This is a genomic window from Paracoccus isoporae, assembly GCF_900101865.1.
In the GTDB taxonomy this organism is placed as follows: Bacteria; Pseudomonadota; Alphaproteobacteria; order Rhodobacterales; family Rhodobacteraceae; genus Paracoccus; species Paracoccus isoporae.
Map to the genome: position 1 here is coordinate 1 of NZ_FNAH01000003.1, position 56,834 is coordinate 56,834.

At 67.0% G+C, this 56,834-nt stretch carries 52 protein-coding genes (1 of these 52 running past the window's edge); 12 read left to right on the plus strand and 40 right to left on the minus strand.

Annotation, left to right across the window (positions count from 1 at the left end; genetic code table 11):
• Positions 1-402: 402 nt before the first annotated feature.
• Positions 403-921, plus strand: a complete 519-nt coding sequence (locus BLT73_RS06310; protein ID WP_143025636.1) for a DUF2335 domain-containing protein — start codon at positions 403-405, stop codon at positions 919-921.
• Between the two features lie 343 nt (positions 922-1,264).
• On the opposite strand, the gene carB is transcribed toward BLT73_RS06310, so the two are convergent.
• The 7 genes from carB to BLT73_RS16985 form a co-directional block, all read right to left on the minus strand.
• The gene (gene carB, locus BLT73_RS06315) at positions 1,265-4,600 is read right to left on the minus strand and encodes a carbamoyl-phosphate synthase large subunit (RefSeq protein WP_090521960.1); all 3,336 of its coding nucleotides are present in this window, start codon (positions 4,598-4,600) and stop codon (positions 1,265-1,267) included.
• Between the two features lie 396 nt (positions 4,601-4,996).
• Positions 4,997-5,794 carry a DUF1217 domain-containing protein gene (locus BLT73_RS06325; RefSeq protein WP_176804969.1) on the minus strand — a complete coding sequence of 266 codons (798 nt, stop codon included), beginning with the start codon at positions 5,792-5,794 and terminating at the stop codon, positions 4,997-4,999.
• 214 nt (positions 5,795-6,008) lie between these two features.
• Positions 6,009-6,410: a flagellar biosynthesis repressor FlbT gene (gene flbT / locus BLT73_RS06330; RefSeq protein ID WP_090521966.1), complete on the minus strand. Its 402-nt coding sequence runs from the start codon at positions 6,408-6,410 to the stop codon at positions 6,009-6,011.
• On the minus strand, positions 6,407-6,778 hold the full coding sequence (gene flaF / locus BLT73_RS06335; RefSeq protein ID WP_090521969.1) for a flagellar biosynthesis regulator FlaF: 372 nt from the start codon (positions 6,776-6,778) through the stop codon (positions 6,407-6,409). The genes flbT and flaF overlap by 4 nt, the downstream gene beginning before the upstream one ends.
• Before the next feature lie 94 nt (positions 6,779-6,872).
• Entirely contained in the window at positions 6,873-8,111 is a 1,239-nt protein-coding gene (locus tag BLT73_RS06340) for a flagellin N-terminal helical domain-containing protein (protein WP_090521971.1), read from the minus strand.
• A 160-nt stretch (positions 8,112-8,271) separates the two neighbouring features.
• Positions 8,272-8,577: a hypothetical protein gene (locus BLT73_RS06345; protein ID WP_143025637.1), complete on the minus strand. Its 306-nt coding sequence runs from the start codon at positions 8,575-8,577 to the stop codon at positions 8,272-8,274.
• Positions 8,570-8,797 (minus strand): hypothetical protein, encoded by a 228-nt coding sequence (locus BLT73_RS16985; protein WP_143025638.1) that lies wholly within the window; start codon positions 8,795-8,797, stop codon positions 8,570-8,572. Before BLT73_RS16985 ends, BLT73_RS06345 begins: the two co-directional genes overlap by 8 nt.
• Positions 8,798-9,893: 1,096 nt before the next feature.
• Here BLT73_RS16985 and BLT73_RS17250 point away from each other — a divergent pair.
• Together BLT73_RS17250 and BLT73_RS06355 are read left to right on the plus strand one after the other, a co-directional pair.
• The gene (locus tag BLT73_RS17250) at positions 9,894-10,877 is read left to right on the plus strand and encodes a flagellar hook-length control protein FliK (protein ID WP_176804971.1); all 984 of its coding nucleotides are present in this window, start codon (positions 9,894-9,896) and stop codon (positions 10,875-10,877) included.
• 29 nt (positions 10,878-10,906) lie between these two features.
• Positions 10,907-11,584, plus strand: a complete 678-nt coding sequence (locus tag BLT73_RS06355; protein WP_090521977.1) for a flagellar hook capping FlgD N-terminal domain-containing protein — start codon at positions 10,907-10,909, stop codon at positions 11,582-11,584.
• 530 nt (positions 11,585-12,114) lie between these two features.
• On the opposite strand, the gene BLT73_RS06360 is transcribed toward BLT73_RS06355, so the two are convergent.
• Together BLT73_RS06360 and BLT73_RS06365 are read right to left on the minus strand one after the other, a co-directional pair.
• Entirely contained in the window at positions 12,115-13,116 is a 1,002-nt protein-coding gene (locus BLT73_RS06360) for an SDR family oxidoreductase (protein WP_090521979.1), read from the minus strand.
• Positions 13,117-13,192: 76 nt separating this feature from the next.
• Entirely contained in the window at positions 13,193-14,209 is a 1,017-nt protein-coding gene (locus BLT73_RS06365; RefSeq protein ID WP_090521980.1) for an LLM class flavin-dependent oxidoreductase, read from the minus strand.
• A 110-nt stretch (positions 14,210-14,319) separates the two neighbouring features.
• On the opposite strand from BLT73_RS06365, the gene BLT73_RS06370 reads away from it, so the two are divergent.
• The 3 genes from BLT73_RS06370 to BLT73_RS06380 all read left to right on the plus strand — a co-directional run bounded on the left by BLT73_RS06370 (position 14,320) and on the right by BLT73_RS06380 (position 17,325).
• Positions 14,320-15,798, plus strand: coding sequence for an AMP nucleosidase (locus BLT73_RS06370; protein ID WP_090521982.1), 1,479 nt, complete (start codon positions 14,320-14,322; stop codon positions 15,796-15,798).
• 189 nt (positions 15,799-15,987) lie between these two features.
• Positions 15,988-16,284, plus strand: coding sequence for an HU family DNA-binding protein (locus tag BLT73_RS06375; protein ID WP_090521984.1), 297 nt, complete (start codon positions 15,988-15,990; stop codon positions 16,282-16,284).
• Between the two features lie 126 nt (positions 16,285-16,410).
• Positions 16,411-17,325: a DMT family transporter gene (locus BLT73_RS06380; protein ID WP_090521986.1), complete on the plus strand. Its 915-nt coding sequence runs from the start codon at positions 16,411-16,413 to the stop codon at positions 17,323-17,325.
• On the opposite strand, the gene BLT73_RS06385 is transcribed toward BLT73_RS06380, so the two are convergent.
• Positions 17,286-17,873 (minus strand): glutathione S-transferase family protein, encoded by a 588-nt coding sequence (locus BLT73_RS06385; RefSeq protein ID WP_090521987.1) that lies wholly within the window; start codon positions 17,871-17,873, stop codon positions 17,286-17,288. The genes BLT73_RS06380 and BLT73_RS06385 overlap by 40 nt on opposite strands.
• Before the next feature lie 62 nt (positions 17,874-17,935).
• Between BLT73_RS06385 and BLT73_RS06390 the strand changes: the two genes are divergently transcribed.
• Positions 17,936-18,640 (plus strand): helix-turn-helix transcriptional regulator, encoded by a 705-nt coding sequence (locus BLT73_RS06390; RefSeq protein ID WP_090521989.1) that lies wholly within the window; start codon positions 17,936-17,938, stop codon positions 18,638-18,640.
• A 52-nt stretch (positions 18,641-18,692) separates the two neighbouring features.
• Here the strand turns inward: BLT73_RS06390 and BLT73_RS06395 are convergent, their stop codons facing one another.
• Both BLT73_RS06395 and gyrB read right to left on the minus strand, forming a co-directional pair.
• Positions 18,693-19,439 carry an outer membrane protein gene (locus tag BLT73_RS06395; RefSeq protein WP_176804973.1) on the minus strand — a complete coding sequence of 249 codons (747 nt, stop codon included), beginning with the start codon at positions 19,437-19,439 and terminating at the stop codon, positions 18,693-18,695.
• Positions 19,440-19,758: 319 nt separating this feature from the next.
• Positions 19,759-22,194 carry a DNA topoisomerase (ATP-hydrolyzing) subunit B gene (gene gyrB, locus BLT73_RS06400; RefSeq protein WP_090521993.1) on the minus strand — a complete coding sequence of 812 codons (2,436 nt, stop codon included), beginning with the start codon at positions 22,192-22,194 and terminating at the stop codon, positions 19,759-19,761.
• A 161-nt stretch (positions 22,195-22,355) separates the two neighbouring features.
• Here gyrB and BLT73_RS06405 point away from each other — a divergent pair, with 161 nt between their 5' ends.
• Positions 22,356-23,903 carry a phospholipase D family protein gene (locus BLT73_RS06405; RefSeq protein WP_090521995.1) on the plus strand — a complete coding sequence of 516 codons (1,548 nt, stop codon included), beginning with the start codon at positions 22,356-22,358 and terminating at the stop codon, positions 23,901-23,903.
• Here the strand turns inward: BLT73_RS06405 and recF are convergent, their stop codons facing one another.
• From recF to mutM, 6 genes are all read right to left on the minus strand, one after another.
• On the minus strand, positions 23,904-24,980 hold the full coding sequence (gene recF, locus BLT73_RS06410; RefSeq protein ID WP_090521997.1) for a DNA replication/repair protein RecF: 1,077 nt from the start codon (positions 24,978-24,980) through the stop codon (positions 23,904-23,906).
• A complete protein-coding gene (gene dnaN / locus BLT73_RS06415) occupies positions 24,977-26,095 on the minus strand; it encodes a DNA polymerase III subunit beta (RefSeq protein WP_090521999.1) in 1,119 nt (372 codons plus the stop codon). Before dnaN ends, recF begins: the two co-directional genes overlap by 4 nt.
• Before the next feature lie 88 nt (positions 26,096-26,183).
• Entirely contained in the window at positions 26,184-27,548 is a 1,365-nt protein-coding gene (gene dnaA, locus BLT73_RS06420; RefSeq protein WP_090522001.1) for a chromosomal replication initiator protein DnaA, read from the minus strand.
• A 508-nt stretch (positions 27,549-28,056) separates the two neighbouring features.
• Positions 28,057-28,326, minus strand: a complete 270-nt coding sequence (gene rpsT, locus BLT73_RS06425; RefSeq protein WP_090522003.1) for a 30S ribosomal protein S20 — start codon at positions 28,324-28,326, stop codon at positions 28,057-28,059.
• A 152-nt stretch (positions 28,327-28,478) separates the two neighbouring features.
• The gene (locus tag BLT73_RS06430) at positions 28,479-29,255 is read right to left on the minus strand and encodes an enoyl-CoA hydratase (RefSeq protein WP_090522005.1); all 777 of its coding nucleotides are present in this window, start codon (positions 29,253-29,255) and stop codon (positions 28,479-28,481) included.
• 67 nt (positions 29,256-29,322) lie between these two features.
• The gene (gene mutM, locus BLT73_RS06435) at positions 29,323-30,165 is read right to left on the minus strand and encodes a bifunctional DNA-formamidopyrimidine glycosylase/DNA-(apurinic or apyrimidinic site) lyase (RefSeq protein WP_090522007.1); all 843 of its coding nucleotides are present in this window, start codon (positions 30,163-30,165) and stop codon (positions 29,323-29,325) included.
• A 75-nt stretch (positions 30,166-30,240) separates the two neighbouring features.
• Between mutM and ubiE the strand changes: the two genes are divergently transcribed.
• On the plus strand, positions 30,241-30,987 hold the full coding sequence (gene ubiE / locus BLT73_RS06440; protein WP_090522009.1) for a bifunctional demethylmenaquinone methyltransferase/2-methoxy-6-polyprenyl-1,4-benzoquinol methylase UbiE: 747 nt from the start codon (positions 30,241-30,243) through the stop codon (positions 30,985-30,987).
• Between the two features lies 1 nt (position 30,988).
• Entirely contained in the window at positions 30,989-32,524 is a 1,536-nt protein-coding gene (ubiB, locus tag BLT73_RS06445; RefSeq protein WP_090522010.1) for a 2-polyprenylphenol 6-hydroxylase, read from the plus strand.
• Between the two features lie 13 nt (positions 32,525-32,537).
• On the opposite strand, the gene BLT73_RS06450 is transcribed toward ubiB, so the two are convergent.
• Genes BLT73_RS06450 through mutL form a run of 8 tightly spaced genes read right to left on the minus strand, consistent with a single transcriptional unit; the run spans position 32,538 to position 40,127 of the window.
• Positions 32,538-33,161 carry a COG3650 family protein gene (locus BLT73_RS06450; RefSeq protein ID WP_090522013.1) on the minus strand — a complete coding sequence of 208 codons (624 nt, stop codon included), beginning with the start codon at positions 33,159-33,161 and terminating at the stop codon, positions 32,538-32,540.
• Positions 33,162-33,166: 5 nt separating this feature from the next.
• Positions 33,167-33,883 (minus strand): VIT1/CCC1 transporter family protein, encoded by a 717-nt coding sequence (locus tag BLT73_RS06455; RefSeq protein ID WP_090522015.1) that lies wholly within the window; start codon positions 33,881-33,883, stop codon positions 33,167-33,169.
• Between the two features lie 27 nt (positions 33,884-33,910).
• Positions 33,911-35,827, minus strand: a complete 1,917-nt coding sequence (gene dxs / locus BLT73_RS06460) for a 1-deoxy-D-xylulose-5-phosphate synthase (RefSeq protein WP_090522017.1) — start codon at positions 35,825-35,827, stop codon at positions 33,911-33,913.
• A gap of 23 nt (positions 35,828-35,850) precedes the next feature.
• A complete protein-coding gene (locus BLT73_RS06465; RefSeq protein WP_090522019.1) occupies positions 35,851-36,714 on the minus strand; it encodes a polyprenyl synthetase family protein in 864 nt (287 codons plus the stop codon).
• Positions 36,714-36,947 carry an exodeoxyribonuclease VII small subunit gene (locus BLT73_RS06470; RefSeq protein ID WP_090522021.1) on the minus strand — a complete coding sequence of 78 codons (234 nt, stop codon included), beginning with the start codon at positions 36,945-36,947 and terminating at the stop codon, positions 36,714-36,716. The genes BLT73_RS06465 and BLT73_RS06470 overlap by 1 nt, the downstream gene beginning before the upstream one ends.
• The gene (locus BLT73_RS06475; protein WP_090522023.1) at positions 36,944-37,861 is read right to left on the minus strand and encodes a histone deacetylase family protein; all 918 of its coding nucleotides are present in this window, start codon (positions 37,859-37,861) and stop codon (positions 36,944-36,946) included. Before BLT73_RS06475 ends, BLT73_RS06470 begins: the two co-directional genes overlap by 4 nt.
• 18 nt (positions 37,862-37,879) lie before the next feature.
• On the minus strand, positions 37,880-38,251 hold the full coding sequence (locus BLT73_RS06480; protein ID WP_090522025.1) for a DUF3775 domain-containing protein: 372 nt from the start codon (positions 38,249-38,251) through the stop codon (positions 37,880-37,882).
• 46 nt (positions 38,252-38,297) lie between these two features.
• Positions 38,298-40,127, minus strand: coding sequence for a DNA mismatch repair endonuclease MutL (gene mutL / locus BLT73_RS06485; protein WP_090522027.1), 1,830 nt, complete (start codon positions 40,125-40,127; stop codon positions 38,298-38,300).
• 136 nt (positions 40,128-40,263) lie between these two features.
• Between mutL and BLT73_RS17255 the strand changes: the two genes are divergently transcribed.
• Positions 40,264-40,440, plus strand: coding sequence for a hypothetical protein (locus BLT73_RS17255; protein ID WP_176804975.1), 177 nt, complete (start codon positions 40,264-40,266; stop codon positions 40,438-40,440).
• A gap of 64 nt (positions 40,441-40,504) precedes the next feature.
• On the opposite strand, the gene BLT73_RS06490 is transcribed toward BLT73_RS17255, so the two are convergent.
• The 7 genes from BLT73_RS06490 to BLT73_RS06520 form a co-directional block, all read right to left on the minus strand.
• The gene (locus BLT73_RS06490; protein WP_090522029.1) at positions 40,505-41,836 is read right to left on the minus strand and encodes a M16 family metallopeptidase; all 1,332 of its coding nucleotides are present in this window, start codon (positions 41,834-41,836) and stop codon (positions 40,505-40,507) included.
• Positions 41,837-41,841: 5 nt separating this feature from the next.
• Positions 41,842-43,317 carry a M16 family metallopeptidase gene (locus BLT73_RS06495; RefSeq protein WP_090522031.1) on the minus strand — a complete coding sequence of 492 codons (1,476 nt, stop codon included), beginning with the start codon at positions 43,315-43,317 and terminating at the stop codon, positions 41,842-41,844.
• A 116-nt stretch (positions 43,318-43,433) separates the two neighbouring features.
• Positions 43,434-43,946, minus strand: coding sequence for a DUF3035 domain-containing protein (locus tag BLT73_RS06500; RefSeq protein ID WP_090522033.1), 513 nt, complete (start codon positions 43,944-43,946; stop codon positions 43,434-43,436).
• A 36-nt stretch (positions 43,947-43,982) separates the two neighbouring features.
• The gene (gene lspA / locus BLT73_RS06505; protein ID WP_090522035.1) at positions 43,983-44,612 is read right to left on the minus strand and encodes a signal peptidase II; all 630 of its coding nucleotides are present in this window, start codon (positions 44,610-44,612) and stop codon (positions 43,983-43,985) included.
• A complete protein-coding gene (purH, locus tag BLT73_RS06510) occupies positions 44,612-46,201 on the minus strand; it encodes a bifunctional phosphoribosylaminoimidazolecarboxamide formyltransferase/IMP cyclohydrolase (protein ID WP_090522037.1) in 1,590 nt (529 codons plus the stop codon). Before purH ends, lspA begins: the two co-directional genes overlap by 1 nt.
• Positions 46,202-46,236: 35 nt before the next feature.
• A complete protein-coding gene (locus BLT73_RS06515; RefSeq protein ID WP_090522039.1) occupies positions 46,237-47,877 on the minus strand; it encodes a heparinase II/III family protein in 1,641 nt (546 codons plus the stop codon).
• A 9-nt stretch (positions 47,878-47,886) separates the two neighbouring features.
• Positions 47,887-49,164 carry an RsmB/NOP family class I SAM-dependent RNA methyltransferase gene (locus BLT73_RS06520; protein ID WP_090522041.1) on the minus strand — a complete coding sequence of 426 codons (1,278 nt, stop codon included), beginning with the start codon at positions 49,162-49,164 and terminating at the stop codon, positions 47,887-47,889.
• A 54-nt stretch (positions 49,165-49,218) separates the two neighbouring features.
• Between BLT73_RS06520 and BLT73_RS06525 the strand changes: the two genes are divergently transcribed.
• Positions 49,219-49,395, plus strand: coding sequence for a DUF1674 domain-containing protein (locus tag BLT73_RS06525; protein WP_090522043.1), 177 nt, complete (start codon positions 49,219-49,221; stop codon positions 49,393-49,395).
• Positions 49,396-49,427: 32 nt separating this feature from the next.
• On the opposite strand, the gene folD is transcribed toward BLT73_RS06525, so the two are convergent.
• From folD to tolB, 7 genes are all read right to left on the minus strand, one after another.
• On the minus strand, positions 49,428-50,306 hold the full coding sequence (gene folD / locus BLT73_RS06530; RefSeq protein ID WP_090522045.1) for a bifunctional methylenetetrahydrofolate dehydrogenase/methenyltetrahydrofolate cyclohydrolase FolD: 879 nt from the start codon (positions 50,304-50,306) through the stop codon (positions 49,428-49,430).
• Between the two features lie 86 nt (positions 50,307-50,392).
• Positions 50,393-50,686, minus strand: coding sequence for a chorismate mutase (locus BLT73_RS06535; protein WP_090522047.1), 294 nt, complete (start codon positions 50,684-50,686; stop codon positions 50,393-50,395).
• A 324-nt stretch (positions 50,687-51,010) separates the two neighbouring features.
• Positions 51,011-52,909: an ATP-dependent zinc metalloprotease FtsH gene (ftsH, locus tag BLT73_RS06540; protein ID WP_090522049.1), complete on the minus strand. Its 1,899-nt coding sequence runs from the start codon at positions 52,907-52,909 to the stop codon at positions 51,011-51,013.
• A 66-nt stretch (positions 52,910-52,975) separates the two neighbouring features.
• Positions 52,976-54,208, minus strand: a complete 1,233-nt coding sequence (tilS, locus tag BLT73_RS06545) for a tRNA lysidine(34) synthetase TilS (protein ID WP_090522050.1) — start codon at positions 54,206-54,208, stop codon at positions 52,976-52,978.
• Entirely contained in the window at positions 54,198-55,232 is a 1,035-nt protein-coding gene (locus BLT73_RS06550) for a tetratricopeptide repeat protein (RefSeq protein ID WP_090522052.1), read from the minus strand. The genes tilS and BLT73_RS06550 overlap by 11 nt, the downstream gene beginning before the upstream one ends.
• Complete coding sequence (locus BLT73_RS06555; protein ID WP_090522054.1) at positions 55,232-55,795, minus strand: OmpA family protein; 564 nt, start codon at positions 55,793-55,795, stop codon at positions 55,232-55,234. Before BLT73_RS06555 ends, BLT73_RS06550 begins: the two co-directional genes overlap by 1 nt.
• A gap of 21 nt (positions 55,796-55,816) precedes the next feature.
• Positions 55,817-56,834 carry the 3' portion of a Tol-Pal system beta propeller repeat protein TolB gene (gene tolB, locus BLT73_RS06560; RefSeq protein ID WP_090522056.1) on the minus strand. 311 nt of this gene lie beyond the right edge of the window, so the window shows 1,018 of its 1,329 coding nt (coding positions 312-1,329); its start codon lies off the right edge, out of view; the stop codon is at positions 55,817-55,819.

Genomic DNA, 56,834 nt, shown 5'->3' on the forward strand with positions numbered 1-56,834 from the left:
CCGCAACAGAGGCCGGATACATGTCAGCACCCGGTGACGCGCCAGCAGCAGCTCCGAAATTACCTCTTGCGCAAGGGGCGGTTATACATGTTGCAACAGTGATCATCGTGTAACTTTTTAGTCATGCATCTGTGCAATGGTGCTCTTTGATACTACTTTTTCTTGGCGCTTCGTCCTACGTGAGACAGAGGCGACATCTTTGCTTGGGGGTAAAAATGTCTAAACATATCCGATCGAAAGCTTTTTGGCAGGGCTTCCGACAGGGTCTGGCAAGCCCTTACGAAGTATTTTATGGCTCGCGCTGGCATCCCACTGTGAAGCCGCGAGGTACTTTGTTGCACTCGTGGATGAAGACCGGATACGCTCTACGCTGTGCTATTGATGACGCAAGAGAAGAGTTGAATGAAGCCCAACCAGTCGCGCCCGTCAAGAGAACTGAAGAAAGACGAGAACTCTGCGCCTCCTGAAGGTGAAGCTTCTCTCAAGCCTCCCTTCGATATGGAGCATCTTGAGGCAGAAATTGCTAAGCAAGTTGGCGATTTAATTCCGCGCAAGTCGCGAGAGGAAGTCGTCAGTCGCGTGACGGCCCTGATGATCAGAGAATCCTTTTCTGGGCCCCTGCCTCACCCTCGGCATCTTGCTCAGTACGAAAGTGTTTCCCCTGGCTCCGGTGATCGCATCATCGCGATGGCAGAGAAGCAGCAGGAGCACCTCATGGCCTTGGATAACATAGGGCTGAGCGCCGAAATTGCGGATAGGAAACTCGGAATGAAGGCCGCCGTTGGCTCGCTCTCCTTGCTCGTCGTAAGCGGCCTAATTGCCGGTGTGTGGACTGGCTCGCCCGGTATGGCTGCCGTTTTCCTGGGTACCGCGGCGCTCGGGGCCGTTGGAGCGTTTATTCGGGGCCGAAACGGCCGTTGATGGGTTCTGCATCGGTTGCTTCGACTTCTTTGTTTCCGGCAGACTTCGTAGCAGGCGCCATCATCTTGCCCACGAGGGCAGCACCGATGCCAAATCTCGGTTAGCTCTCAGGTATCGACATTCGTCTCTTCAGAGTGCTGACGATTTTACCAATTCGATTTTGAGCTTACCCAAATATCTGCGCAGCGACGCTCGCTAAGACACTCTACGAAGCTGGAATCACTCGTAGAACTCGTTAGACACCGACGAGAATACCGTCCGCCAGATCAGCATAAGCAATCTGCTTAGAGCTTCGTTAGATTCAGCAGCACCTCAGCACCGCACCGTTTTCGCTCAAATGCATCTAAGCCTGCAAACTCCGCACCCCAACTTCCCCATCCCCCCGCGACCTGATCGCCGCGACCGCGGCAATACTCCCCGCCGCCGTCGTGTAATACGGGATCTTGTCGTAGAGCGCGACGGCGCGGATCTCTCGGCTGTCGGCGATGGCCTGGGCGCCCTCGGTGGTGTTCAGCACCATGGCGATCTCGCCGTTTTTCAGGCGGTCGACGATGTTGGGGCGGCCCTCATAGACCTTGTTGACGCGGCTCGCCGCGATGCCGTTTTCGGCCAGGAATTCGGCCGTGCCGCTGGTGGCGATGATGGAGAACCCCATCTCGGTCAGGTCGCGCGCGGCCTGGGCCATCGCCTCGGTCTTGTCCGCGTCGCGGATGGAGATGAAGACCGCGCCCTCATGCGGCAATTGCGTGCCCGCCCCCATCTGGGATTTCAGGAAGGCGCGGGGGAAGTTGCGGTCCCAGCCCATCACCTCGCCGGTCGAGCGCATCTCGGGGCCGAGCAGCGTGTCGACGCCGGGGAAGCGGGCGAAGGGCAGCACCGCCTCCTTGACCGAGAACCAGGGCGTGAGCGGGTCGGCCAGCGTCAGCGGGTCGGCGAAGGGCAGGTCATCCTCCGGCGCCACCCCGTCGGGATAGGGGTCGCGGGCGGGGAAGGCGGACATCTTTTCGCCGGCCATGAGGCGCGCGGCGATGGAGGCGATGGCGCTGTCAGTGGCCTTGGCGACGAAGGGCACGGTGCGCGAGGCGCGGGGATTGACCTCCAGCACGTAGATCGCGCCGTCCTTGATGGCGAATTGCACATTCATCAGCCCGATCACGCCGAGTTTCCTGGCCATCGCCTCGGTCTGGCGCTTGAGTTCGTCGATCGTGGCGGCGCCCAGCGTATGGGGCGGAAGCGAGCAGGCGCTGTCGCCGGAATGGACGCCGGCCTCCTCGATATGTTCCATGATGCCGGCGACATGGACCGTGTCACCGTCGCTGAGCGCATCGACATCGACCTCGATCGCGCCGGAGAGATAGCTGTCGAGCAGGACCGGGTTCTTGCCCGAGACATCCACGGCATGGGTGATGTAGCGGTTGAGATGGTCCATATCCCGCACGATCTCCATCGCGCGGCCGCCGAGCACGTAGCTGGGGCGGATGACCAGCGGGAAGCCCACGCGGGCGGCGATCTCGCGCGCCTCGGCGTCGCTATGGGCGATGCCGTTGACGGGTTGTTTCAGGCCGAGTTCGTTGAGCATCTGCTGGAAGCGCTCGCGGTCCTCGGCCAGGTCGATGGCGTCGGGTGAGGTGCCGAGGATGGGGATGCCGGCAGCCTCCAGATCATTGGCGAGCTTCAGGGGCGTCTGGCCGCCGAACTGGACGATGACGCCGTGCAGCGTGCCGTTTTCCTGCTCGATGGAGAGGATTTCGAGGACATGTTCCAGCGTCAGCGGCTCGAAATAGAGCCGGTCGGAGGTGTCGTAATCGGTGCTGACCGTCTCGGGGTTGCAGTTGACCATGATGGTTTCATAGCCGGCATCGGTCAGCGCGAAACAGGCGTGGCAGCAGCAGTAATCGAACTCGATCCCCTGCCCGATCCGGTTCGGGCCGCCGCCGAGAATGACGACCTTCTTGCGGTCTGACGGGCGCGCCTCGTTCTCGACCTCGCCCATGGCGGGGGATTCATAGGTCGAATACATATAGGGGGTCTGCGCCTCGAACTCGGCGGCGCAGGTGTCGATGCGCTTGAAGACCGGGGTGATGCCGTGGTCGTGGCGGGTGCGGCGGATCTCGGCCTCGTCCCGGCCGGTGAGCCTGGCCAGGCGGGCGTCGGAGAAGCCCAGCATCTTGAGCGCCCGCAGCCCCTCCGCATCGGGCAGGCCGGTGTCCCGGATGCGGGTTTCGGCCTCGATGATTTCGCGGATGCGGGCGAGGAACCAGGGCTCAAACGCGGTGACGGCGTGGATTTCATCATCCGACAGCCCGTGGCGCATGGCCTGGGCGATGACGCGGATGCGGTCCGGCGTCTGGTTGGAGAGCGCGCGGATGATGGCGGGCTTGCCCTCGTCTTCCGCGCCGGGAATGGCGATCTCGTCGAGGCCGGTCAGCCCGTTCTCCATCGAGGCGAGCGCCTTTTGCAGCGATTCGTGGAAGCTGCGGCCGATGGCCATCACCTCGCCCACGGATTTCATCGCCGTGGTCAGTTCGGGCTTCGATCCGGGGAATTTCTCGAAGGCGAAGCGCGGGATCTTGGTGACGACATAGTCGATGCTGGGCTCGAAGCTGGCGGGCGTGACCTTGGTGATGTCGTTGTCGAGTTCGTCCAGAGTGTAGCCGACGGCCAGTTTCGCGGCGATCTTGGCAATCGGGAAGCCGGTGGCTTTGGACGCCAGCGCCGAGGAGCGGCTGACGCGCGGGTTCATCTCGATCACCACCATGCGGCCGTCATCGGGGTTGATGGCCCATTGGACGTTTGAGCCGCCGGTCTCCACCCCGATCTCGCGCAGCACGGCGATGGAGCCGTTGCGCATCCGCTGATATTCGCGGTCGGTGAGCGTCAGCGCGGGCGCGACGGTGATGGAATCGCCAGTATGCACCCCCATCGGGTCGACGTTTTCGATGGAACAGACGATGATGGCGTTGTCGGCGTGATCGCGCACCACCTCCATCTCGTATTCCTTCCAGCCGAGCAGCGATTCATCGACCAGAATCTGGCCCACCGGCGAGGCATCCATGCCGGAGCGGCAGTAATGGATGTAATCCTCGCGGTTGTAGGCGACGCCGCCGCCCGTGCCGCCCAGCGTGAAGGCGGGGCGGATGATGGCGGGCAGGCCGATCTCGTCCAGCGCGTCGAGCGCGGTCTGCACCCCGGCCTCCAGATCGAACTTGCCGCGCGCATCCTTGGGCGCGGTGACGATGGTGGCCTTGGGGTTTTCCAGCCCGATCCGGTCCATCGCCTCGCGGAACAGCTTGCGGTCCTCGGCCATCTCGATGGCGGCGCGCTGTGCGCCGATCAGCTCCACCCCGTATTTGTTCAGCACGCCCGCATCGGCGAGCGCGAGCGCCGTGTTGAGCGCGGTCTGCCCGCCCATGGTCGGCAGGAGCGCATCGGGGCGTTCGGCGGCGATGATCTTTTCGACCATGTCCGGCGTGATCGGCTCGATATAGGTGGCGTCGGCCATTTCCGGGTCGGTCATGATGGTGGCCGGGTTGGAGTTCACCAGAATGACGCGGTAGCCTTCTTCGCGCAGCGCCTTGCAGGCCTGGGCACCGGAATAGTCGAATTCGCAGGCCTGGCCGATGACGATGGGTCCGGCACCGATGATGAGGATGGACTTGATGTCGGTTCTCTTCGGCATGGCGGACCCCTGGGCGGTTGACTGGCGGCAAATCGACCGGGGTTATAGTGAAGCCGCGCGAGGACGCAAGGGGAAGTGGCTGGAAATGCGCGGGGTTGCGGGCGCGCGCAGGCGCTTGGGACGGCGGGGAAATTCGGGATTTCCGCGGTTTTGCGGCACTGGGGGCACGCCCTTTTTTCGGCGCGGGCGGGGTGGGGCCGGCGCGATGTCCGGCGGGGCGTCGCAGCCCTTGAGGGCAGTGTCGCTGGTGCGGGTGGTGGTGCAGATGCGGGTGGTGGTGCAGGTGCAGGTGGTCTTGCCGGTGATGCTGCGGGTCGCGGTTTCGATGCAACACAAGGTTCTCGCAAGGCCGCGCTGCGCCGCGGGGTCAGTTCAGGGTCGCGAGGCGCCGCAAGGTCAGTGCGGGGCGCCGCCGCGCAGCAGGGTCAGCGCGACCGAGAACCTGCCCTGATCGGCGGTGGCGCGCAGCGAGTCGCGCATCAGGAAATGCCGGGTCAGGGTCTCGACCTTCCCGGGGTCGGTGAACTGGGCGATGTCGGGCCTGCCCAGCATCCGCTCCGCCGCGTCGGCATAGTCGCGAAGCTGGCGGTCGATCGGCAGGCGGCCGTGGGCGGGACCGAAGCCGAAGGCGGTCTGGAACAATTCGCGCAGCGGCGGGTCGCCCAGGACGGCGAACCATTTCGTCCGCGCGCTGCTGTCGCGCGCCGCCAGATCCGGCAGCGTGCGCCGCGCGCTCAGCGCCAGGCGCAGCGATGGCTCGGCGGCGCCGACACGGGTTTCAAGCTCCGCCTCGACATAATCGGCGACGACGCGGTCGGCAAAACCGTCCTGCGCCGTCCGGCCCGCCCCGCCAACCCCGAAGCCGAACCGCTCCGCCAGCCGCAGGTAGCGCGAGTCGGAGAGGCGGTTGGCCAGGCTGCGGTCATCCGCCAGATCGCTCTCCAGCACCTGGCGGATGAAGGCGCGGTTGCCGATATCCGCGCCCAACCCGAAGGCGCGCAGCGTGACGTCCAGCAAACGGTAATCATCCATCAGCGCATCCGCCGAGCGGACCGCGCCGATCCGCTCGCGGTAATGCTGCGCGGCCATGCGCACCGGGCCGTCATTGGCAACCAGCGCGCGCTGCCGCGCGATGCTGCGGGTCAGGAGCGCCCAGCCGGGAATGCCGCTGCCGGTCTGGATGGCGACGGTCATGGTCCCGACCCTGCCGCGCGCGGCGCCGTGATGCGGTCGCGCCGCATGTCTGATCCTGATCGGCAGGCGCGTGCCACGCGCGAACGCGATTTGCAGATCGCCGGGCTTTTGGCTCGCTTGTTGTTGGCGCGCGACCTTGCGGCGCGGGACGCGCCTGCGCGCCGCCTGCATGCGGCGGAACATGCCGCGCCGCGGCTGTGTTGCCAGGACGCGGTCACGGCGCGCGCCCCATCAGCCGGGCCTCTCGCGGCAGCAGGTCGCGCAGCGCCCGCATGGTGCGGTAGTAATTCGCATCCAGCACCCCGCTGGTCGCCTCGGCCAGCAGGTTGCGACTGTCACGGTCGTCGAAAACCTGGGTGAGCTGTTCGATGGCCAGCAGCATGCCCGCTCGTGCCGCTTCGGGATCGCGATCGCCGCTGAGCACCAGCTGCGCCTCGTAGCAGGCGCGGCGCACCGGGGTGTTCGCCTCCTCGGGATGGATGGCGTCGCGCAGGCGCAGCACGTTCGCATTCGGCGTCTTGATGGTAATTCTCGTGCGGCGCGGGCCGTTCTCGATCACCACGCCGTTGATCAGCACACGTTCATTCGGTGCGAGTTTCAGCACCAGCCCCGTCATTCCGCCCCCGTCACGCCGGAGAGGCCGCGAATGACGGCCCGGTTGATGTCGATCAGCGGCTGCGGCTCGCCCTCGCCGCGGCGCAGCGCCGCGCTGTGGCCGAGCACGAAACCCGCCAGCGAGATCAGCCCCGCGCGCAGCGTCTCGGGCAGGCGGTTGCCATCGCCCGCCAGATCGGCCGCGATCTGGGACCAGAAGCGGTCATTGTCATGCAGAGCCTGCATGAATTCGGCCTGGTCGCGCACCGGGCGGGCGGTGGCGCGCGCGAGGTTCGCGGTCAGCCGGGCCAGCAGCCGCGCTTCGGCCTGCCGCGCATCCTCGACCTGGGAAATGGCGGTCTGATACCCGCCAAGGGCTAGTACACTCATCACGTGGTCTCCTGTTCACCGTCGTTCCGTCTGCATCACCGCCGGGCGCGGGCCCGGTTGGGTTGCGGGGCGTCCGGGGACGCCCCGCGCGCGGTTAGCGGAACAGCGACAGGAGCGCCTGCGGCGCCTGGTTGGCGATCGACAGCGATTGCGTAGCAAGCTGCTGCTGGACCTGCAGCGCCTGGAGCCGGGCCGAGGCCTCCTCCATATCGGCATCCACCAACGCCCCGATGCCGGAGCGCATGGAATCGGTGAGCTTCCCGATGAAGTCGCGCTGCGTCTCGATCCGGCCCTGCGACGAGCCGAAGGCCGCGGTGGCGTTGACCGTCACCTTGATCAGATCCTCGATCTCGGTCAGCGCGGCGGCCGGGCCCCCGTCGGCCGTGACATCGAGTGTCTCCAGCCCCGCCAGCGCGCCGCCTCCGGGCGCGACCGACCGGGTCGTGCTCATCACCACGGCCATGTTGCCGTTGCCCGTGCCGGCATCGAAGGTCAGCGTGCCGGAGGCGCTTGCCAGCGTTCCGCCGATCCCTGCCGTGGTCTTGGCCGTGTTCAGCCCGGAAGTGATCTCGGTCAGCGTGTCGCCGTCCTGGACGGTATAGGTGATCTCGCTGCCTTCGATGGACAGGGTGATCACGTCGCCGGCCAGCAGCTCGGTTCCGTCCGTCGGATCGGCGGTGGCATCGCTGGCGGCGATCGCACCGGCGCCGCCCTGGAAGCTCAGCGTCGGGCTGATCGCCAGCGCGCCGCCGCCATCGAGCGCCGAGCCGCTGAAGCCCGGCCCGTTCACCGTCGTCGCGGCGCCAGTGCCGGTCAGGCTGAGATTGAAGGTCTTCACATCAATGGTCGAGGCACTGACCGATCCATCCGAGGCGCGATCCAGCGACGAGTTGACCTGCATCGGATCGACCGATGTGCCATTGATCAGATTCTTGCCGTTGAACTGCGCCGAGCCGATCACCGTGGCGATCTGGTCCTTGAGCGCATCGATCTCGGTCTGGATCATGGCCCGGTCATTTGCCGACGTCCCGGCTTCCTGCGCGGCGATGATCTTGGTCTTGATCTTGCCCAGCAGATCCGTCACCGCCTCGGTCGCGGCGCGGGCGGTGGCGACGGTGGATTCCCCGATGGCGAGCGTCTGGTCGAGGGCCTTGAAAGAGGCGACATCGGAATCCATGGTCTTGGAAATGGCCCAGATGGCCGCGTTGTCCTTGGCGTTCGCGACGGATTTTCCGGTCGAGATCTCGCTTTGCGTGCGCGCCAGGTCGGAGTTGATACCCTTCAGGGTCTGCAACGCGACCATCGCACCGATATTGGTCAGAATACTGGACATGACGTCCTCCTACAAAATGGCAATCTGCCGATACATGAGAGGCCATTCTGACCGCGGGATTTCCCTTGTGCCGTTCCGCACGAGGCCGTTTCTACCCAGCCGGATTTAACAATCCCTTAACGCACGCAAATCCGCCAGAGATCAATACCGAGGGGTTTATTCAAAACCGTCCCAGTTGAGTCGCGGGGCCGCGATGGATCGTCTTTTCCCCCGCCTCGTCATAGGTCCCGGCGTCCTGCACCGCCTGACGCGCCGCGACGAGGATGGCGCGCGCATCCGCCACGCCCGTCACCGCCGCCTCGGCCAGTTCGCGCAGATGTGCCAACCGCTCCGCCAGCCCGGGCGCGGCCGGACCTGCCAGCCCGATCACCCGTTCCAGTTCGGAGAGCCGCTGCAGCGCCCTGCCGGGATCCCCGTCGGCCAGGGCTTCTGCCACGCCGTCGAGAAGCGCGCCCATATCAGCCATCGCGCCCCGCCTGCAAGCCGAGATCGACGCGGGCGGCAAGGGCTGCGGCGTATTCCCGCCGCAGGAAAGAGGCGAAGGCGCTTTCGCCGGTGCCGGATGCCAGCGCACCCCCCGCCTTGGGCATCATATGGGTCAGCATTTCCTCGAGAAATACCTGCTCCAGCCTGGGGGATTTGGGCGCGGGGGGTGATGGCAGTCCTGTCTGGGTGTCGATCCGCATGGGCTCTCCTGTCGGCCGGTCCGGGGCACGATAGGCGTGCGGCCGTAAATATTTGGTAATCGCGCATTGCTATCGAGGGGTCATGGAGATGCGAATCAACCTTGCCGATCCGGGCAGGCCCCGTGAATCTGGCCCCTCCTCGCCCGGCTCGGGGGCACAGGCCGTGCCCGGGTTCGAGGCGTATCTGGCCGAACGGATTTTGCCGTCCCCGGCGGGCGGGGCTGCGTCTTGCGCGCCGCGGGGGGCGGTTTCTGACGATGGAAACCGGCCGTGTGGCGGGGCTGCGGCGAATGGTGCGGACACGGGGCCGGCCGCCGACGACCAGACGACCGGGGACAGCTCGGCGCCTGCCCCCCCGGGGGGGGATACGTCGGATCAGCTCGCGTCGCCTGCAAGTGCCGCGATCCACCCGGCGGATCCGCGTCCGGCGGGCATGGCCGCGGCTGCGACCATGGCGTCAGGGCCTGTTCCTGGCCTGCCGGACAGCCTCGGCGGGGCGGCGACGGGCAGGCCGGAGCCTCAACGCGTTGCAGCGCCTCTGGTGGATGCCGGTGGGGCGGCCAGGCGACCGACCAGCCAGTCCGGGGATCTGGCGGGACCGGGGTTGCAGAGTGAAGCATCCGGTCAGGGAGCCGGACAAGCGGTGCATGCGATGGACGTCACCGCACAGCCGCAATCGGCTTACGCAGACGCCGATTCAGGTGCACATATACCTGCGCCGGAGCCATTGCGCCCCCGCAACTGGCAGCGGCCCGCTCGCGAGGCAGACCGTGAGCCGGGTCCCAAGCCGATCACAATTGCCGGGGAGATGCGCGCGCCGTCAGATGCCAGGGATGAGGTCGGCCAGGTGCCGCCCGACGATCGAGGCGATGATGCGAAAATTGCGTCAAATCCGCCGAAACGTCCCTGGCCCGTCGCCCGACCCGCCATCCCCGAACAGCCTGCCAATTGCGGTGACACCCGGATTGCCGGCCCGCCCGCCGCCGCGTGGCAGACAGAGGCGCGATCGCAGGTCGATCCGGCTCTCGGACGTCAACCGGGATCAGCGCCTTCGACCGGCGCCGCGCCGCAGAGCCCGGCGGCGCATGGCAGCCAGATGGCCCATGCCTCCCCGACGCCCGACACAGCCCCCGGCACCGGCATCGCTTTTCCCGCTCCGCCCCCGACGACCACGGTCGCAGCCGTGACGGATGCAGACCGCGCGCAGGACCACGCGGGCGCTGCACCCGGCGCGGCAACCGGTCCCGATCCGCGTGACCAAGCCGACACGCCCGCGCCGGTCATCCCGCGCGATCCCGTTCTCGCCCGCGCAGCTAGCGCAGGAACCCCGGCGAAGGGAAAAGAGACCGGCCTCCCCGGTCTGGCCGCGGGCGACGCGGCTTCGGCCCATCCGCGCGAGGATGTTCCGACCGCTCCCCATCAGGGCAGCGCCGGTTCGGCCATGAGGCCGGCGGATGCTGCCCATACTCTGAACGCAGGCCCTTCGGATGCCGCGTCACCGTCAGGCCATCCCCTTCAATCCCGGAACTGGCCGGACCGGACATCGACCGCATCCCCGCCTCAGGAGACCCTGACGGACACCACCATCCCGAGCCGCGCCGAACCTCCCCCTGGCCTCGCCCAGACCGACCACGCGCGCGCGGCACCACCCAACCCGGCCACTGTCCAGAAGGCGCCGCCGCCCGCCGAGCAACTGGCGGAGATGATCCTGCGCGCGTCCTCCGCCGGGGGCGAGACCGAGCTTCTTCTGGCCCCGGAGGAGCTCGGCCGCCTGCGATTCGCGATCCAGCAGGTCGACGGCGCGCTGACGATATCCATCTCGGCGGAACGGCCGGAGACATTGGCGCTGCTGCGGCGGCAATCCGATCTGCTGCAATCCGAACTCATCCGCTCGGGGCTGGAGGATACGACGCTGGATTTCCGCGAAGATCGCGGGAACCGGCCCTCGCAGCACCACCCGGATGACATGGCCCGACCCGCCGCAGGGGAGGGCGGCGCGACCGATGCCGCGCCACCGACGCCGGCCATCGAGCATCCACCCGCCACCCCGCATGGCCCGCGGCTGAACCTTCGGGTCTGAGCCCGGTTTCACAACGAAAGGAATGCCACATGGTTGAAGCCACAGGCGCGGCCCCTGCCACCTCATCGTCGCCCCGCACCGCCAGGCAGACCGGGCAGGCAGAGGTCAAGGGGGGCTTCGCCAACAGCGATTTCGAGACCTTCCTGAAGATGCTGACCACGCAGATCCGCAACCAGGACCCGCTCAACCCGATGGAGGGGTCGGAATTCGCGGTCCAGCTGGCCACCTTCTCCGGCGTCGAGCAGCAGGTGCAGACCAACACGCTGCTCAGGGAGATGCTGGGCACGCAGGCCGGTGGCGCGCTCGCGCGGTACGGCGACTGGATCGGCCGGCAGGTGCGCACCACCGGGCCGGTCCATTTCGGCGATGCCCCGATCGAGATGGCGCTCACGCCCAGGACCGGCGCCGACGACGCCATCCTCGTGGCGATGGACGCTGCGGGACGGCGCGTGGCGGAAGACCGAGTCGGCGCCGGCGCCGGGCGTGTCGACTGGTTCGGCCGGGACGACGCCGGCAACAGGCTGCCGGCGGGAATCTACAGCTTCACGCTGGAAAGCCTGCGTGGCGGCGAGGTGATCGGCAGCACCCCGGTCGCCAGCTACGCCGTGGTCGAGGAGGTGCAGAGCGATGCGGACGGGATCAGCCTGATCCTGCAGGGCGGCGTGCGCGCGACGCCGGACCAGATCGAGGGGCTCGCCGCGCGGTGATCGGGGGTCTTTTACCCATGCCAGACGGGTATTTGCGGCCCGATCCGCTGCATCCGCACGTGATTGAAGGGGCGGCGCAGTTCGGACCAGCAGGGCCGCGCCGCCTGTTGCCGCGAGCGCCCGCCCGGAACTGTTTTGCGCGCAAACACGAGCATGCGTCTCAGTATGCGTTCTGACCATTTGGGGGGTGCGCGCATGTCCGTCGGCGCGCCCGACAAGAATCCGTGGCGTCGTTCGTTCAATCGGACCAGCCTCAGCGCCGGGCGGGCAGGATATCGGCAGGCATCTCCAAGACACCTTGGTCGCGTGTCCTGCTGCAGCCTTGCGTAGTCAATCACTCGCCCTCCCCTCAGCCAGAGCTGGTCTGTGCCTGCGAGCGCGCGGGCTGTCGGCGCACCGGCGACGGCGCAGGGCCTGCACCTCCGCAACCCATGCGCCGCGTTCCCTGTGGATCCGCACGGCGATGCCGCGAGGGCGGCGCGACGGGAGGCGCGGCGCCATGATGGCCGGACCGACCGTGCGGCCCCCGCTCAGCCACGCTCCGCGGCCAGGATCGCTGCCAGCCCGCTGCGATAATCCGGGTGGCGCAAGCGGTACCCGAGGATCTGCGTCAGGCGGTCATTCCGCACCCGTTTGCTGTCACGGTAGAAGCTGCGGGCCATCTCGGTCATCCGGGCGGTCGCGAAATCCTCGCGCGGCGGGGGCTGCATGTGCAGCATGGCGGCGGCGGCGGCGATCACCTCCTGCGGCGGACATGGGGCGTCGTCGCACAGATTGACGATCAGCGGCGTCTCCGCAGGGGCCTCGCGGCTGGCCGCGCGGGACAGGCCGGCCGAATGCGCGGCGTCGGGGCGCGCGGGGGCCGCGTCGGGGCGGGGCGGGACATGCCAGTTCAGCGCGGCGATGACCGCCCCGGCAATATCGTCCACATGAATGCGGGAAAATACCTGGCCCGGCTTCTCGATCATCCGCGCCCGGCCCTGCCGCAGCTTGGCGAAGGGGCCGCGGCCGGGGCCGTAGATCCCGGCCAGGCGGAAGATGGTCAGCGCCCAGCCAGACTGCGCGGCAAGATCGGCCCAGCCCTGTTCCGCCGCCACGCGGGCGCGGCCACGGTGCGACGTTGGCGCGGGCGGTGTCGTCTCGTCGACCCAGGCGCCGCCATGATCGCCATAGACATTGGTCGAGGACAGGTAGCCGACCCAGCGGGCAGAACTGATCCGAAGCGCGTCCGAGAGTTCGGCCAGCACCGGGTCAGTCGCGACCGGGCCGGGAGTGCCAGCCGGGTCGGTTGCGTCGCCCGGCTGTGCGGTTCCGGTCGTGACCGGCGCGACGCAGCTCAGGATCGCGTCGGCGCGGGCAATTTCCTCTCGCATCCGGGCCGCATCGCCCGGCCAGATCAGCGGCTCTGCCCCGCTCTCGGCGACGCGGGCGGGGTCGCTGCGTGTCGTGCCGGTCACCGTCCAGCCGGCCGCGATGAGGCGCGGGGTCAGTGCGGCGGCAGTATAGCCATGTCCCAAGATCAGCATATGCATGGGCAACAACTGGCCGCTCAACGTTCGGCGGTCAAGACGCCGGACGCGCGCAATGCGGGGTGGCGTTCCGAAGGGGCTACGCCGCCCCGGCCGTCGCGCCCGGCTGCATGTCGTCCAGCACCTCGGCGGCCAGCCGGTAGGAGGTCTGGCGCGCCTCCGGGTCGTGGATCTGCCCGGTGATGATGAGTTCGTCCGGGCGATAGCGCTCGACAAGCTGCGAGAGCTGCTGGCGGACCGTCGCCTTGCTGCCCACGGCGCTGATCCTCAGGGCCTGATCGACCATGCGCTGCAAGGGCGGGGTGATCTCGGCCAGGTCGCGCGTTGGCGCGGGCAGCTTGCCGGGTGTGCCGCCGCGAAGCCGCGCGAAGGCCAGTTTCTGGCTGGATTGCAGGAACCGCGCCTCGTCGTCGCTCTCGGCGGCGATGACATTTACCGCGAGCATGAAATGCGGCCCCTCCTCGGCCTCGGCCCGGCCCGACGGCTCGAAGCGCTCCCGATAGAGCGGCAGCGCCTCGTCGAGCGCGCCGGGGGCGAAATGCGACGCAAACGCATAGGGCAGGCCCAGCATCGCGGCGAGTTGCGCGCCGAACAGCGATGAGCCCAGCATCCAGACCGGCACATGCGTGCCCTGCCCCGGATGGGCAATGACCGGCGCGCCCGGTCGGGCATCGCCCAGATATTCCATCAGTTCGATGACATCCTGCGGGAAGTTCTCGGCCATGTCGGGGGACTTGCGCAGCGCGCGGAACACCGCCCCGTCGCCGCCCGGCGCGCGCCCGAGTCCCAGATCGATCCGGTCGCCATGGATCGTGGCCAGCGTGCCGAATTGTTCGGCAATCGACAGCGGCGAGTGGTTCGGCAGCATGATCCCGCCGGCACCCACCCGGATGCGCGATGTGGCCGACGCGATATGCCCGATCATGACCGAGGTCGCGGCCGAGGCAATGCCGACCATATTGTGATGCTCTGCCAGCCAGTAGCGGTGGTAATTCAGCCCGTCCGCCATCTGCGCGAGCGCGACGCTGTTGGCGATGGCATCGGCGGTGGTGCTGCCTTCGGGAACGGGTGCAAGGTCGAGAATGGAATAGCGCATGACGAACGGCTTTCGGTAACAGACGGGTTCGGACCCGATCTAGGTATCCCCGCGCTGTCTTGCCAGTGTCGCCTCACGCTGGCAGTGTCGTTCGAAACGCGAGGCACCTGATGCATGACGATTTTCTGCCGCTGGAAACCCCCGATGCGGTCGAGCGGGAATATTTCTCCGACCCGGCGGAGGCGGTCGCCCGGCTGCGCGCGCTTTATGACGCCGCGTCGGGATTTCTGACCGAGCGCTTCGTGGCCTGCCTGGGCGGCGAGAAGCCGCGCGCCCGGTTCCGCGCCTATTACCCGGAGGTGCGGCTGACCACGACCAGCCATTCCAAGACCGACTCGCGGCTGTCCTTCGGCCATGTGACCACGCCGGGCAGCTATACCGCGACGATCACACGGCCCGAGCTGTTCGCGAATTACCTTGAGGAGCAGCTCGCCCTGCTGATGCGCAACCATGCCACACCGATCGGGATCGGCTACAGCGACACCCCGATGCCGGTGCATTTCGCCGTGGCCACCCGCACCGATCTGAACGTCCCGCAGGAAGGCGTGCTGGATTTCAGCCTGCGCGACGTGTTCGACGTGCCGGATCTGAATACGGTGAATGACGACATCGTCAACGGCATGGCCGAGCCACATCCCGACGGCGCCGAGGATCTTGCGCCCTTCACCGCGCAGCGGGTGGATTACTCGCTGGCGCGGCTGGCGCATTACACCGCCACCGACCCGGCGCATTTCCAGAATTTCGTGCTGTTCACCAACTACCAGTTTTACGTGGACGAGTTCGAGGCATTTGCGCGCAGCGTGCTGGGCGATGCCGAGAGCGGCTATACCGAGTTCGTGGCGCCCGGCAACCAGGTGATCGACGCGCCCGACGGCAAGATCCAACCGTTGGCGAAGATGCCGCAAATGCCCAGCTATCACCTGAAACGCCCCGGCAGCCAGGGGATCACGCTGGTCAATATCGGCGTCGGCCCCTCCAACGCCAAGACCGCGACCGACCATATCGCGGTGCTGCGCCCCCACGCCTGGCTGATGGTCGGCCATTGCGCCGGGCTGCGCAACAGCCAGAGCCTTGGCGACTTCGTGCTGGCCCATGCCTATCTGCGCGAGGATCACGTGCTGGACGACGACCTGCCGGTCTGGGTGCCGATCCCGGCCCTGGCCGAAGTGCAGGTGGCGTTGCAGGAGGCCGTGGCCGAGGTCACCGATCTGGATGGCTACGAGTTGAAGCGGATCATGCGCACCGGGACGGTGGCGACGATCGACAATCGCAACTGGGAGTTGCGCGACCAGTCCGGGCCCATTCATCGCCTGTCGCTGAGCCGGGCGATCGCGCTCGACATGGAGAGCGCCACCATCGCCGCGAACGGGTTCCGCTTCCGGGTGCCGTATGGCACGCTGCTCTGCGTCTCGGACAAGCCGCTGCACGGAGAGCTGAAGCTGCCGGGCATGGCGACCGATTTCTACCGCACCCAGGTCGCCAACCATCTGCTGATCGGGGTGCGCGCGATGGAGAAGCTGCGGGCCATGCCGCTGGAGCGCATTCACTCGCGCAAGTTGCGTTCCTTCAGCGAGACCGCCTTCCTATAGCCCCGGATTTCCGCGCGTTTACGTAGCGTCACCGAAGCCGGATTCGGCCGAATCCGCTGTTTCATGGCAGTTCAGGGGGTTGAGCGGCGAAAAACGGTTGAAATATGCGGCGAAACCTTGTGTAGCAGGTTCTATGCCGTGCGTTACGGTGTTGGAATTCCCCAACAGGGGCAACGAGGAGACAATTTAATGGCTCAAGCCGTCAAGCCGATGACCAAGACCCAGTTCGTCGCCACTCTGGCCGAAGAGATGGGCACCGACAAGAAAACTGCCACTGCCGCCCTGGACGCGATCGCTGCGGTCGTGACCCGCGAGGTGTCGAATGGTGGTGCAGTGACTCTGCCGGGCATCGGCAAGGTTGCCTGCCGCGCACGTCCCGAGCGTCAGGTCCGCAACCCGCAGACCCAGGAGATGATGACCAAGCCGGCCGACAAGCAGGTGAAAGTGACCGTCGCCAAGGCGCTGAAGGACAGCGTCAACGCCTGACCGGCGCCAGAACCGCGATCCGGGCCGCCTTTCGGGGCGGCCTTTCTTTTTGTCCCGCCCGCACCGCATGGTCTGGTCACCGGCGCGGCCCGCCCCTAGTGTCGCGGCGAATGGCGGGGTGCGGAGATGGATCTGAAATCGGTTGCGATGGGGCTGGGCTTTGCCTTCATGTGGGCCTCCGCCTTCACCTCGACGCGGGTGATCGTGACGGCGGCACCGCCGCTGACCGCGCTTGTGATCCGCTTCGCGCTGTCGGCCATCATCGGCATCGCCATCGCCCGCGCCATGGGGCAAAGCTGGCGGCTGACCCGCAATGAATGGCGGGTGCTGATCATTTTCGGTGTCGCGCAGAACGCGCTGTATCTGGGGCTGAACTGGATCGCCATGCAGACCGTCCAGGCCTCGGCCGCGGCGATCATCGCCTCGATGATGCCGCTTCTGGTCGCGTTCTTCGGCTGGGCCTGGATGGGCGAGCGGCTGCGGCCGGTCGCGGTGGCCGGGCTGATCCTCGGCGTGATCGGGGTGGCCATCGTAATGGGAGTGCGACTGCAACACGGGCTGGATCCGTTCGGCGTCGTGCTGTGCCTGGTCGCGGTGGTCGCGCTGACCGTCGCCACCCTGGTCGCGCGCGGGGCCGGGGGCAGCCGCAACATGCTGATGATCGTCGGATTGCAGATGGCGGTGGGCGCGGCGGTGCTGACCCTGCCCGCCATCGCGATGGAATGGGGCCGCGAGATCGAATGGAGCTGGACGCTGGTTCTGGCCTTTCTCTACACCGTGGCGGCGCCGGGGCTGGCGGCGACCTTCATCTGGTTTCTGCTGGTCAACCGGATCGGCGCGGTGCGCGCCGCCACGTTCCATTTCCTGTCCCCGATCTTCGGCGTCACCATTGCCGCGATCTTCCTTGGCGAACGGTTCGGGCTGTCGGACATCATCGGTGCCTGCATCGTGGCGGCGGGCATCCTGATGGTGCAGATGGCCCGCCTGCCTGACGCAACCGCTCAGCCCCCCGCGACCGCGCGGACGGAGTCGCGATCCTGACAGCGCGCGACCCAGTCGCTTATCGCCGGTGTCAGGGTCATCTTGTCGCCGAACAGGGCGAACGGGCCGGCCGCCAGCAGATCGGCGGCGCTGTAATCCGCGCCCAGCAGATAGGGCTGATGCGACAGCACCTCGTCGAGCCGCTTGAGCGCCGTGTCGTGATCGCGCAGGGAGTCGCGGATCATCGGGTGATCGACCCCGGCCCAGCTCAGGATCATCACCGGTTCCAGAACCCCCTGATACCAGGCCAGCCAGGAAAGATAGCGCCCGCGCTGCGGATCGCCCACCGGCCGGCCCAGACCCGCGGCCGGGAAACGGTCCGTCAGATACAGGAAGATCGCCGCCCGCTCGCGCACGAAATCCGCGCCGTCGGTCAGATACGGCACCTTTCCCTCGGGATGCGGATTTGTCGGGTCGCGCCCGCCACTGCCGTCGGGGCGCGGGATGGTGACGTTCTCGACCCGGACCGCATCGGTGGCGCCCAGTTCATGGAGCAGTTGCAGCACCGCGGTGGAGCGGGAATCAGGGGCGTGGTAGAGTGTGAGCATGATGGACTCCTGTCATTCGATGCGCCATCTATGACGCCCCGCCCCTGACAGATCGTGACAGCATGGCACGCACCGACCGGCTGATGAGACTGATGGACGCGCTGCGCCGCCTGCCCGCCCCGGTCACCGCCGCGCGGCTGGCGGAGGAAACCGGCGTCAGCCCGCGCCAGCTTTACCGCGACATCGCGACATTGCGGGCGGGCGGCGCGCTGATCGACGGCGAGGCGGGGCTGGGTTACCGGCTGATCGAGGATGGCGCGCTGCCGCCGCAAAGCTTTTCACGGCTGGAGATCGAGGCGTTGCAACTGGCCGTGGGCGCCCTGCCCCGGATCGGGGATGCCGCCCTGATCGAGGCCGCCAACACCGCGCTTTCACGGATCGCCGCTACCCTGCCCGAGCCGCAGGTCCAGCACCTCATGCATTCGGTGATGCGCAGCTTCGGGCCGCAAAGCACGCGCGCGGAGCCGTCCGTCGACATGGCGCTGATCCGCCGCGCCTGCTGGGCGGAGGATGAGTTGTCGATCCGCTATCGCGACCTGCAGGACCGGGACACAGAGCGGGTGATCCGCCCGCTCGGCCTGTCGCTGTCCGAGCATTCCATGATGTTGCTGGGTTGGTGCCTGCTGCGCGAGGATTTCCGGATCTTTCACTGCAACCGGATCCTATCTGTCGAATGCACCGGGCAGAGTTTCCGTCCGCATCGCGTCCGCCTGCTGCGCGATTACGTGGCGGCGCGGCGCGAATGCGACGCCGCACCGCCGATGTGAAACGGGGCCGCGCGATCGCTCGCACGGCCCCGCGAAATCACCGATCGGCAGATCAGAACTGGTAGTTCACGCCCAGCTTGATCTGGTGCCAGTCGGGCGTCGCTTCGGTGGTGCGGTCATTCACGTCGCTCAGCGTCTTCTTGTCGTAACGCTGGTATTCCCACTCGCCCGTCATCGACCATTTGTCGCTGAATCGCCGCTCGACGCCGAGGCCGACGATGAAACCGTTCGTGGTCTCGCCGTCATCCTTGATCGACACCGCGCCCGCGGCACCCGCAGTTCCGGTGACGGCATAGTCGAAATCGGCGCGCGCGATGCCGGAGATGCCGTAAAACAGCGTATTCCCGGCCTGGTTCAGCAGACCGGTCTTGAAGCGCAGCGCGAGGACGCTGTTCATCTCCACATCAGCGGTATAGCCGCCGGAGCTGAGCTTGTCGCTGACCGATCCGGCGTCATACCCCAGCTCGGCCCCGATCACCCAGTTGCGCTCGCCCCATAGCTGCTGGGTGCGATAGCCCGCGCGCAGCCCGTAATTCGCACCGCTGAGCTTCATCTTGCCGAGCGAGGTATAGAGACGGGTCTGGCCCTGGCTGATGCCGACCACGTCATCGCCGCTGAAGCCGTAACCGAGCGTGGCACCGCCATAGGCACCTGACCAGTCAAAGCCCGCATTCACGTCGTCAACGACCACCACCTCGGGGGCGGCACCCCCGACCGGAGCGGTATAGCCGCCGGCACAGACCGAAGTCGCAGCACAGATCCCTGCTGCCGCGGCCAGATTCACAAACGTCATTTTCATGCACAACTCCACAAGCAGAAGGGAAATTCCCCCGGTGAACATTCCCGTACAGAATATCGAGCCGGCGACACCGCGACAATCTATCTTAACGATAGGTTAAAGAGTTCAGTGCATTAGCGCCGGCAGTGAGGCAGGATTACCACAGAATTTCGTCCACAGGTTGAACTTTTCTGCAAAATTCGCGCATGATGGAAAGGCCAGGATCAGTTTCAATAGTTAACTTTTTGCATCATGAGCCGCCGCGTCCGCCCGCGTGATCCGGCCGCACAGCGAGGCCCTGCTGGGTGACAGGGCAGTGATCTCCCCATGCCGCGGCCGGTCAGATATCCAGGTTCTCGACGCTCAGCGCGTTCAACTGAATGAATTCGCGCCGCGGCTCGACGAGATCGCCCATCAGCTTGGTGAAGATATCCTCGGCATCCGAGACATCGTCGATCTTCACCTGGAACATCGTGCGTGCCTGCGGGTCCAGCGTGGTTTCCCAGAGCTGTTCGGGATTCATCTCGCCCAGACCCTTGTAACGCTGCAGGGACAGCCCCTTTTCGCCTTCCAGGAAAATCGCGGCCAGCAGGCTGAGCGGGCCGAAGATCGGGATCTCGCGATCCTTGCGGATCAGTGCGGCCGGCCGGGAATAGACCTCCTGCAACAGCTCCGTCATCGCGCCGAGGCGCCGGGATTCGGCCGAGCGCAGCATCGGGCCGTCGAGCGTCCGCCCCTCTTCCACGCCGCGCAGGAAGCGCGACAGCCTTATGCCGCCATCCTGCGTGGGCCGGCCGGTCCAGCCACGCTCATATTCCTCCGCCACGTCGTCCAGGCGTTTCGCCACCGCCTCCGCCGCGCCGGCCGCATCCTGATCGACACGGCCTTCGATAAGTGCCCCGGCAATCGCGGCCTGTTCGGTGATATGCGGCGGGTAATGTGTCGGATAGGCCCGCAGGATGCGGCGCGCCGTGCGGGCCTCCTCGATCACGCGCAAGAGATCATTGCCGGTCAGGGTCTCGCCCGTTGCCAGGCGCAGCGTCGCCCCCTCAACTCCCTGCTGGATCAGGTAATCTTCTAGCGCAGCCTCGTTCTTCAGATACACCTCCGAGCGTCCGCGCCCGACCTTGTAGAGCGGCGGCTGCGCGATATAGAGATGGCCGTGCTCGATCAGCTCCGGCATCTGGCGGAAGAAGAAGGTCAGGAGCAGCGTGCGGATATGCGCGCCGTCCACATCGGCATCGGTCATGATGACGATCTTGTGGTAGCGCAGCTTGGACAGGTCGAACTCGTCACGCCCGATCCCGGTGCCAAGCGCGGTAATCAGCGTGCCGACGGTTTCAGACGACAGCATCCGGTCGAAGCGCGCGCGTTCGACATTCAGGATCTTGCCGCGGAGCGGCAGCACCGCCTGGTTCTTGCGCGAGCGGCCCTGCTTGGCCGATCCCCCGGCCGAGTCGCCCTCGACGATGAACAGCTCGGACAGGGCCGGATCCTTCTCCTGGCAGTCGGCCAGCTTGCCGGGCAGGCTCGCCACATCCATCGCGGTCTTGCGGCGGGTCAGTTCGCGGGCCTTGCGCGCCGCTTCGCGGGCCAGTGCCGCCTCCATGATCTTGCCGACGATCTGCTTGGCCTCGACCGGGTTTTCCTCGAACCATTCGGCCAGTTTTTCGCCGACCAGACCTTCGACCGCCGGCCGTACTTCGGACGACACCAGCTTGTCCTTGGTCTGGGAGGAGAATTTCGGGTCCGGCACCTTCACAGACAACACGCAGGTCAGCCCTTCGCGCGCGTCGTCGCCGGTGAAGTCCACCTTCTCACGCCGCGCGATCCCGCTGTCCTGTGCGTAGCGCGAGATCACCCGCGTCAACGCGCCACGAAAGCCAGCCAGATGGGTGCCGCCATCGCGCTGCGGGATGTTGTTGGTAAAGGGCAGCACGGTTTCGTGGTAGCTGTCATTCCACCACATCGCCACCTCGACGCCGATGCCGTTGCGCTCGCCCTCGATGAAGATCGGCTCGGGCATGACGGGGGTTTTCGAGCGGTCGATGAATTTCACGAACTCGCGCACGCCGCCATCGTAGTAAAGCTCGGTCCTGAGCGGTTCTGCCGGGCGCTCGTCTTCCAGAATGATGCGCACGCCGGAATTCAGAAAGGCCAGTTCCCGTAGCCGGTTCTCCAGCGTCTTGAAGCTGTATTCGAGATTGGAGAAGGTGCCGCTCTCGCCATTCTCCTTTGAGGAGGCAAGGAACCGCACCTCGGTCCCCTTCTGGTCCGGCGCGTCGCCCACGACCTTCAGATGCTCGACGGTTTCTCCCTTCTCGAACCGGGCGACATGTTCCTGACCGTTGCGCCAGATGCGCAGTTCCAGCCAGTCCGAGAGCGCGTTGACAACCGACACGCCCACCCCGTGCAGACCGCCCGAGACCTTGTAGCTGTTCTGGTCGAACTTCCCGCCGGCATGGAGCTGGGTCATGATGACCTCGGCCGCCGAGACGCCTTCGCTCTTGTGCATTTCCACCGGGATGCCCCGGCCATTATCGCGGACAGACACCGAGCTGTCGGCGTGGATTTTCACATGCACGAAGTCGGCATGGCCCGCCAGAGCCTCGTCGATGCCGTTATCGACGACCTCATAGACCATGTGATGCAGCCCGCTGCCGTCATCGGTGTCGCCGATATACATGCCCGGACGTTTCCGGACGGCCTCCAACCCCTTGAGAACCTTGATGGAATCGGCGCCGTATTCGGCGGACTGCGGAGCGGTGTCTGACATGCCTGATTTTTCCCGTTACTCTGCGCAATATATAGTCGTCTGACGCGGTAAAGTCACGGCAAAGACACAGTATTTCGTGGCTCTGCCGTGCAGGGCGTCATGCGGTTGCGCAGGGTCAGCGCGGCGCGGCAGAGTAGCGGTGTCACTGGTGGGAAACATTGATGTCCTGGCTGCGCCTCTTGCTCGTCCTGATCCTCGCGGTGCTGCTGCTGTGGCTCCTGGGGCGGTGGCTCTTTCCCATATCCTCGACCGAGGGGCGCGGGGCGGAGACATCCATCCCCTTCGATGAAAGCACCACGCTGGGTCCGCGCGCGGCACAGGCCTTCGCGGAACATCCCGGCCGGACCGGCGTGATCCCGCTTTCCGACGGCAACCAGGCCCTTCAGAGCCGGATCGCGCTCGCCCAGGGCGCGGAGCGGTCGCTCGACGTGATGTATTACATCTGGCACACGGACGAATCCGGTCTGCTGCTGCTGGATGCGCTGCGCGATGCCGCCGAACGCGGCGTGCGGGTGCGGCTGCTGCTGGATGATAACGGCATCAGCGGCATGGACGCGATGCTGGCCGGGCTGGACGCATTGCCGAATTTCTCGGTGCGGCTGTTCAACCCTTCGCCGATCCGCCGCCCGAAAATGGCGGGTTTCGCGCTCTACCCGCTGCGGATGAACCGGCGCATGCACAACAAGGCGTTTCTGGTCGATGGCGCGGTCGCCATTGTCGGCGGGCGCAATATCGGCAACGAATATTTCTCGGTCGGGGATGCGCCGGCCTATCTGGATCTGGACGTGCTGGCGACCGGGCAGGTGGTGAACGACACGGCCGCCATCTTCGATGAATACTGGAACAGCCGGCCGGTTCTGGAACTGGACCGGGTCATCACGCGAGGCGGCGATCTGTCCGGGTTCGATGACGCGGTCGCGGCCGCGGAACGCTCGGACGCAGGGCAGAAGATAACCCGGCAGATCGGCACCGAGGCGGGCGCGATGGCGGCGGGCGAAGCGCCGCCGATGGAATGGACCGATGTGCGCGTCGTGGCCGACGATCCCGCGAAGGGCATGGGCGAGGCCTCGCGCGAGGAGCTGATGATTACGCGGCTGACCGATATTCTGGGCGAGGTGGAGCGCAATCTGGACCTCGTGTCGGCGTATTTCGTTCCCGGCAGGCAGGGCAGCCGCTTCTTCGCCGGGCTGGCCTCAGCGGGGGCGCGCATCCGGGTGCTGACCAATTCCTGGCGGGCGACGGATGTGCCGATGGTCCATGCAGGATATGTCAAATACCGGCGCGAATTGCTGGAAGCCGGGGTCGATCTCTTCGAGCTCAAACCCGGCGAGGAGGCGCCGAGCGGCAAGGCCGAGCTGGGGCCGGTCGGCGCGTCGGGCGCGTCGCTGCACGCCAAGACCTTCTCGGTCGATGATGCGCGGCTGTTCATCGGATCGTTCAATTTCGATCCGCGTTCGGCCCTGCTGAATTGCGAGATGGGATTCCTGATCGAAAGCCCCGGCATGGCGCAGGCAGGGGCCGATGCGATGACCGACCGGCTGATCGGCCGCAGCTATCAGCCGCTGCTGACCGAGGGTGGCAAGATGGTCTGGCGCGACCCGCGCGACGATGGCGGGGCGCGGCTGATCGAGCATGAGCCGGGGCTGGGTCCGCTTGATCGCGTGCTGGTCTATGTGCTGAATGTGCTGCCGATCGAGTGGCTGCTGTAATCAGTCCGCCTCGCGGATTTCGGATGCGGTATCCGGGCGCGCGACGGCGAAGCGGCGGGCGCGGCCGGCAAATTCTGCAAACAATTCCGGCCCGGTGCCGGTCAGAAAGCTTTGCGCGCCAAGCGCCGTGATCTGGTCATAGAGCGCATCCCGGCGATCCGCGTCCAGATGGGCGGCGACCTCGTCGAGCAGCAGAAGCACCGGTTGATCCGACAAGGCGCGGGCATTGGCGAGGATCAGCGACAGCAGCAGCGCCTTTTGCTCACCGGTCGAGGACAGCGCCGCAGGCATGTCCTGCGCCCCCCAGCTTGCACCCAGATCGGCGCGATGCGGCCCGGTCAGGCTGCGCCCCGCCGCCAGATCGCGCGGCCGCATTGCGGCCAGCCGTCCGGCGATATCCGCTTCGCTTGGATCGTCGGCAAACCCCTCCCCCGCCATGAGCCGCAGCCGCGCGGCCGGAAAGCCGGTGGACTCGTCCTGCGCGGCCGTGATCGCGTCGAGCGCCGCCAGCCGGTTGGCCGTCAGCCGCGCACCGGCGGACGCCATCTGCGATTCCAGCGCGCGATACCAGCCCGGATCGGTGACCTGGTCGCGCAGCAGCCGGTTGCGCTCGCGCATCGCCTTGTCATAGCCGAGCGACGCCTCGGCGTGATCGGGATGAAAGCTGAGCGTGATCCGGTCCAGAAACCGCCGCCGCCCCTCCGGTGCCTCGGTCCACAGCCGGTCCATCGCCGGGGTCAGCCAGATCACCCGCATCAGCGCCCCGAGCGCGGTCTGCGGCGCAGGCTTGCCGTTCATCGCCACCTCGCGCCTTGCTGCGGGCGGGGCGGTGGTCTCTACCTCGTCCTCGCCGATGCGGGCGCGGATCCGCCAGCCGGCACCTACGCCCTGCCTTGCCTGATCGGCGGGCGGGGCGCCGCGCATCCCGCGGCCGGGCGACAGCATCGAGATCGCCTCCAGCACATTGGTCTTGCCCGACCCGTTCGGCCCGTAAAGCGCGACCGGCCGCGCATCGAGGTCGAGAGCGAGGCGCGGCCAGGAACGGAACTGGGCAAGTGACAGGTGAGAGAGAATCACACGCGCATCGGCATGACGACATAGACCGCCGAGGGATCGGTGCCCTCGCGGATCAGCGCGGCATCGCCCGAGCCGTTGAACATGAACACCGCGTTCTCGCGGTCGATCTGGGCGGCGATTTCCTGCAGATATTTGGCGTTGAAGCCGATCTCCAGCGGATCGTCGCCGTAAGCCACCGCCAGTTCCTCATCGGCGGTGCCGGAATCGGGGGCATTCACCGACAGCACCACGCTGTCCATCTCCAGCGCCAGCTTCACCGCGCGGGAGCGTTCGCTGCTGACTGTCGCCACCCGATCGACGGCGCGGGCGAAATCATTCGCGTCCACCTCCATCTTGCGGGCATTGCCCATCGGGATGACGCGCGTGTAATCGGGGAAGGTGCCGTCGATGACCTTGGAGGTCAGGGTGATGTTCGGGGTCGCGAAGCGCACCTTGGTCTCGCTGACCGAGACGGCGATCTGCGCCTCGTCATCCTCCAGCAGCTTGCGCAGTTCCGCCACGGTCTTTTTGGGCACGATGACACCGGGCATCTCGGCGGCGCCATCCGGCAAGGGTGCGTCGATCCGCGCCAGACGGTGCCCGTCCGTGGCGACGCAGCGCAGCACCTGACCCTCCTCCGATTCGGTCACATGCATGTATACCCCGTTGAGGTAGTAGCGCGTCTCCTCGTTGGAGATGGCGAATTTCGACTTGTCGAACAGGCGGCGCAACACCTGCGCCGAGGCGGCGAAATTCGCCGTGTATTCGGCATTGGCCATCACCGGGAAATCCTCGGTGGGCAGCGTCGCGAGCGTGAAGTTCGACCGGCCCGCCTGCACGGTCAGCCGCTCATTCGCGCCGTCCACCGCAATCGTCACGAGCGCGCCGTCGGGCAGTTTGCGCGAGATTTCATTGAGCATCTGCGCCGAGACGGTGGTGGCGCCGGGGCGTTCCACATGGGCCGGCGCGCGGTCCACAACTTCCGTGTCGAGGTCGGTCGCGCGGAAGCTGACCCCGTCCGGCACGGCCTCGATCTGCACATTGGCCAGGATCGGGATCGTGTGCCGCCGCTCCACCACCGATTGCGCCTGTGCCACGGCCTTCACCAGATCGGCCCGTTCGATCGAGAATTTCATTGTCTGCCCTCTGTCTCGCGCGCCGGATCGCACGCCTGGACCGGCCAGATCGCCGGTCCGTGGAATGTCGATGGAAATGCGACCGGAATCAAGCCTCGAGGGCGCGGCGCAGCAACTGCACGTCCTCGGCCAGCCCGTGATCCTCGCAGCAGAGTTCCTCGATCTTGCGCACGCCGTGCATGATGGTGGTGTGATCGCGCCCGCCGAAACGCCGCCCGATCTCGGGCAGGCTGCGGGTGGTCATCTGCTTGGCCAGATACATCGCCACCTGGCGCGGGCGGGCGATGGTGCGCACCCGCTTCTGCCCGACCATGTCCGAGAGCCTGATGTTATAATGCTCGGCCACCTTCCGCTGGATGTCTTCGATCGACAATTTGCGGTCGGAGGAGCGCAGGATGTCGGCCAGGCAATCCTGCGTCAGTTCCATGTCGATTTCCCGGCCCACCAGCGAGGCGAAGGCGAACAGGCGCTGCAGCGCCCCTTCCAGCACGCGGACATTCGAGGTGATGCGATGGGCCAGAAACTCCAGCACGCCCGGCGCGATCTGAAGCCCAGAATACTGGGCCCGAAACGCGTCGGCCTTGGATTGCAGGATTCCCAGGCGCAGCTCGTAATCGGTCGGGTGCAGATCGACCACCAGCCCGCATTGCAGACGCGACTTGATCCGATCCTCCATATCCTTGATCTCGCCCGGGGCGCGGTCGGCGGAAATCACGATCTGCTTGCCCTGATCGACAAGCGCGTTGAAGGTGTGGAAGAACTCCTCCTGCGTCGATTCCTTGCCGGCGATGAACTGCACGTCATCGACCATCAGCACCTCGACATTGCGGAACATCTCCTTGAAATCCATGATCGTGCGTTCGCGCAGGGCCTGGACGAAGCGATACATGAACTGTTCGGCCGAGAGATAGAGCACCCGCGATTCCGGGCGGCGGGCGCGGATCTCGCGCGCGATGGCGTGCATCAGATGGGTCTTGCCCAGCCCGACCCCGCCATAGAGGAACAGGGGATTGAACGTCACCGGCCCGCCTTCGGCCACGCGGCGCGCGGCAGCATGGGCCAGCTCGTTCGGCTTGCCGACCACGAAATTCTCGAAGGTGAAGCGCGCATCCAGCGGGGCGGACATCTCGGGATCCGCGCCACGCGCGGACTCCGCCGCCGCATCAGCCGCGTCACGTTTCGCCCCGGCGCGGGGCGCGGTGGGTTTCGGGCGGGCAGAGGCGACCTGAAAGCTCAGCCGGGCGACATCGGCGCCAGCCTTGACGAGCGCATCGCGGATCGCATCGGCGTAATGGCGCTGCACCCAGTCCGAGATGAAGCGCGTGGGCGTCGAGATCTGCGCCTCGCCCGATTCGATACCGGTCAGGCCGAGCGGCGCGATCCATGCGGTGTGGTTGTTGCTGCCGATCCTGTCCCGAAGTGCGTCACTGGCCCGATCCCATATCTCGTTCATTCTTGTCTTCTCGTTCGTCTTTTTCCCCGGTTCCGGCCCTGTCGCATGCCGGGCGGCTCAACGCGCGATGGGGGCAGGACACAGACGGACGCTGCGACAATCGCGGTCGCATGGTCCGTCGGGACCGAACTGAATACACCGATCTCGCAGAAGGGATGGCAGCCCTTCCACATGGTCAGTGTCTGACCGGATGTCGGTCTATCAAAAACTGCGTGTCCGAGTTTCGGTGGCAGACCGAGCCGCACGCAATTTCCCCCAAGGCGACGTGAATCGCAGGAACGAAGCTAGCCGCTTGCCACTGCGTCCCGCAACCGATCTTCGCGCTTGACAGAAACTTCGCTGGAACGAATCCGGGACGCCAGTCACAAACCCGTCGTAAATCCAAAGGCTTGCTAAAAATTATTGGAAATTCAGAAGTTTGTGCTGCTGCACATGCAAAAGGGCGCATCCGGGATGCGCCCTAGCGTCAACTTGGCAGGCCGGATTTCCAGCCTGCGCTGAACGGAATTCACTTCGCTTCGACAGCCTTCACGCGGGCAGCCAGGCGCGAGATTTTCCGCGCCGCGGTGTTCTTGTGATACACGCCCTTGGTGACGCCGCGCATAATTTCAGGCTGGGCCGACTGGAGGGCGGATTTCGCCGCCGCAGCATCGCCTGAAGCAATCGCTTCCTCGACCTTGCGCAGATAGGTGCGGATGCGCGAGCGGCGGGCCTTGTTGATTTCGGTGCGGCGCACGACCTGACGGGCGCGCTTCTTGGACTGGGCGGTGTTGGCCATGGGTTCGGTCCTGTGTGTTCTTCCAAATGTCGATCACGCAAAAGACCCATGGCGCCGTTCATCGTCGAACGGACATGATTCTTGCCTAAGCGGGCCCACGCGCATGTAAGCCCGGCCCTATACAGGCGACGGGCGGGAAAGCCAAGCGAAAATCACTTGTCGCGGAATTGCGGCTCGCGCTTCTCCAGGAAGGCGGCCATGCCTTCCTTCTGATCCTCGGTCGCGAACAGCGCGTGGAACAGGCGGCGTTCGTATTGCAGCCCCTCCTGCAGCGTCGTCTCGTAGCTGCGGTTCACGGCTTCCTTCGCCGCCTTCACCGCGATCTGCGAGCGTTCTGCGATCTTCTTGGCGGCACTCATCGCCTCGGGGATCAGCTTCGCGGCCGGCACCACACGGCTGACCAGGCCGGACCGCTCGGCCTCTTCGGCATCCATGAACCGGCCGGTCAGGTTCATGTCCATCGCCTTTGACTTTCCGACAAAGCGGGTCAGGCGCTGCGTGCCGCCGATCCCGGCGATGACGCCCAGGTTGATCTCGGGCTGGCCGAATTTCGCATTCTCGGCGCAGATGATGAAGTCGCAGGCCATGGCCAACTCACACCCGCCGCCAAGCGCATAGCCCGACACGGCCGCGATGATCGGCTTGCGGATCTCGGAAATCTCTGCCGCGGGCGCGGCAAACAGGTTGTCGTGATAAACCTCGACGAAGCCCTTCTGCGACATTTCCTTGATGTCGGCCCCCGCGGCAAAGGCCTTGTCGCTGCCGGTGATGACGATGCAGCGCACCTTGTCATTGCCGTCCGCATCGGCGAGCGCGGCGGTCAACTCTTCCAGCAGCTTGCTGTTCAGCGCGTTCAGCGCGTCGGGCCGGTTCAGGCGGATCAGCGCCACATTGTCGCTGATCTCGACATTGATGTTCTGGTAAGCCATTCGGGCATCCCTTCGCGATTGCGGTCCGCAAACACCTAACAAAGCCGTGAGGGACTGGCCAGTGCCGTCATCGCTGGCAGGCGCGGCACCAGAAGCTGGACCTGCCTGACTGCACGACGCGCCGGATGACGCCTCGGCATCCCGGACGCGGGCAGGGTTCGCCTGCACGATCATAGACGCGGAAACTGTGCTGGAAATAGCCCAGCTCTCCGCTGGCCTGCCGGTGATCGCGCAGCGAAGAGCCGCCCGCGGCAATCGCCTCGGTCAGCACATCCTTGATGTGCAGCGCCAGGGCGTCGAGCCGCGTCCGCCCGATCCGCCCGGCCGCCCGGCGCGGGTCGATCCCGGCGCGATGCAGCGATTCGGAGACATAGATATTGCCCAGCCCCGCCACGACGCGCTGATCGAGCAGCAGTGCCTTCACCGGCGCACGCCGTCCGGCAAAAGCGGCGGCCAGCGTGGCGCCGGTGAACGACGCCCCCAAAGGCTCCGGCCCCAGATGGTCGAGCAGCGGCGAGCGGTCGTCGCGGATCAGGTCCACCATGCCGAAGCGCCTTGCGTCGTTCAGCGTGATCCGCGTGCCGGCATCGGTGTCGATCACGACATGGTCATGCTGCGGCAGGATGGCCGGATCGCGGTGGAACTGGCCCAGCCCCGCGCCTTCGATCACCAGCCGGCCGGACATGCCCAGATGGATCAGCAGCGCCGCATCACGATCCAGATCGGCGAGGATATATTTGGACCGGCGGCGCAGCCCGGTCACCATCGCCCCCGTGGCGATCTGGGTCAGCTCGGGCGGGAATTTCCAGCGCAGGCCGTCACGGTTCAGCAGCAGCCGGTCGATGCGCCGCCCCTCCAGATGGGGAAGAAGTCCACGTCGGACGGTCTCGACTTCGGGCAGTTCTGGCATTCCGCAATCTTTCGTCGCATTGTGTCGGCCAATCTGCGGTCTTAACTGGCCCCCAGAGACAGCAACGGCAAGAGCATGACGAGCGAGAAACAGACCCATTTCGGCTTCCGCAGCGTGGCCGAGGACGAAAAGGCCGGCATGGTGCATGGCGTGTTCTCGCGCGTGGCCTCGCGCTACGACGTGATGAACGACCTGATGAGTGCAGGGATTCACCGCATCTGGAAGAACGCGATGATGGACTGGCTGGCCCCGCAGAACGGTCAGGACTTGCTGGATGTCGCGGGCGGCACGGGGGACATCGCGTTCCGCTTTCTGGATCGCGCCCCGCAGGCGCGGGCCACGGTCTGCGACATGACCGAATCGATGCTGGTCGAGGGCCGCAAGCGCGCCGAGGCGGAACGGCTGGCCGACCGGCTCGGCTGGGTGACGGGCGACGCGATGGCGCTGCCCTTCGCGGATCACAGCTTCGACCGCTACACGATCAGCTTCGGCATCCGCAATGTCACCCGCATCCCCGACGCGCTGTCCGAAGCGTTTCGCGTGCTGCGCCCCGGCGGGCGGCTGATGGTGCTGGAGTTCAGCCAGTTGCCGGTGCCGGCGGTGCAATGGGCCTATGACCGATACAGCTTCAATGTCATCCCGGCGATGGGGCAGCTCGTCGCGAATGACCGCGACAGCTATCAATATCTGGTCGAATCGATCCGCCGCTTCCCCGATCAGGAGGCATTCGCGCAGATGATCCGCGATGCCGGGTTCGAGCGCGTGCAGTATCGCAACCTGTCCATGGGCATTGCCGCGCTGCATTCGGGCTGGAAGCTGTAACATGCGCGGCCCGCATAATATCTGGCGCCTGATCCGCACCGGCGCCACGTTCGAGCGCACGGGCGCGATGGGCGTGGCGCTCGATGCCATGCAGGCGCCGCGCAATGTCCGCGCCGCCGCGCGTGTGCTGGGCTGGCCGTTCCGATGGCTCGGCTATCGCGGCGATCCGTCTTTGCCGCCGGTGACGCGCGCCATCACCGCACTTGGCCCGGCCTATATCAAGTTCGGGCAGATTCTCTCCACCCGGCCCGATGTGGTGGGGGTCGAGCTGGCCAACCAGCTCAGCTATCTGCAGGACAAGCTGCCGCCCTTCCCGACCGATCAGGCGCGCCAGATGATCGAGGCCGATCTGGGCCGCCCGGTTGCCGGGTTGTTCAGCGAATTTTCCGATCCCGTCGCCGCCGCCTCGATCGCGCAGGTCCACCGGGCGCGGCTGGCAGATGGCGGGCGCGACGTGGCGGTGAAGGTGCTGCGTCCCGGCATCAACGCGGCCTTTGCGCGCGACATCGATGCGTTCCATTTCGGCGCGAACATGATCGAGATGCTGTCGCCCGCCACCCGCCGTCTGCGGCCCCGCGACGTGGTGGCGCATTTCGAGGGGGTGGTGAATGGCGAGCTGGACCTGCGGCTGGAAGCGGCCTCGGCCTCGCTGTTTGCCGAAAACACGCGCGAGGATGCGCGGTTCCAGGTCCCTGCCCCGCAGTGGAACCTGTGTTCGCGCCGCGTGCTCACCTCCGACTGGGCCGAGGGCATCCCGCTTGGCAATGTCGCGGCGATCCGGGCCGCCGGGCATGACACCGAGGCGCTTGCGGAACGCATTTTGCAGCTTTTCCTGTCCCATGCGCTGCGCGACGGGTTCTTTCACGGCGACATGCATCAGGGCAATCTGAAGGTCGCGCCGAATGGCGACCTGATCGCCTATGATTTCGGCATCATGGGCGAGATCGACGAATATACCCGCCGGATCTATGCCGAGATCCTGATGGGGTTCATCCGCCGCGATTACGACATGCTGGCCAAGGTGCATTTCGAGGCGGGCTATGTGCCGCGCGACCGCGATCCCGCCGCCTTCGCCCGCGCCCTGCGCGCGGTGGGAGAGCCGATCTTCGGCGCCGATGCAAGCCAGATCTCCATGGCCAATCTGCTGGGCTATCTGTTCGAGGTGACGGAGCGGTTTGGGATGCAGACCCGGACCGAGCTCATCCTTCTGCAACGCACCATGGTCGTGGTCGAGGGCGTGGCGCGGTCGCTGGATCCGAACCTGAATATCTGGAAGGCGGCGCGGCCTGTGGTCGAGGATTACATCAAGGCCAATCTGGGGCCGCGCGCGCTGATCTCGGACGGCCAGCAGATCGCGCGGACCTTGCAGCGGGCCATGCCGCTGATGCCGCGCCTGCTGGAAGACGCCATCTGGCGGGCGCGGCACGGATCGGCCCAAGTCGAGCGGCCGCAGCGGGACCGGTTCAGTTGGCGCTCAGCCGCAATCGGGGCAGCGGCGACGGCCGCGCTGTCGCTGGCACTGACCGCCTTGGGCTGATCTTGCGCGCGGATCAGGGGCCGGCGGGCCGCGCGATCCAGCAACATCCGGTCGACAGGCGCGGCGTTTCGCCATCGCGGACAACTATCGCGTCCAGCCCGTAGCGCATGTCCGACATGCCATCATTGCAGGCGGCATTGGTGATCGAGGCGGTCAGCCTGCCCTCCGGTCCCGAGGCCAGCAACGCACGGCGCGGGCTGCGGAACACGCCCGTATCCAGCACGGTCAGATCGTCATAAAACATCTCGCCTTCGGGGGTCCACCACATCAGACCGCCATCGCGCGGCTCGATCATCCAGAACGGCTCGTTGCCGCCGCAGCGCAGCCCGGCCGGCACGGCATCATCCTGCCAGACATCGGTGCGATAGCGCAGATAGCGCATCGAGACCCAGCCGGTCCGCTCATTCGTGTTGAGCAGGCCCCAATTGCCTTCGGTCTCGATGATCTCGATCCCCGTGGCGTCGGGGGCGAGGCTGCCGATGATCGGCGATCCCGCATCGGGACGCTCGCGGATGTTCAGCACGTCATCCGCAGCCACCCCATGCACATCGAAGAGTGTCGGCAGGATATATTCCTGCGTGGCCCAGGCGGGTAACGCGACGGCGGTCAGCAGGCACAGCAGCACAGCCTTCAGCATCGGCCCTATCCCATGGTTACGCCGAAGACGCGCCCGATCAGCGCGGTCACGGCCATTGCGAAGCTCCCCCAGAATAGCACACGCAGCACCGCCTTGCCTATCGGCGCGCCACCGGTCCGCGCCCCAATTGCCCCAAGCGTCGCCAGCGCGATCAGCGTGGCGATCCAGACCACGGGGATCAGGCTGCTGCCCTGCGACAGCGCGGCGCCGGTCAGCGGCACCGCACCGGCCAGCAGAAAGGTCAGCGCCGACGTCACCGCCGCCTGGATCGGGTTGGCCGCATGGACATCGGAGAGGCCTAACTCGTCGCGGATATGCGCACCGAGCGCGTCATGCTCGGTCAACTCGGTTGCAACCAGCAGCGCGGTGTCCGGTGCCAGCCCGCGCTGTTCGTAGATCGCGGCAAGCTCTTCCAACTCCACATGCGGGTTCTCGTCAAGCGCCTGGGTCTCGCGCAGGATGTCGGCCCGTTCGATATCCGACTGGCTGGAGACGGAAACATATTCACCCGCCGCCATCGACAGCGCCCCGGCGGACAGGCCGGCCAGCCCGGCCAGCATGATCTCCGCATGTCCCGCGCCAGACGCCGCGACGCCGACCAGAAGCGAGGCGACCGAGACGATCCCGTCATTCGCCCCCAGCACCGCCGCGCGCAGCCAGCCCGAGCGGGAGACGTAATGCGGATCGTCGGGGTGGGCGTCCGGGTGTGTGTGACGTGTCATGCGGTGGGCCCGTCCCCTATCGCCACGCTAGGCCCGCGCGGTCATCCGCGCGATGCCCAGCACCTCCAGCACCTTCGCCTCGATATCGGGCGCGTTCATCGCGGCATCGGCATACATCGCCGCCGGGCTGTTCTGGTCGATGAATGTGTCCGGCAGCACCATGGAGCGGAATTTCAGCCCGCGATCAAACACCGCTTCCTCGGCCAGAAGCTGCGCGACATGGCTGCCGAATCCGCCGATTGCACCCTCCTCGATGGTGATGAGCGCCTCGTGTCCGGCGGCGAGACGCAGGATCAGGTCCCGGTCGAGCGGCTTGGAGAAGCGCGCATCCGCCACGGTCGGCGTGATGCCGCGCGCCATGAGCGCCTCGCGCGCGGCCATCACCTCGGAGAGCCGCGTGCCGAAGGACAGGATCGCCACCCGTCCGCCCTCGGCGACCACGCGGCCCTTGCCGATCTCCAGCGGGCGGCCGCGCTCCGGCATCTCGACGCCGGTGCCCTCTCCGCGCGGGAAGCGGAAGGCGATGGGGCCATCATCATGGGCGGCGGCGGTGGCGACCATATGGACCAGCTCGGCCTCGTCGGCGGCCGCCATCACTACCATGCCGGGCAGGCTGGACAGGAAACCAATGTCGAACGCACCGGCATGGGTCGCGCCATCCGCGCCGACAAGCCCGGCGCGGTCGATGGCAAAGCGCACCGGCAAACGCTGGATCGCGACGTCATGGACGACCTGATCATAGCCGCGCTGCAGGAAGGTCGAATAGATGGCGCAGAACGGCCGAAGCCCGCCCGCCGCCAGACCTGCCGAGAAGGTCACCGCGTGTTGCTCGGCAATCCCCACATCGAAGCAGCGGCGCGGGAACCGCTCGGCAAACAGGTTCAGCCCGGTGCCGTCCGGCATGGCGGCGGTCACCGCGACGATGCGATCATCGGATTCCGCCATCCTCGTGAGCGAGCGGGCAAACACGCTGGTATAGCTGGGGGCGTTCGACTTGGCCTTGGCCTGCTCTCCGGTCAGCACGTCGAACTTGGCGCGCGCATGGCCGCGATCCGCCGCGTCCTCGGCCGGGGCGTACCCCTTGCCCTTGCGGGTGATCGCATGGATCAGCACCGGCCCGGTCGCCCGCGACTTGAGCGTACGCAGCAGCGCCAGAAGCTGGTCCAGATCATGCCCGTCCACCGGGCCGATATAGGAAAACCCGAGCTCCTCGAACATGGTGCCGCCAATCGCCATGCCCTTGAGCATCTCCTTGGCCCGGCGCGCACCCTCCTGCAACGGCTCGGGCAGGAAGCCGACCGCGCCCTTGGCAATGGATTTCAGCTCATGGAACGGGCCTTCGGTGTAAAGCCGCGTGAGATAGCTGGACAATGCGCCGGTGGGCGGGGCGATGGACATCTCGTTGTCATTCAGGATCACGAACAGCCGCTTTCCCAGGTGCCCGGCATTGTTCAGCGCCTCGAAGGCCATCCCCGCCGACATCGCGCCGTCCCCGATCACCGCCACCGCATCGCCCGGATCGCCGCCCAGCTCGCGCGCCATGGCGAAGCCGAGCGCGGCACTGATCGAGGTGGAGCTGTGGCCGGCCCCGAACGGGTCATAGGGGCTTTCGGACCGCTTGGTGAAGCCCGACAGCCCGCCCGCCGCGCGCAGCGTGCGGATCCGGTCGCGGCGTCCCGTCAGGATCTTGTGGGGGTAGCATTGATGGCCGACATCCCAGATGATCTTGTCGCGCGGCGCGTCAAACACCGCGTGCAGCGCCACGGTCAGTTCCACCACGCCCAGCCCGGCACCCAGATGACCGCCGGTCTCGCTGACCGCGCTGATCGTTTCGGCGCGCAGTTCTGCGGCGAGCTGGGACAGTTCCCTGTCGTTCAGCGCCTTCATGTCGGACGGCAGATTGACCCGGTCGAGCACGGGTGTCTTGGGGCGGTCTTGGCTCATCTGTGGCGGCCCTTTCCGGGGCTTCAGCTTTGGCGGTCGATAACGAAACGCGCCAAATCGCGCAAGTTATCCGCCTGCTCACCATATGGTGAGAGGGCGGCAATCGCCCGCTCGGTCAACTCGGCGGCGTGCGACCGCGCCCCGTCCAGCCCCATCAGCGAAACAAAGGTGGCTTTTCCGGCCCGGGCATCCTTGCCGACACGCTTTCCGATGGTCTCTTCGTCGCCGGTCACATCCAGCACGTCGTCATGGATCTGGAAGGCCAGGCCGAGATTGTCGGCATAGTCGCGCAGCGCGGCAGGATCCGCATTCGCGATCAGCGCGCCGGCCTCGGCGGCGAAGATGATCAGCGCCCCGGTCTTGGCGGCCTGCATCCGCTTGATGCCGTCGAGATCCAGCGGCGTGGTTGCCTGTTCGGCCGCGATATCAAGCATCTGGCCATTCACCATGCCGCGCGCCCCGACAGCGTCGGCAAAGCGCGCGATCAGCCGCATCCGGGTTTCGGCCGCCCCGATGACCGGATCGGACAGCAGCGCAAAGGCCAGGCTCTGCAGCGCGTCACCGGCCAGGATCGCGGTGGCCTCGGACCACTGGACATGCACGGTCGGCATGCCGCGCCGCAGATCGTCGTCATCCATCGCCGGCAGATCGTCATGGACCAGGCTATAGGCATGCAGCGCCTCCACCGCGGCAGCAACCGGCAGCGCCGCCGCCTCCGGCACGTCGTGCAGCCGCGCCGATTCCATCACCAGGAACGCCCGCAGCTTCTTGCCGCCCACGCAGGCATAGCGCATCGCGTCGGACAGCTCGCCGCCAGGCAGCGCCGACATGGCGGAATCGAGCGCAGATTCCACCTGCTGCTTTACCGCCTCCAGCCTGTCAGACATCAGAGCCCCTCGGCCTTGGTCGTGCCGGTGGGTTGTCCCTGCGCCAGGGTGATCTTCTCGACCCGCTCCTCGGCCGCGCGCAGCCTTGCCTCGCAATGGGCGCGCAGCGCCGCCCCGCGCTCATACAGCTTGATCGAATCCTCCAGCGTCGCATTGCCGCTTTCCAGCCGCGACACGACCTGTTCCAGTTCCTTCATCGCGTCCTCGAAGGACATATCCGCGATTTCACTCATCCGGCGCGCCTCATCAGTGTGTCCACATGCGCCCGCACCGAAGCCCCGAGCGCCGCAAGGTTGTAGCCCCCTTCGAGGCAAGAGACCACCTTTGCATCGCTGTTTCGCGCCCTGTACAGAATGGCGCCGGTCAGCGCGGCAAAATCCTGCGTCTGCCAGTTCAATCCGGCCAGCGGATCGTCCGTGTGGGCATCGAACCCGGCGGAGATGATGACCAGCTCCGGCCCGAAGGCGGCGACACGGCCGAGAATTTCATCCCAGGCCGCTCGCGCCGTGGACCCGTCCGATCCCGGCGGCAGGGGCGCATTGATGATCTGCCCGTGCGCCCCGGTCTCCTGCGCCGCGCCGGTGCCGGGCCAGAGCGGCATCTGATGGCTGGAGGCGAAGATCACGCCCGGCTCGTCCCAGAGCAGCGCCTGCGTGCCGTTGCCGTGATGCACGTCGAAATCCAGCACCGCCACGCGGGACAGGCCACGCTTATGCAGCGCGTGCTTCGCGGCGATCGCCGCATTGCCGAAGATGCAGAACCCCATCGGCGTCTCGGCCTCGGCATGGTGGCCGGGCGGGCGCATGGCAACGAATGCAGTGTCGTCAGATCCGTCCAGCACCGCATCCACCGCCGCCACCGCGCCACCCGCAGCCCGCCGCGCGGGCTCCAGCGAGCCGGGTGACAGATAGGTGTCGGCGTCCAGCATCGCGCAGCCCGCATCCGGCACGGCCGAGGCGATCCGGTCCAGGTAACGCTGCGGATGGCAGAGCAGCAGGGACGCATCCGTCGCCAGCGGTGCCTCCCTGCGGTCCAGATCCAGATCCGCCAGGGCCTCAATCACCGCGTCATAGCGCGCGACCTGCTCGGGGTGACCCGGCGGCGACGCATGCGACAGCGCGCTCGGATCGGCGAACAGCAGGGTCACGGCAGCGCCCCTTGCGGCTCAGACCTGATGTTGCAGATCATCTTCTTCATATTCCGGCGAGATCCCGAGCGCCTCCATCCCCGCTTCCAGCAGATCGGCCAGGCGAGGCTCGCCCATCAGGTAATCCTCCGTGGGCGCGGTCTGCTTTGTCCGGGCGGTGGCCATGGCCTCGTCCAGCTCGCTCGCGTCGAAGCTGTCGCGGCCGATCCACATGATCGCGGTCAGCGCCGCCTGCTCGTCCTCGTTCAGATTGGCGATGAACTCGTGCAGCTCGCTGCGCACGCCGGTGCCCTTGCGCTGCCCGCTATGCGCCCAGGCGTTGATGCCGCTGTCATATTCGCGGGCGCGAATGATGATGAAGGCGAGCTTGTCGGCGGTGATCTCTAGCATGTCCGTCCCTCCGCGGGGTCAGTGTCGCGCCATTCCGCGGACCGCGTCAATCCTTGCGACCGAAGAGCCGCTCGATATCGGACAAGGACAGCCGCACCCAGGTCGGCCGACCGTGATTGCACTGCCCGGAGCGCGGCGTCTGCTCCATTTCGCGCAGAAGCGCGTTCATCTCGGCCGCGGTCATGCGTCGGCCCGACCGGACCGATCCGTGGCACGCCATCGAGGAGAGCACCGCATCGACCCGCGCCTGCAGCCGGTCGGACGACCCCTGATCGGCCAGATCATCGGCAATGTCACGAATCAGCGCCGTCGCGTCGAGCCGCCCGAACAGGGCCGGGATCTCGCGGACGGCAATCGCGCCGCCGCCGAAGGGCTCGACCGTCAGGCCCAGATCCGCAAGCGCGTCGCGAATCGAGAGAATGCGCGCGGCGTCATCCTCGGGCAATTCCACGATCTCGGGGATCAGCAAGGCCTGCGCGGCAATGCCGTTCTCCGCTGCCAGCCGCTTCAGCCGCTCATACACAAGCCGTTCATGGGCGGCGTGCTGATCGACAAGGATCATCCCGTCGGCGGTCTGCGCGACGATGTAGTTCTCATGGATCTGCGCCCGCGCCGCGCCGAGCGGGGCATCCACCGGACCGTCACCCTCGCCGATCTCCTCGAACCGCGCGGAGGGCGCGTCGGCGAACCCGTCGAAGGCCGGGGCCTGTGCGTCATGGGCGGCCCGGATGGCGGCGCGAGACGGAGAGGTCGGGCGATACTCCATCTGATACCGCGCGACCGGCGGCTGATCCGATACCGGATCGGCCCGGAACGCCGCCAGCGTGGCCGCGCCGACCGTGTCAGAGGCGCGCCGCGATTCGCCGGCCAGCCGATGGCGCAGCGTCGCGACCACGAGACCGCGCACCGCGGCGGGATCACGAAACCGCACCTCCGCCTTGGCCGGATGGACATTCACATCCACAAGCTGCGGATCGCAATCAATGAACAGCGCGGCCGCCGGATGCCGACCAGAGGGCAGGACATCGAAATAACCGGCCCGCAGCGCCCCGGTCAGCAGCTTGTCGCGCACCGGGCGGGTGTTGACGAACAGATGCTGCGCCACCGCCGCGCCGCGGGAATAGGTGGGCAGCGCAGCGAAGCCGGACAGCCGAACCCCGTCGCGCTCTGCCTCGATCCGAACCGCGTTGTCGATGAAATCGCGCCCCATGATCCGGCTAAGGCGCGCATGCAGCGCGTCGAACAGATCGCCCTGCTCCGCATCGGCGCGCAGAATCACCCGGTCCTCCTCCGACAGGGTGAAGGAAATCGAGGGTTCCGCCATCGCCAGGCGGCGCACCACTTCCGCGATCGCCTGGGTTTCCGCCCGCTCGCTGCGCAGGAATTTCAGCCGCGCCGGGGTGGCAAAGAACAGGTCGCGCAGCTCGACCGTGGTGCCGCGATTGGACGCTGCCGGCCGGACCGGCTCGATCCGGCCGCCGGTCACGCGGATTTCCGCGCCGTCGGCCTCGGCACGAGAGGTAATGGTCAGCCGCCCGACCGCGCCAAGCGATGGCAGCGCCTCACCGCGAAAACCGAAGCTGCGAATCGCCAGAAGATCGCTGCCATCGATCTTGGAGGTGGCGTGGCGCGACATGGCCAGCGGCAAATCCTCGGCCGACATGCCACAGCCGTCATCGGACACGCGGATCAGCGCCTTGCCGCCCTGCGAGATGGTCACATCGATGCGCCCTGCGCCTGCGTCGATGGCGTTCTCGACCAATTCCTTGACCGCCGAGGCCGGACGCTCGACCACCTCGCCCGCGGCGATCCGGTTGGCGACGCTGTCATCGAGCTGCCGGATTACCGGGCGGATATGGGGGTGCTGAGCGTTCATAACGCAATATCTAGCAAATCTGAACGGCGCGGGAAATGATTCTCCGGCTCAAACCGGCTGGCAGGGAAACCGGCCTGTGTCGCCGGGCGTTAATGATCCAGCGGAATGACTTCCGTCCTAATTAGGGAGAGTTGAGATGAAAAGAATTGCAGCCCTCGTGATCTGCGGATCGGTTCTCGCAGTCGCCGCCTGCGGCGAAAACGCCGCCACACGCGCCACCACCGGCGCGGCGACGGGTGCCGTTGTCGGCGGTCCGGCGGGCGCGGTGGCCGGTGCGGCGCTCGGTGGCTCGGGCGCGGTCCGGGTCGAATAAATCAATTGAAACGATACGAGGCCGCCGCGCAGCCCGGCCGGGCTGCGCGGCGTCTTTCTTGCCTTCAGTCCGTCGGCCGTGATGCCTCATCAACCCCTTCGGGCCGGCCCACGAGAACGAAGAACAACTCCTCCGGGTCAAGCCACTGCTGCGCGACGCGGGCGACGTCATCCGATGTGACCGCCTCGACCAGATCATTGCGCCGGTCGGGATAGTCGATCGGCAATCCCATGAGTTGCATCCCGGTCAGGATTGACGAGATCTTGGCGTTGCCGTCCCAGCGAAGCGGATATTCGCCGGTCAGATAGGTCTTGGCATCGGCAAGTTCCCGATCGCTCACCCCGTCTGCCATGCGCGCCCATTCCTGCCGGACCAGATCCACCGCCTCTTCGACCGAGGCGTTGGAACTCGACATGCCGCCCTGCCAGGTCGGGGCATAGGCGCCGTTCACCAGCGAGGTATAGACGCCATAGGTCAGGCCGCGCTCCTCGCGGATCTCCTCCATCAGCCGCGACGAGAACCCGCCGCCGCCGAGGATGTGATTGGCGACATAGGCCGCGAAATAATCCGGATCGTCCATCTCCGGGGCAGGCTGCACGAAGCCCACGACGGTCTGCGGGCTGTTCCAGTCGATCACCTGTTCGCCGCCCTCGGCCAGGAACTCGGCCTCCGACGGCAGCGGCGCGGTGCCGGTTTCGGGAATGCCGCCCAGCACCTCGTCGATCAGTTGGCCAAGCTCTTCGGGACTGATATCGCCCGCCGCACCGATCACGACGCGGTCGCGCGCCACCACCCGGTTCAGCGCCTCCACCATATCCTGCGGTCCCAGCGGCGCCACCGATTCCGCCGTGCCGTTGATCGAACTGCCATAGGGATGCGCCCCGAAGGCCGCCTCTGCCGCGGCCTTGCGCGCGATGGTCTGCGGATCGGTGTCCTCGGAGCGGATGATCGCCATCACCTGCCCCTTCACCCGCGCCACCGCGTCCTCGTCGAAACGCGGCGCGCTCAGCGCGTCGGACAGCAGCTCCGCCGTCGCGTCGCGGTTCTGGGTCAGGAACCGGGTCGAGACGGTCAGCGCGTCGTCGCCAACATCGAAGCTGATGCCCGCCCCAAGCTCCTCGACCGCGGCGGCAAATTCGGTCGCGTCCATCTCTGCCGCGCCTTCCTCGAGCGTGTGCGTCATCAGGTTGATCGCCCCGCGCTTGCCGGGCGGATCGAGGCTGGCGCCGCCCCGAAAGGCGAAATCGACCGCCGCGAAGGGGATGCTGTCATCCTCGACCAGCCAGGCCGTGAGACCGCCAGGGGAGGTCACCTCCTGGATCTCGATGGCGCGTGCCGGCGCGGCGGTGGCGAGGGGCGCGGCGCACAGCACCGCGGCGAAAAAGACCTTCCGCATGATCGTCATTCTCCCGCCTCCGTCTCGCTCTCCGCGTTGTCCGGCTGCCCGTCGGCCCGGCCTGCGTCCGCGCCGGACGCGGCTTCGCCGGCGCCGTCGGCAGACGGGGCGATGTCATCCGGCTTTGCGACCGGCGGATCGACGGCAGATGATTGCGCGTCGTCCGCCTCCTCCGGCAGCAGCCAGCCGGTCACGCTGGCCGTGCTGTTCAGCACCAGATCGGCCGCTTCCATCACATCCGCCTCCGTCACATCGGCCAGCAGATCGGGCCAGGCATTCACATCCTCGATGCTCAGCGTCGTGGCGAGACCCTGACCATATTGATAGGCCCGCCCATGCGCGGAATCCTGTTCATAGATCTTCGCGGCGCGGATCGTGGTCTTGACCCGCTCAAGCTGCTCGGGGTCCGGGCCTTCTTCCAGAAACCGCGCCAGAACCGCGTCCAGGGCCGCCTCGGCCTCCTGCGGCGACTGCCCATCGACCGGCGCCATCGAGATGTAGAAATTGGTCGGATCGACGGCGAGGCCCTCATACCCTGCCCCGGCATATAGCGCCTGCCCGGTCAGCACCAGTTCGCGACCCAGAACAGAGGTCTGCGGCGATCCGCCCAGCAACTCGGCCAGCACGCTCAGCGCCGCGGCCATGTCCTGATCGCCCGGGTTGCGCTCCGGCACCAGCACGGTGCGGACCATGGAGGGTTGCGGGACACGGGGATCGCGCATCTCCATCCGGCGGGGCGCGCGCTGCGTCGGCTCCTGCGGGCGCGCGGCACGGTCCACCCCCTCCTTGGCCGGGATGGGTCCGTAATATTCCTCGGCCAGTTCGCGCGCGCGCTCAGGCGTCACGTCGCCCGCCAGCACCAGGATCGCATTGTTCGGCGCGTAATAGCGGTCATACCAGTCAAGCGCGTCAGACCGCGTCAGATCCGTCATCTCGGCCCGCCAGCCGATCACCGGGCGGCCGTAGGGATGGTTCAGATACTGCGCCGCGCTGCGTTCTTCTGCGAACAGGGCCGAGGGGTCGCTGTCGGTGCGCTGCGCGCGTTCTTCCAGCACCACCTGACGCTCCGCCTGCCAGTCCTCCTCGCCGATGCGCAGATTCTCCATCCGGTCGGCCTCCATCTCCATGATCATCGGCAGCCGGTCCGAGGCGATCCGCTGGAAATAGGTGGTGAAGTCATAGCTGGTGAACGCGTTGTCCCGCCCGCCATTGGCCGTCACCGTGCGCGAGAACTCGCCCGGTTCGACCTGCTCCGTGCCCTTGAACATCAGATGCTCGAGATAATGCGCGAGGCCGGTCTTGCCCGGCACCTCATCTGCCGAACCGATCTTGTACCAGAGCATCTGCACGACGACCGGGGCGCGATGATCCTCGATCACCACGGCTTCGAGGCCGTTATCCAGCGTGAAATGGCTGACACCGGGGGGCATCTCGGCAAAGGCCGGCGTGGCCATGAGTGCGGCCAGGAAAAATGCGCGCATCGTCGCTCCTTTCGCGGGGGCTGAGGCAGCGCGAAAATGGCGCTGCGGATCCGGGCGGACAAATCACGTCCGGGTGACCGCTCCCGCCGAGCGGCGGCAGACGCGCGGACGCGGGATCACTCTTCCAGCAGCGGCGGCGCGGACGGGGTGCGGGCGCCGGCGCGCTGCCAGCGATCCTGCTCGGCCCAGCTATCCAGCGTCATTGGCTCATAGGCGCGGTAATAGACATCCGTGCGCGCCAGGTTCTCCAGCAGGCGGCGCGAGTGATTCGACCGCCAGGCGAGGTCTTCCTGCGCGAGCTGCTGACGGATCCCCGCGGTCACGCCAAGCCGCGAGGCGTAGGTCACGAGCGCACCGTCCGCCGCACCGATCCCGGTCGGGGCCAAACGCTCCGGATTGCCGCCAAGAGCCGCCACCGCGTCGCCTTTCGGGTTCGGATCGGTGATATTGGCACCGCCCGGTGTCGGCTGCGGAAGCTGGTTCAGATCCGGTGGCATGGACAGGGGCCGCGTGGGCACGATGGAGAACTCGTCCGGCGTGTCCTGCCCGGCCGTCAGGTTATGGAGCTGCGGATCGCTGGAACATGAGGCCAAAGCCCCCGCCCCGATCAGTGCCCAGATTAGCCGCATTCCGGTCCCCCGTTTCTCATTGCAGCACTTCTAGCCTTATTTGGCAGGCGCGTCACGGGTCTTGTCCGCGCCCGGCCGATTGGACTGGGGCGGTTGCAGGATCAGCCCGAACGCGCCTGCGAAGATCGCGATATCGGCGACGTTGAAGCTGTAGGGGTTGCGCCAGTTGGGCAGCGACATGTTCAGGAAATCGGCCACTGCCCCGTAGAGCAGCCGGTCGATCACGTTCCCGATCGCCCCGCCGATCAACAGCCCCGCGGCCAGCTGGGTGAAGCGGCCCGGCCGGGTGCGGCGCACCCAGATGATCACCCACAGGCACACGGCGATGGCGATGGCGATCAGCACCCATCGCATCGGGTCGTTTGAGGAGCTGAAAAGTCCGAAATTCACCCCCTGGTTCCACGCCATGCGCAGATTGATCCAGGGCGGCAACACGTCGATCTCACGCAGCCGGTCCAGCCGGAGCACATGGACGACATAGTATTTGCTGATCTGGTCGATCAGAATGATCGCCGCCGCCACCCATGCCAGGGTGTGCAGCGAATTTGGCTCCGGCGGCGGTGGTGCGGATGCCTTCTTGCGGCGCGGCTTGGCCGCGCCCTTCCCGGCATCGGATCCGGTCCTGGCCTTCTGCGGGACCGCTGTCTTTTTGGACTCGCCCGACATCAGTGCCGGAAATGACGCTGGCCGGTGAAGACCATGGTGATGCCGCGCGCATCCGCCGCCGCGATCACCTCGGCGTCGCGGACCGAGCCGCCGGGCTGGATCACCGCCTCGGCCCCGGCATCGGCCAGGGCCTCGACCCCGTCGGCAAAGGGAAAGAACGCATCCGAGGCCACCGCCGCACCGGAGGTCAGCGGCAGCGGCAGCGACAGCGCCTCGGCCATGTCCTGCGCCTTGCTGCGCCCGATCCGGGTGGAATCGATCCGGCTCATCTGCCCGGCCCCGATGCCGACCGTGGCCAGATCCTTGGCGTACACGATGGCGTTCGATTTCACATGCTTGGCCACCGACCAGGCGAACATCAGATCGGCCAGTTCGGCCTCGCTCGGCTGGCGCTTCGTGACCACCTTCAGCTCCGGCGGTGCCACGCGCCCATTGTCGCGCGATTGCACGAGGAAGCCCCCCGCCACCTGCCGGAACGCGGTGCCGCCAGCGGCCGGGTCGGGCAGGCCGCCGGTGGTCAGAAGCCGCAGATTCTTGCGACCTGCAAACACCTCGCGCGCTTCGTCGGTGGCGTCGGGGGCGATGACGACCTCGGTGAAGATCTCGGTGATGGCGCGCGCGGTCTCGCCATCCAGCGTCTGGTTCAGCGCGATGATCCCGCCGAAGGCCGATGTGCGGTCGCAGTCGAAGGCACGGCGATAGGCCTCGGCCGCCGTATCCGCACGCGCCACACCGCAGGGATTGGCGTGCTTGATGATCGCGCAGGCGGGACCGTCCGCCGGGTCGAACTCCGCCACCAGCTCGAAGGCCGCATCGGTGTCGTTGATGTTGTTATAGGACAGCTCCTTGCCCTGCCATTGCCGCGCCGTGGCCACGCCCGGCCGTGCCTCTCCGGTGGTGTAGAAGGCCGCGCGCTGATGCGGGTTTTCGCCATAGCGAAGCCCCTGCGCCAGGGTGCCCGCGAAGGCGCGGCGGCGCGGCGTCTCCACCCCGATCGCGCCGGCCATCCAGTTCGACACCGCCGCATCATAGGCCGCGGTGCGGGCATAGGCGGTCTGCGCCAGGCGCTGCCGCGTGGCCAGGTCCAGCCCACCCGACGCGCGAAGCTGATCCAGCACCTCGTCGTAATCCTGCACATCGACCACCACCCCCACATAGGCGTGGTTCTTGGCCGCCGCGCGGATCATCGCCGGGCCGCCAATGTCGATATTCTCCACGCAGTCGGCATAATCGCCGCCGCGCGCCACCGTCTCCTCGAACGGGTAGAGATTGACCACCAGCAGATCGATCATGCCGATTCCGTGATCCTCCGCGGCCTTCTGATGCGCCGCATCGTCGCGCAGCGCCAGCAATCCGCCATGCACGGCCGGATGCAGCGTCTTGACCCTGCCGTCCATCATCTCCGGGAAGCCGGTCACATCCGCCACGTCCGACACCGCCAGCCCGGCCTCACGCAGCGCCTTCGCCGTGCCGCCGGTCGACAGGATCTCGACCCCTTCGGCGTCGAGCGCGCGGGCGAACTCGACCAGCCCGGTCTTGTCGGAGACCGAGATCAGGGCACGTTTCAACGGGATGATTTCTTGCGGCATTTTGTCCTGAGTCGTCGCGGTTCGGGAATTGCCGCCTAGCTAGCGCCTGCGCGGATGAAGGTCCAGCCGATCTGGACTGCCGGTTCGGTCAGGCTGTGCCCCAGCACGATCTGGGTCGCCGCCAGCGGCTCCGGCTGACCGGCCTCCAGATAGGCGGTGGGCTCCAGCCGCAACGCGGCCACGCCGTCATGGCGGAAACACCAGGTCTCGCCGGGCAGATGCAGCGTCACCGCGTCGCCCTCCGTTCTTACCGTCACATCGGGATGCAGATGAAAGCGGATCTCGAAGCCGACGCCGCCCTGCGCGGCAAGGATGCGGTCCAGGATCGCCCGCGACTTCTCGTCCAGGGCGGCCAGCATATCCTCGCCCCGCAGCGCGTCGCCATCGGGTGACAGGACAAGCTCGCGCAGATGGCTCAGCCCGTGACTGCCCTGCCAGCCGTCGTGGCCGGCCAGGACCGTCTGCGGCAGGCGCGGCGGCGGGGTGTCGGGCGGCAGCAGATTGCCCTCTTCGTCGCAGGCACCGGCCCAGACCCGCTGTGGCAGCAGGGTCAGACGCTCATTTCCCGCGCTGTCGGGGGGCAGAAGCCTGGCAGAGCTTTGCCCCGACAGGCACAGCGTCGAATGGCAGGCCGTCGCACGGCTGGCGCGCGCCCAGTCCGGCCCGAACATCCGGCCGGGTCCGCAACTGATCACCACCGGGTGCCGGGCCGAGGTGAACTCCATACCCAGTGTCGAGGCATGGGCGTGGGTCGCGGCGGGCCCGGCGGGGGGTGGCGCGGCGTCCAGCATGACCGTCGCCCGCGCCCGCGCCAGCCGCGCGAATCCCATGATCTGCCCGGTTGCCGTCGCGGCCGGGCCGGTGGCGGCGCGCAGCCCGTAATCCAGCCTGCCCGCCACGCCCCGCCCGCCGCCATGAAACCGCGGCAGACCGCCATCGGCATGACGCAGCGCCCGCAGCATCGGGGCGATCTCCTCGATCATCCGAGAGATCTCTGCGGGCAGGTCGTGGCCGGTGTCCCCGGCCGCATCCTTCACCCAGCCGAGCAGCGTCAGACAGGCCGACAGCTCCTCCGGGCACCGGCTGCGCATCACGGGGCCCGCGATGCTGCTTGCCGCGTCGCCTGACAGCCGGTCAAGGGCGGGGGCCACCGCCGCCTCCGCGCCGCGGAGCCGCATCGCCGCGATCGCCTGTGCGCTCAGCGCCTCGATCCGCGCCCGGCCCGCAGGGGCCTCGACCCGCGCCAGGAAGGCGAGTTGCGCGTGAAGGCTGTCGAACACCGGCTGCGCGGCGGCGCGATCCAGTCCGGGCAGGATCTGCCCGGCGTGAAAGATCCAGCGCAGCACACGCCGACCGCACGTATCGGCCCGCCAGACAGCGCCATCCGGCTCCTGCGGCGGGGTTGGATGGGCCGCAATCCAGCCGAGCACCCAGCCCTGCGCCAGCTCACGCGCCCTTGGCTGCCCGACAGCGGCCAGATCGTCCAGCCAGCCGAACCCGTGCAGTTCCGCCGCATGATGGGCGTCGCGCGCCGGTTCGGCGAAGGGATCGCCGGCCGGATCCCCGCCGGTCGGACCAAGCCGTCCGGCCATGATCTCCTGCCCGCGGATCGCGGAGCCGAGGCTGCGCGACTCCATCCGCGTGGTAAATCCGTGGGGCCGGTTGCTATCATCCATGACCGGAGCCTAGCGGGCGGTTTCCGGCTTGCGCAAGCGGGCGATGAAGAACCCGTCCATGCCACCCAGATCCGGCCAGTAATCGGGACGCAGCCGCAACCCGCCCCGCGCCGTGATCCAGTCCGGCGAAATCCCCTCAACGTCGGGCGGTTCCACGACCACAGCCGGATGCCGCGCAAGCGCCGCGGCGAGCTGATCCTCGCCCTCCGCGGGCAGCAGAGAACAGGTGGCGAAAACCAGCCGACCGCCGGGACGCAGCATCTCGAGCGCCCGGTCGATCAGCCGCGCCTGCAGCTCGCACAGCCCCGCAATGGCCGATCCGTCGCGGATCAGCGGCAGATCAGGATGGCGGCGGATCGTGCCGGTGGCCGAGCAGGGCGCATCCAGAAGGACCGCGTCAGGCGCCGTCGCCGGGGTCCAATGCAGCGCATCCGCCGCAACGATTCCGGCCGTCAATCCGCACCGATCGAGGTTCTCGCGCAGACGCTCCAGCCGCGGGGCGGAGATATCCACGGCCGTCACCGCGGCACCGGCGGCGGCGAGTTGGAGCGTCTTGCCACCCGGCGCGGCGCAGAGATCGACGATCAACTCGTCCGGCTTCGGATCGAGCATCCGCACCGCCAGGGCCGCAGCCGCATCCTGCACCCACCAGTTGCCTTCAGCGTAGCCGGGCAGACGGCTGATCTGGCCCGCCTCGCGCAGGCGGAAGGAGCCGGTCGGCAGCCTCTCTCCGGGCGCGGATTGGCCGGGCTTGACGCTCAGATCTGGCAGCGCGCCCTGCTGATGCGCGGCCTCGATGTTCAGGGCCACCCCCGCACCCCACTTCGCGATGACCGGGTCGCGCAGCCAGCCCGGCATTTCCTCCGGCCGCAGGCTGGCCCAGTCGGTCTGCTGGACCGAAATCTTGCGCAGCACCGCATTCACCATCCCGGCGGCGGCCCGGCCCTTCGGCCCGGCATTGCGCACCAGGCCGACCGCGGCATTGACCACCCCATGCGGTGCTTCGCCATGTTCCAGCAACTCCACAGTGCCGAGCCGCAGGATGTTCAGCACATCCGGGCGCGGCTTGCGCGACAGATGGGTGACCAGCAAGCTATCGGCCCGGTCGATGTTGCGCAGCACGCTCAGCGCCAGCCGCTGCGCCCGCGCCTTGTCCTGCGGGGCCAGCCGCGCAATCGCGCCCGCCTGTTCCGCGAGGGACTGCCCCTCCAACACCCCGCCGATCAGCCGCAGCGCGCCCTTGCGCGCCGGATCCTGCGGCGATCGGGTCGTCTTTGCCTTGTCCAATCCCGGCCCCTTCCCTAGATACCGTCCTGTTACCGCAATGAAAGGCAAGCTGCCATGACCGAGACGCGCGACCTGCCCCAAGCCGCGCTGCGCGCCCTAGCCGAAGCGGAAGAGCGCCGCCGCCTTGCCGCCGAGAAACCGGTCCTTCCGATCGAACTGGGCGGTCGCGACGGGCCGGAGCCGGTGCGCTACGGGGATTACGAGAAAAAGGGCATCTGCGTCGATTTCTGAGCGTCGCAGCGGTCCGCTTGGAGGAAGCCCTGTCAGCCGGTCAGACCTGCCGGATCGGGCAGATCATTCGCCCGGCAACAGGCGGTCAGCGTGTTGGCCAGCAGGCAGGCGATCGTCATCGGGCCGACCCCGCCCGGCACCGGCGTTACTGCCGCGGCGATCTCGACGGCCGAAGCATAATCCACGTCGCCCACCAGCCCGGCCTCTGTGCGGTTGATCCCCACATCGATGACGACCGCGCCGGGCTTGAGCCAATCACCCTTCACCATCTCGGGGCGGCCCACCGCCGCCACGACGATATCGGCGCGGCGCACCACCTCGGGCAGATCCTTCGTGCGTGAATGGGCGACGGTCACCGTGGCATTGTCTCCCAGAAGCAGCGACGCCATCGGCTTGCCGACGATGTTCGACCGGCCGATCACCACCGCCTCCTTGCCCGAAAGATCGCCCATCTGATCGCGCAGCAGCATCAGGCACCCCAGCGGCGTGCAGGGCACCATTGCCCGCTGACCCGTCGCCAGCCGCCCGGAATTGGCCACGGTAAACCCGTCCACATCCTTTTTCACCGCAATTGCGTTGATGACCTCGGATTCGTTGATATGGCCCGGCAGCGGAAGCTGGACCAGAATGCCATGCACCTCCGCATCCGCGTTCAGCCGGCCGATCAGCGCCAGCAGCTCCGCCTGCGTCGCATCCGCCGGCAGGCGATGCTCGAAGCTCTTCATCCCGGCCTCGACGGTCTGCTTGCCCTTGGAGGCGACATAGACCTGGCTTGCGGGATCCTCACCGACCAGCACGACGGCCAGCCCCGGAACCAGATCATGCGCCTGCTTCAGCTCCGCGACCTGTTCCGCGATCCGTGCCCGCAATCGGGCCGCATGGGCCTTGCCGTCTATCCGCGTCGCCGTCATTCATCTTCCCCGAGACAACCCTGTCCCGCGACGGCCTAGTCCATCGCCACCGGAAATTCCACTGCAAGTTTGGGTCCGTCCCGGTGTCAGGGACGGCCCAGCTGTGACTCTTCCTGGGCGATGAAATGCTCCATCATCCGGCGCCACAGCGCCTCGGCCAGATCCGGGTCCAGCCCGGCCTCGCGGGCACGACTGCGGGCCAGCATCGCCACCTCCTCGACGCGGGACTCGATTCGCGCGGGCAGGTTCTCTCGCGCCTTGATCTCGGCGGCGCGGTCGATCAGACGGCTGCGCTGCGCCAGAAGCGCGATCAACTGCTCATCCAGCGCGTCGATCTGGCTGCGCAGGGTCGTCATGTCGTGAATCTCGTTGGTCCGCATGGGCTTCCTGTAAACCGCGCGCCGGCCCGGCCGCAACCCTGGCGTTGCAAACATGCCGCAGTGCAGAATCAGGGCTGGAGAATCGGAACTGCCACCGGATTGCCGCGTTTTGTCACATAATGCAGCATGAGGCTGCGACGAAAGGATACGCCATGGACAGAATTGGCGTGATTATCAACCTGGGTTTCGCGCTTGCGCTTGTGGTCGGTGTTTCCGTCCTGATGGTTTTGTAGCGGAAGTTCCGGCATTGCCAATGTAAACTGAAAAACGACACTCCCCCCGGTCCGTCGACCGGGGGAACAGGCTTGTGTCAGATGTCCAATGTCACGATTGCGGCACCGGCTCCGATGCGCCCGAGCCCGGCGCGCGTCCGGCCTTCGGGACGGAGGCCACCTGCGGGATGCCCGAGGACGGCGTGTCGTCATCGCCGCCAAGCGCCTCGCCGCGGATGACCTTGCCGATCTCTTCGCCGGTCAGCGTCTCGTATTCCAGAAGCCCCTGCGCCAGCCGCTCGAATTCCTCTTCCTTGTCGATGAGGATCCGCCGCGCCTCCTGGTAGCCTTCCTCGATCAGCTCACGCACTTCCTGCTCGATCAGCTCTTTCGTCGCCGCCGAGACCGAGAACCCGCCAGTATTGCCGGAATAGCCTTCATGCGCCTCGGCGTAGTCGATATTGCCGACCTTGTCGGACATGCCCCAGCGCATCACCATCGCGCGGGCAAGCTGGCTGGCCTGCTGGATGTCTCCAGCGGGACCGTTCGAGACGCCATCCTCGCCGTATTTGATGATCTCAGCCGCTTTACCGGCCATGGTCATCGCCAGCTTCTGCTTGACCTCGTCCTTGTGGAAATTCAGCCGATCCATCTCGGGCAGCGACACCACCATGCCGAGCGCACCGCCGCGCGGGATGATCGTCGCCTTGTAGACCGGATCGCATTTCGGCAGCGAGAGACCCACGATGGCGTGGCCGGCCTCGTGATAGGCGGTCTTTTCCTTCTGCTCGGGCGTCAGCACCATGCTTCGGCGCTCGACACCCAGCATGACCTTGTCCTTGGCGTTCTCGAAATCCTCCATGGTCACGAAGCGCCGCCCGATCCGCGCCGCGGTCAGCGCCGCTTCGTTGACCAGGTTCATCAGATCCGCGCCGGAGAATCCGGGCGTCCCGCGCGCGATGATGCGCAGATCGACATCGGGTCCCTGCGGCACCTTCTTGGCATGCACGCCAAGGATCTTCTCGCGCCCCTTGATGTCGGGATTGGGCACATGGATGTTGCGGTCAAACCGGCCCGGACGCAGCAGCGCCGGGTCCAGAACGTCCTTGCGGTTGGTCGCGGCGATGATGATGACGCCATCATTGGCGTCGAACCCGTCCATCTCGACAAGCAACTGGTTCAGCGTCTGCTCGCGCTCGTCATTGCCGCCGCCGATGCCGACGCCGCGGGCGCGGCCGACCGCGTCGATCTCGTCGATGAAGACGATGCAGGGGGCGGATTTCTTGGCCTGTTCGAACATGTCGCGGACGCGGCTGGCACCGACACCCACGAACATCTCCACGAAGTCGGAACCAGAGATGGTGAAGAACGGCACCCCGGCCTCGCCCGCGATGGCACGCGCCAGCAGCGTCTTACCCGTGCCCGGCGGGCCCACCAGCAACGCCCCTTTCGGGATCTTGCCGCCCAGACGGCTGAATTTCTGCGGGTTGCGCAGGAATTCGACGATCTCCTCAAGCTCTTCCTTGGCCTCGTCGATCCCCGCCACGTCGTCGAAGGTGACCCGTCCATGTTTCTCGGTCAGCAGCTTGGCGCGCGATTTGCCGAAGCCCATCGCCCCGCCTTTGCCGCCGCCCTGCATCCGGTTCATGAAGAAGATCCACACCCCGATCAGCAGGATGAAGGGCAGCCACACGCCCAGGAACGACATGAAGCCGGATTGCTGCTGCGGTTCGACACGCACCTCGACATTCTTGGCGATCAGGTCATTGGCGATCTCCTCGCCCTGCGGACGCACCGTGGTGAACTGGCCGCCGTCATTTGTTGTCAGGTAGATATCTTCACCGTCGATGGTCACGGTCGAGACCTGATCGCCCTCCACCCGCTGGATGAAATCGGAATAGCTGATCTGGCGGCTGTTCATCTGGGATGCCCCGTCGCTGAACAGGTTGAACAGCATAAGGATCATGAGGAACAGGACGACCCAGAAGGCGATGTTGCGTGCGTTACCCAAAGGGCTCTCCTCCGGCGGGACAGGGAAAAAGGCTTTGCCGTGAAAATAGGGATTCGCCTGCGCTGTTCAATGCCCAAGCAGAATCCGTCGGAAATCCAGCATATCACGGATCGGCGTGGCAGACAGCCCGTCACCTGCCTCCCGCAGCGGCAGGATGATCCGGCCATCGCGGACCACCACCGGCAGGGCCTGCGCCTCCAGATGGGTGGTGCCGAGCGTCCGCCAGTCCAAATTCGCGACCCCGTCGCCAAGGGCTGCGACCCGGTCGCCCTTGCGCAACCCGATGATTTTCCACCTGTTATCCCAGCGATCCGCATCAAGCGCCGCGCGCGTCGCCGCGGCCGGCTCGCGATGCACCAGAAGCCGGTCGCCCGACGGGTCCAGAACCACGCCGTCCAGCGTCACGCGCGTCCCCGCCTCCAGCGATTGCAGCGCGTGATCCACCCCGGAACGGCGCGGCGGATAATCGCCCCCGGTGACGAATCGGGTCGCTGCGACAACGAGCCGCCGTCGCAATTCGGCCGGCGCGGCCGCAAAGCGCGGGCGGTTCAGCACGAGTGCCGCCAGACGTGCTTCGGCATCCTCGATCAGCGGCAACATGGCCGCGTTCAGCGCCGCGCGTGCTTCGGCAATGTTGGCGGCGGAGAGCGCCAGCATGGCCGGGTCCAGCCCCATCTCTGCCATCACCCGCCGGATCCGGGCGCGGTCGAAGCTCTCGTCCTCATTGGTCGGGTCTTCGATCCAGCTTGCGTCAGTTTGCCGCAGCCAGTCGCGCAGTTCCTGCCGCCCGACATCCAGCAGCGGGCGCAGCCACTCCACGCCATGCGAGGCGCGCCGTTCGGTCATCGCCGAGAGGCCGTCAATCCCCGCCCCGCGTCCCAGCCGCATCAGCAGCGTCTCGGCAACATCGTCCCGCGTGTGACCCAGCAGCACCGCCCCCAGACCGCGCGCCCCGGCCCAGTCGGACAGAAGCCGCAGCCGCGCCGCGCGGGCGCGGGCCATCAGATTGCCGCGCCCGTCCCCCGCGTCCCAGCGAATCGTCTGATGCGGAAAGCCCAGCCGAGCCGCTCCGCGGGCCACCCCGCAGGCCTCCCCTGCCGAGGCGGCGCGCAGCCCGTGATCGACCGTGGCCACTGAAACGGCATGGCGCGAACGCCCCGGCCAGCGGCTGACGAGCTGCATCAGCGCCACCGAATCGCCCCCGCCCGACACGGCCAGGCCAAGCCCCGACACCCCATCCGTCAACCGGTCGAGCGCAACGAAGGCGCGCCTTTCCAGCTCTTTCGGATCAGTCGGCACCGTCCCCCTCCGGCGCGGCTTGGTCAGCGCAGGCTGCGGCGGCAGGGTGTTCGGTCCCGGCGGCCGCTTCCGCGGAATCGGGGAAGCGACGGCGCAGCTCCTCCAGAAACGGACAGGCATCGCCCGGCTCGCCCATCTCTCCCAGCACCTCGGACAGCGCCAGCAGGCTGGCCGCGGCGCGCGCGCCGTCCGGCGCGGCCGAAAACGCCATCAGCCAAGATTTCGCCGCCGCCTCCGGCATCTCGCCCGCGTTCTGCGCCAGCCCGAGCAGATACAGCGAATCCGCCGTCAGCGGCCCTCCGGCATGCGCGCTGACCAGGTGGTCGAGCTGGGTCATGGCCTCCTGCCAGCGGCCCGCCTCCACCGCGCGACGCGCGGCGGCGAATTCGCGGTGCTCCTCCTCGGTGGGCGGGGCAATATCGACCGGCGTGTCTGCCGGCGGCGGCAGCACCACCGCGCTGATGTCGGATGGCGGCGCGGACGCGGGCGGCGCGCCCGGCGGCGCAGCCGCGCCGGATCCGAGCTGTTCAGACATCAGTGCGCCCAGATCGCAGTTCGGATCCAGCTCGCAGAGGCGGAATTCCAGATCGCCGATCCGATTGCCGGTCTCCGCGACCACGCGGCGGATGGTGTTCGACAGTTTTTCCGTGCGCGCGGTCAGATCCGCGATCCTGCTTTCCATCGCGTTCATGCGGTCAATGGCAGAATCTCCGCCCGCCGCCGCGAAGCCCTGCGCACCGGAGGCGAGCAGCTCTGCCCGCAAGCCCTGGAGATCGGCGGAAATGGTGCGCAGATCGGCCTGCATGTCGGCCAGCGTGTCCGGGTCCATCTCCGCGGCCGCTCCCGCGCTCACGGGGTCCTGCTCGACCGCCTCGCTGCCCTGCTGCGGCAGCGCCTCCAGACCTTCGACAAGGGCCGGGTCATCGAGCGCAATGGCACCGCCCATCGGCGCGATGTCCTGCCCGGCCGCCGGCAGAGCCGCGCCGCAGACCAGAAACAGCAGCGACAGGCGCGCGCCGCGCATCAGACCCCGGCCTGGCTCTGGCTGACCTGGGTGACGGCCCGGCGATTGCGCTCAAGGCAACTCGGCTCCGCGCCGCAGATCGAGGCCGGGCGTTCCTTGCCGTAGGACAGCGTGCGGATGCGGCCCGGCGCCACCCCGTTCGCCACCAGGTATTCCCGCACCGAGGTTGCCCGCCGTGCCCCGAGCGCCAGGTTGAATTCCCGCGTGCCGGGCTCATCCGCATGGCCCTCGATGACCGCGGCATAGGCGCTGTTCTGGGTCAGCCACGCGGCCTGGCGGGTCAGCGTCCTGCGCGCCTCATCGGAGAGATCCGCAGCAGATTCCCCGAAATAGACCGTCGTCCCGACCGCGGCGAATTCCGTCCCCGGCGCGGGTGCGGCGGGCGCGGCGTCGCCCGGCAGGCGGGTTCCGGGCATGTTCACATCGCCCTGATAGACCGCGACCCCGCCCGGCCCGGTGACATAAGGATCGGCGGCGGGGGCAGACACGATCTGCCTGTCATCCGGGATGCCGCAGGCAGACAGGGCCAGAGCGGCGCTCAGCAGGATCAGGGTCAGACGCATGAACAGGTACCTCGGCAGCGATCAGGGCAGCAGCGGCCCCCAAGCTGGGTCGGAGGCCGCATCATTCAGCGACACTGCTCGCATGTTTCGGCCCGTGATGTCCACCGAATGCAGATGCGGCACGCCGTCATCGCCATTCGATCGTGTGAAGATCAACACACGCCCGTTCGGGGCCCAGCTTGGCCCGCTATCGGCCGGGCCGTCCGACAGCAGGGTCTCGCCGGACCCGTCGGGCCGCATCACGCCGATGGCGGAGCCCGCGCCGTCATGGCGGGTATAGGCAATGCGGTCACCGCGGGGCGACCATTGCGGCTCGCCATACCGGGCGCCGTCCTCACCGAAGGAGATCCGCTCCGGCGCGCTGCCATCGGCGCGCATAACGTAAAGCTGGGAACTGCCCGAGCGGTTGCTCTCGAACACGATCCGCTGGCCATCGGGCGACCAGGACGGCGCGGTGTCGATCGACGGACCCTGGGTCAGACGCTGTGCGAAACCGGGATTCGACACCCGCATGATCCAGATATCGGTGTTTCCGTCCTTTTCGCGTGAAAACGCCACCCACTGCCCGCCCGGCGAATAGCGCGGCGCGAAGCTCATCGCCGTGGCATCGCGGGTCAGGGCAGAGCTGGTGACCGTCTCGACATCTATGGCCATGATCTGCGGCAGGCCGCCCGCATAGCTGGTGTAGAGCACGGTCCGCCCATCCGGGGAAAAGCGCGGCGAAAGCACCAGATCCTCGCCAGAGGTCAGCCATTTCAGCCCGGCCCCGTCGTAATCCATCACCCCCACCCGCTTGACGCGGGCCGTCGCCGGGCCGCTTTCCCCGATGAAGGCCACGCGGCTGTCGAAATACGGCTCCTCTCCGGTCAGCCGCGCATAGATCTGGTCGGACAGCTTGTGCGCGGCGCGCCGCCACCCCTCGCGGGGGGCATCGAACTGCATCCCGTCGCCAAGCGGCTGGCCCGCGAAGATGTCGAACAGCCGGAACCGCAGCGACATCTCCTCGGCATCGGCGGTGATCTCCGCGGTGACGAGCGCC

Coding starts and splice junctions, on each gene's coding strand:
- BLT73_RS06310 (WP_143025636.1), top strand. CDS start 403: ATGAAGCCCAACCAGTCGCGCCCGTCAAGAGAACTGAAGAAAGACGAG.
- carB (WP_090521960.1), bottom strand. CDS start 4,600: ATGCCGAAGAGAACCGACATCAAGTCCATCCTCATCATCGGTGCCGGA.
- BLT73_RS06325 (WP_176804969.1), bottom strand. CDS start 5,794: ATGACCGTCGCCATCCAGACCGGCAGCGGCATTCCCGGCTGGGCGCTC.
- flbT (WP_090521966.1), bottom strand. CDS start 6,410: ATGACGGGGCTGGTGCTGAAACTCGCACCGAATGAACGTGTGCTGATC.
- flaF (WP_090521969.1), bottom strand. CDS start 6,778: ATGAGTGTACTAGCCCTTGGCGGGTATCAGACCGCCATTTCCCAGGTC.
- BLT73_RS06340 (WP_090521971.1), bottom strand. CDS start 8,111: ATGTCCAGTATTCTGACCAATATCGGTGCGATGGTCGCGTTGCAGACC.
- BLT73_RS06345 (WP_143025637.1), bottom strand. CDS start 8,577: ATGGCTGATATGGGCGCGCTTCTCGACGGCGTGGCAGAAGCCCTGGCC.
- BLT73_RS16985 (WP_143025638.1), bottom strand. CDS start 8,797: ATGCGGATCGACACCCAGACAGGACTGCCATCACCCCCCGCGCCCAAA.
- BLT73_RS17250 (WP_176804971.1), top strand. CDS start 9,894: ATGGCCCATGCCTCCCCGACGCCCGACACAGCCCCCGGCACCGGCATC.
- BLT73_RS06355 (WP_090521977.1), top strand. CDS start 10,907: ATGGTTGAAGCCACAGGCGCGGCCCCTGCCACCTCATCGTCGCCCCGC.
- BLT73_RS06360 (WP_090521979.1), bottom strand. CDS start 13,116: ATGCATATGCTGATCTTGGGACATGGCTATACTGCCGCCGCACTGACC.
- BLT73_RS06365 (WP_090521980.1), bottom strand. CDS start 14,209: ATGCGCTATTCCATTCTCGACCTTGCACCCGTTCCCGAAGGCAGCACC.
- BLT73_RS06370 (WP_090521982.1), top strand. CDS start 14,320: ATGCATGACGATTTTCTGCCGCTGGAAACCCCCGATGCGGTCGAGCGG.
- BLT73_RS06375 (WP_090521984.1), top strand. CDS start 15,988: ATGGCTCAAGCCGTCAAGCCGATGACCAAGACCCAGTTCGTCGCCACT.
- BLT73_RS06380 (WP_090521986.1), top strand. CDS start 16,411: ATGGATCTGAAATCGGTTGCGATGGGGCTGGGCTTTGCCTTCATGTGG.
- BLT73_RS06385 (WP_090521987.1), bottom strand. CDS start 17,873: ATGCTCACACTCTACCACGCCCCTGATTCCCGCTCCACCGCGGTGCTG.
- BLT73_RS06390 (WP_090521989.1), top strand. CDS start 17,936: ATGGCACGCACCGACCGGCTGATGAGACTGATGGACGCGCTGCGCCGC.
- BLT73_RS06395 (WP_176804973.1), bottom strand. CDS start 19,439: ATGAAAATGACGTTTGTGAATCTGGCCGCGGCAGCAGGGATCTGTGCT.
- gyrB (WP_090521993.1), bottom strand. CDS start 22,194: ATGTCAGACACCGCTCCGCAGTCCGCCGAATACGGCGCCGATTCCATC.
- BLT73_RS06405 (WP_090521995.1), top strand. CDS start 22,356: ATGTCCTGGCTGCGCCTCTTGCTCGTCCTGATCCTCGCGGTGCTGCTG.
- dnaN (WP_090521999.1), bottom strand. CDS start 26,095: ATGAAATTCTCGATCGAACGGGCCGATCTGGTGAAGGCCGTGGCACAG.
- dnaA (WP_090522001.1), bottom strand. CDS start 27,548: ATGAACGAGATATGGGATCGGGCCAGTGACGCACTTCGGGACAGGATC.
- rpsT (WP_090522003.1), bottom strand. CDS start 28,326: ATGGCCAACACCGCCCAGTCCAAGAAGCGCGCCCGTCAGGTCGTGCGC.
- BLT73_RS06430 (WP_090522005.1), bottom strand. CDS start 29,255: ATGGCTTACCAGAACATCAATGTCGAGATCAGCGACAATGTGGCGCTG.
- mutM (WP_090522007.1), bottom strand. CDS start 30,165: ATGCCAGAACTGCCCGAAGTCGAGACCGTCCGACGTGGACTTCTTCCC.
- ubiE (WP_090522009.1), top strand. CDS start 30,241: ATGACGAGCGAGAAACAGACCCATTTCGGCTTCCGCAGCGTGGCCGAG.
- ubiB (WP_090522010.1), top strand. CDS start 30,989: ATGCGCGGCCCGCATAATATCTGGCGCCTGATCCGCACCGGCGCCACG.
- BLT73_RS06450 (WP_090522013.1), bottom strand. CDS start 33,161: ATGCTGAAGGCTGTGCTGCTGTGCCTGCTGACCGCCGTCGCGTTACCC.
- BLT73_RS06455 (WP_090522015.1), bottom strand. CDS start 33,883: ATGACACGTCACACACACCCGGACGCCCACCCCGACGATCCGCATTAC.
- dxs (WP_090522017.1), bottom strand. CDS start 35,827: ATGAGCCAAGACCGCCCCAAGACACCCGTGCTCGACCGGGTCAATCTG.
- BLT73_RS06465 (WP_090522019.1), bottom strand. CDS start 36,714: ATGTCTGACAGGCTGGAGGCGGTAAAGCAGCAGGTGGAATCTGCGCTC.
- BLT73_RS06470 (WP_090522021.1), bottom strand. CDS start 36,947: ATGAGTGAAATCGCGGATATGTCCTTCGAGGACGCGATGAAGGAACTG.
- BLT73_RS06480 (WP_090522025.1), bottom strand. CDS start 38,251: ATGCTAGAGATCACCGCCGACAAGCTCGCCTTCATCATCATTCGCGCC.
- mutL (WP_090522027.1), bottom strand. CDS start 40,127: ATGAACGCTCAGCACCCCCATATCCGCCCGGTAATCCGGCAGCTCGAT.
- BLT73_RS17255 (WP_176804975.1), top strand. CDS start 40,264: ATGAAAAGAATTGCAGCCCTCGTGATCTGCGGATCGGTTCTCGCAGTC.
- BLT73_RS06490 (WP_090522029.1), bottom strand. CDS start 41,836: ATGCGGAAGGTCTTTTTCGCCGCGGTGCTGTGCGCCGCGCCCCTCGCC.
- BLT73_RS06495 (WP_090522031.1), bottom strand. CDS start 43,317: ATGCGCGCATTTTTCCTGGCCGCACTCATGGCCACGCCGGCCTTTGCC.
- BLT73_RS06500 (WP_090522033.1), bottom strand. CDS start 43,946: ATGCGGCTAATCTGGGCACTGATCGGGGCGGGGGCTTTGGCCTCATGT.
- lspA (WP_090522035.1), bottom strand. CDS start 44,612: ATGTCGGGCGAGTCCAAAAAGACAGCGGTCCCGCAGAAGGCCAGGACC.
- purH (WP_090522037.1), bottom strand. CDS start 46,201: ATGCCGCAAGAAATCATCCCGTTGAAACGTGCCCTGATCTCGGTCTCC.
- BLT73_RS06515 (WP_090522039.1), bottom strand. CDS start 47,877: ATGGATGATAGCAACCGGCCCCACGGATTTACCACGCGGATGGAGTCG.
- BLT73_RS06525 (WP_090522043.1), top strand. CDS start 49,219: ATGACCGAGACGCGCGACCTGCCCCAAGCCGCGCTGCGCGCCCTAGCC.
- folD (WP_090522045.1), bottom strand. CDS start 50,306: ATGACGGCGACGCGGATAGACGGCAAGGCCCATGCGGCCCGATTGCGG.
- BLT73_RS06535 (WP_090522047.1), bottom strand. CDS start 50,686: ATGCGGACCAACGAGATTCACGACATGACGACCCTGCGCAGCCAGATC.
- BLT73_RS06550 (WP_090522052.1), bottom strand. CDS start 55,232: ATGCGCGGCGCGCGCCTGTCGCTGCTGTTTCTGGTCTGCGGCGCGGCT.
- BLT73_RS06555 (WP_090522054.1), bottom strand. CDS start 55,795: ATGCGTCTGACCCTGATCCTGCTGAGCGCCGCTCTGGCCCTGTCTGCC.